Genomic DNA, 57,671 nt, shown 5'->3' on the forward strand with positions numbered 1-57,671 from the left:
TGTCAGGAGATTCATCTGCTTTTAACGCCTGAGGAGATTACCCTATTCGATGCGCTCAGGAGAGGCGAAAAGATTGACCGTAATCAGAAATATCGCATCAAGAAGAAGATTATGGACTATATTAAGAAGTTTTGGTGAGTTTTGTTCTACAAAAAAACACCCTGTCATTTAGACTGGGTGCAAGGTATTGTTGAAGTAAATTTTTTCACCTATGTCAAGGAAAGCACGGGATTCGAACCCGCGCACGCATTTCTACGTCTAACGCCTTTCCAAGGCGTCCCCTTAAGCCACTTGGGTAACTTTCCATATAAAAATTTTCAATTGAAAATTTTTTATAACATTGCTTGCTATAACACCGCTGCAAAACGCCTACGCCATGGTTCCAAATTATGCGTCAAGGTCGTGCGTTTTTTCGACTGCTTCTGAAAACTTGCTGACGACTGCTTCAAGTTCTAAGTCTTCTTCATCGCCTGTATAATTTTCATCACTGATTTCATCTAAATTAGCATACATTTCAATATGGTTTTTAAAGTTTTTCAAAACAATCGGGGCATCGCCGCCATATTCACCATCAAGATTAATCATCATCCGATCATTTGTCTGAGGTTCAATCTTAATCTGACTCGTTTTAATATACGATATTTTTTTATCTTCAATGTGTTTGCCACCATTGAGCACCAAGCCAATCAGGCGAATCATTTCAAATAAGTTAGCTGTCTTGACTAAAATGAGTGTGAACAGACCATCATCCAATTGAGCGTCCGGTGCGATTTGTTCAAAACCACCGACTGAGTTGGTCAAAGCAGCAAAAAACATTGAGATTTCGCCTTCAAAAACACCCTTATCATGCGTAATTTTGAGGGGTACAGCTTTAACCCGCGGCAATAATTCTGCCCCTTTTGCCAGATAGGCCAAGTAACCAAAAGCTGTTTTAAGCTGCGACGGCACACTATAAGTCAGTTCTGTCAGCGAGCCACCCGCAGCAATATTGATAAAATAATGATCATCTCCCGCACAGCCGATATCCATGTTCAATGTCTGCGCTTTGCCAATGATTCTGGCAGCGGCAACTGGATTATTTCGAGGAATTTTCAAAGCACGCGCAAAATCATTGGTTGTTCCGGCAGGAATAATCGCTAATTTTGGTCGTTTTTCAAGCGGTGCAATCCCATTGACGACTTCATTAATCGTGCCATCACCACCGGCCGCAATAATCAATTCAAAGCCAGCTTCTGCTGCACGTCGCGCCTCGTTTTTAGCAGAGTGTGCTTCAGCAGTTGTCGCAAAAGCAGAAGTTTCATGACCAAAATTTTCTAGCACATCTAAAATTTCAGCAATGTTTTTTTTCATCGTTTCTTGCCCAGATGTTGGGTTGTAGATTAGTCTTGCTCTCATAGCTTGATTAACTCCTCTTCCGTCCAGATCTCGATGCCGAGGTCCTGTGCTTTTGTCAATTTGCTGCCGGCATCATGACCCGCAACCACAATATCTGTTTTTTTAGAAACACTGCCGCTGACATTGGCACCTAAACTCTCCAATTTTTCCTTGGCCTCGGTTCTTGTCAAGTGTGATAATTTACCTGTTAAAACGACTGTTTTTCCTGATAATGGTGCATCATCCCGTTTGACAGGGCCTAAATAGTCAAAATTAACACCTGCAGCATGTAATTCCATTAAAAGTTTTTTTGTACCATCTAGTGCAAAATATTTAGTCAAACTTTCAGCCAAGACTGTCCCAATCGTTGGGATGGCTGATAAGGTCTCAGCAGATGCCTTGGCAATCTTGTCCAGATTCGATAAATTTTCAGCGATAATTTTAGCTGCTTTTGAGCCGACATGTCGAATACCTAAGCCAAAAATCAATTTTTCAACCGAATTTTCTTTGGACGCTTGGATGGCTTGATAGAGTTTTTCAGCTGATTTTTCTTTGACTTTATCTAATTTTAGCAAATCATCTACTGTGAGTTGATACAAATCAGCGACATCAGTAATCAATTGTTTCTCAAACAGCTGCGTCACAACGGCAATCCCAAGTCCTGTGATATTCATGGCACCACGACTAGCAAAGTGAATTAATTTTTCTCGAATTTGAGCCGGACAAAGCGGATTGACACAACGCAAGGCAACCTCATCCTCAAAATGCAGTAAATCTGAGCCACATTCTGGGCAATATTTCGGAATATCAAGTGAAACAGAAGCTGACGGTCGTTTATCCAACAGGACACGTTGAACAGCTGGGATGATATCGCCAGCCTTATAAATGACAACTTTATCTCCCAAGCGGATATCTTTTTCCTTGATATAGTCGACATTGTGTAGGGTTGCCCGCGCAACAGTCGTCTGAGCTAATAAGACGGGTGTCATATTAGCAGTTGGTGTCACAACACCTGTTCGACCAACCGTCCAATCGACACTCAAAATTTCTGTTTCAGCTAATTCAGCTGGAAACTTGTAAGCAATTGCCCATTTTGGAAATTTCACAGTAAAGCCTAGGACATCTTGCTGGGCTAATTGATTGACCTTGATGACAACGCCATCTATGTCATAAGGCAACGCATCACGAAGTGCAGCTACTTTTTCGATAAAGTTCCAAATTTCAGTTATATCGGTCGCAAAAGCCCGCTGATCATTGACGACAAGCCCTAATTTTTCAAAATACTCTAGGACTTCTTCTTGCGTGTCATTGGTTGCTGGACTTGCTTCTTGATAGAGGAATGTTGCAAGACCTCGTTTGGCAACGACTTTCGTGTCGAGTTGTCGTAAAGTACCTGCTGCGGCATTGCGCGGATTGGCAAATGACGGCAGACCTTCTTCTTCACGTTCTAAATTTAATTTTTGGAAATTACGACGGGGTAAGTAAGCCTCGCCTCGAACCACAATATCAATCGGCTCGCTCAAGACTAAAGGCACATCTTTGATCCGTTTGACCTGCTCTGTAATATCCTCTCCGATACTGCCATCGCCACGTGTCGCCGCTGTCTCCAGAACACCATTGACATAAACAAGAGACAAGGAAAGACCGTCAATTTTGAGTTCGCAGATGTATTCAGGATCAGGAATTTCTTTTCGCACACGCGTGTCAAAGGCCTCTAACTCCTCTTTCGAGAAAGCGTCTTGCAAGCTATAGAGCTGATAGTCGTGGGTGTACTTTTTAAAGCCTGATAGGACGACATCGCCGGTACGATGTGTCGGCGAATCTGCTCGAACGAGATTAGGATTTTCAGTTTCTAATGCCACAAGTTCACGGTACAGTCGGTCATACTCAGCATCTTCAACAATGGGGTTGTCTAAAGTATAATAAGCATGCGCATAGTGGTTAAGTTGTTCGGTTAATGTTTTGATTTTTGATTCGACGTTCATACACTAATTTTAACACAAAAAATCGGAAAATATTATCTAAAACCGTGGCAATCCACACGCCCCAAATTCCCATACCAAAAGCTGTTCCGAAAAGCCAAGCAAGACCTATGCGAATGACCCACATGCCAAACATCGTCGCATAAAATGGTGTTTTAGCGTCTCCCATGGCTTGCAAGGCAGCCGTATAGATAATCACACCAGCAACGACTGGCTCACTGACAAATGAAATCAAAATAACAACATGTGCCGCTGAAACGGCTACTGCATCGTAGGTAAAGAAATTCAAAATAAAACTTGAGCAGACAAAAATCATACCACCGACAAGGCTACTAATCATCGCTGTCATGACAAAGGATTTTTTGGTCAACGTCCGTATTTCTAAACTGTCTTTTGCCCCGTAAGCTCGCGCAATTAAAATACTTGCGCCTGTTGCGAAACCAAAGGCCGGCAGATAATTATAAGCGGTAATCGTCTCGCCAATGGCATTACCAGCAAAAACTTTGCTGCCATAGGCAATGATGATGATAAAAATCACAATATCACCAAGTCGCATCATCAAGCGCTCTCCCATTATCGGAAGGGCTCTTTTGACAATTTCTGTCTTGAAAAGCTGACTTTTACGACGGATTATCGATCCTTTCAGACGATGTGAGGTTTTTTGTAGTTTATGAAAAAGCAAGCCCACACCAATCAACCTCGAAAGTGCGGTGCCAATGCCAGCACCCAGAATGCCAAGTTTTGGCAAGCCAAATAAGCCGAAAATCAGGATAACATCCAGACAAAAATTTAAAATATTAACAATGAGGTTAATGGTTAATGGCATTCTCGTCTGACCTGCCGTTCGGATGAGCTGACCTAACACGGTCATCAAAACAAGGAGAACACTCGTACCAGCGACAACTCTGAAAAAAATGATGCCTTGCTGTAAAATCGTGCCGCTTGCCCCCATCGCCCGTAAAATCGGATGTGCTAAAACTAGGGACAAAAGCGATAAGAACAGTCCAATAACCAAAGATAGGGCTATGGCTTGCCTGACGTTTTCTGAAATTTCTGTCTTCGCTTTGGCGCCTGCAGCATTGGAGACGACAGTCGCTACAGCAACGGCCAAGGCAATAAAGACTGCTTGATAGACCGCCATGACACCGTTGACGAGGCTGACCGCAGACACGGCAACAAGTGAAATTTTGGCAATCAAGATGCTATCCACAAACCCGACACTCGTTTGCAGGATATTTTCAAACACAGCGGGGAGGGAATAATCGATCAGGCGACGCGTATTTTCTTTCATGGAAGACCTTCTAAATTAAAAACCGTGCGACACGGTTTCTTCTATTTCGTGATTTAACTGGTTCAATGTCTTATTATTAGACTATTCTAACTTTTATTATACCTAATTTTTAAGCCTTTCTCAACATCTGTGGCTTTTTTTTGGTAAAATAAAAGGTATGGATTATTACATTTTAGCGAATCCCCATGCAGGCCATGGACATGGGCAGCAGGTAACGGATAAGCTGACGGCTTATTTGACACAAGAACAGATAACTTATCATCTCTTTAACACGCAGCAGCCGCTTGATGAATATCAGTTGATGACAGATATTTTGGCACAAAAAAGCGCAGAGGATCGCATCGTCATTATCGGTGGTGATGGGACGATTTCGCTCGCTGTCAACACTTTACCGGCAGATCAGGCTTTCTCTTACATTCCTGCTGGTTCTGGCAATGATTTCGCCAGAGGTCTTGACGTGTCACTACAACAGACGATTGAGACATTTGACAATATTCACAAGGCGACACCCCAAACGATTTATGTCTTGAAATATGAGTCTGAGGATTTATCAGGGATTGCAACAAATAATTTCGGGATTGGGCTTGACGCGGCGATTGTTGCTGCTGCCAACCAAAGTGTCACAAAAGGTGTTCTGAATACCCTAAAATTAGGGCAACTCGCTTATTTGTTCAGTGCTTTAAAGATTATTTTGTTCAAGAAACCTTTCCAAGTGACGGTAAATGGTACGACATTTGACAAAACGTTTCTTTTTACTTTAACTAAACACCCCTTTTTTGGTGGCGGTGTGCCACTAGCGCCTGATGCCAATCTCATGGATGCGGATATTCATTTGGTTGAAGTAGACCGTTTTAACCTCCTGGGTATTTTCGCCCTCATTCCAAAAGTACTGAAAGCCAAGCATTTGTCTAATAAACATGTCAACCATCTAGTTGACCAATCCTTTGAACTAAAAATTTCTAGCGACCAGCCCGTGCAAATTGATGGTGAAGTTCACCAGCTCCAAGCCCATCAGACCTTACGCGTGACAACAGAAAAACGAACGATTTTGAAATAATCGTTCGTTTTTTCTTTAATCTTGATTCAAATTGCGCAAGAGTTCATCAATCTTACCACCATAGGCAACAGATTCATCTTTTGCAAAAGTCAAATCTGGAATTTTATAAAGCGTCATGCGCTTAGCCAATTCACTTTTAATGGCGCCAGTCGCCTTTTTAAGGCCAATTCTAGCTTTTTCATTATCTGATGCGAGATCAGATAACAAGCTATAATAAACCGTCGCTTGGCTGAGGTCACCCGTGATTTGGACATCAGAAATATTGACTGCCTGCACACGTGGGTCGCGAATTTTCAGACGCAAAATATCATTAATTTCACGCATGAGCTCAACCGCGACACGGTCGCTGCGATGTGTATTTGACATGGTTTCTCCTTTCTTCGCTTTTTCTACGCAAAAGCTCGAAACTTGACCCCCGCTTTCGCTCCGTCCAAGCGGGGTCATTTGCGAACTTCGTCCGCTCAAAGGCTTTCTATTTTTTTACAATGTTAAACAATGCGAATGCCTAAAGATGTCGCTAAAGTCAGTGCTTGACTGGGATTGACTTTCAATCCCTTGATACGTTCTAAACTGTAGGTTAAGTGTTCAAATGTCGAATTCGAAAAATCGAGCTGATTCATGGGTGTCTGTGCCCAATTGGATGCTGTCAACTCACAAGACTGAAACTGTAAATTGGTATAAGTCACTTCTGTAAATTCACTGTCTTGCATAGGCGATTCTTGAAACAGGACATTTTTAAATTTTGCAAAGTTGAACGAGCTATAGTTTAACAAAGCATTGTTAAACACATAATTATGCAAGACACTTTCAGCAAAATTAGCACCTGTCATCCGACAATTGTTGAATTCTACGCGATGAAATACGCCTGATAACCATACAACATTAGACAAGTCACAATGGTTAAAAACAACATCTAAACATTCGAAACTGGCAAAATCAACACCTGAAAAATCACAATTTGTGAAAATAGATTGACGAAAGCAGACGCGTTCGCAAAAGGAACGGTCTGCTTTGCTATCTTTATAGTGATGTCCATCAAAATAAGCTTCTTCTGCCAAAATCAAGTCATTTGAGACGGGTAAATCTGCTGATATTTTGGGGTTCAAAATCGCCATTTTAACGTTTAATCTCAACCATTTCATAGACTTCAAAGGTATCATCAATGGCAATATCGTTGTAGCCATCAATCATGAGACCACCCTCATTACCTTTTCTGACTTCTTTGACGTCGTCTTTAAAGTGTTTCAGAGATGACAAGTTGCCATCTGCGATAACGATACCATCACGAATGACACGGACGCTGGCATCACGTTTAACTGAGCCTGACAAGACCATAAATCCGGCAATGGTACCGACTTTTGAAACCGTGAAAGTTTCACGAACAACTGCTTCCCCGATAACTTTTTCTTCAAATTCTGGGTCAAGCATGCCTTTCATGGCTGTTTCAACTTCTTCAATCACTTTATAGATGATGCTGTGGAGACGAATTTCAACAGCATCAGTTTCAGCTTGGACGCGCGCAAGTGGTGTTGGCCGAACATTAAAACCAATAATCACAGCGTTGGCTGCTTCTGCGAGCGAAACATCTGACTCATTAATCGCACCAACGGCACTGTGAACGATGTCGACTTTAACGCCTTCCACTTCAATTTTTTGCAATGATGCTGCCAATGCTTCTGCGGAACCTTGAACATCAGCTTTGATAATCACGTTGACTGATTTGATTTGACCTTCTTTAAGCGTATCAAAGAGGTTTTCAAGGCTAACACGATGAGTGTTGTTACGTTGGTTCAAGAGGGCACGTTTGGCACGTTCTTCACCAACTGAGCGAGCAGTTTTTTCGTCTTCAAAGACGGCAAAATGGTCACCCGCTTGTGGCACGTCATTCAAACCTGTGATTTCAACTGGACTTGATGGGCCAGCTGATTTTTCACGACGGCCAAGGTCATTGACCATGGCACGGACACGTCCGAAGGTATTGCCGACGACGATTGGGTCTTGTTGATGCAGCGTTCCTTGTTGGACAAGGAGGGTTGCGATCGCACCTTTCCCTTTATCAAGACGGGCTTCGACAACCGTACCGATGGCTTTAACTGTTGGGTCAGCTTTGAGTTCTTGGATTTCTGCAACCAAGAGCACCGTTTCTAACAAGGCATCGATATTGGTGTTGAATTTGGCTGAAATCTCAACGAATTCAGATTCGCCACCCCATGCTTGACTCATGATCCCATGTTCAGCAAGCTCTTGAATCACGCGTTGGGGGTTAGCACCTGGTTTATCGATTTTGTTAATGGCAACGATGATTGGCACGCCCGCTGCTTTTGAGTGGTTGATGGCTTCAACGGTTTGTGGCATCACGCCGTCGTCAGCTGCCACGACAAGGATTGTGATATCTGTGACAGACGCACCACGCGCACGCATGCTGGTGAAGGCCTCATGCCCTGGTGTGTCCAAGAAAGTGATTTTTTTGCCACTTTCTTCGATTTGGTAGGCACCGATATGCTGTGTGATACCACCAGCCTCGCCACTTGTCACACGAGAATTACGAAGTGTATCCAAAAGCGTCGTTTTACCATGGTCAACGTGCCCCATAATCGTCACAACTGGTGGACGCTCAACAAGTTCATCTTCGTTAAGATAGCCGTCTTCGATAAAGAGACGTTCGATATCTGTCTTATCTTCTTCGACTTTTTTCTCAGGTGTCACACCGTAGTCTAAGAGCAAGAGTTCAATCGTATCGCTATCCAAAGATTGGTTTTGCGTGGTCATGATCCCCATCATGAACAATTTTTTGACCAGCTCAGCTGGCTCACGTTTCAAACGTTTTGCCAAATCTGCGATGGTCATGCCCTCAGTATAGACAAGACTTTCAGGCAGTTCATGGAATTTACGTTGAACCACTGGTTGTGGCGCAACTTGTTGACCCCCACGTTTGCCTTTTTTCTTCTTATTGCTGTTCCAGTTGGAATTACGGGCATTCCGAACTTGGTTCCGGTTATCATTGACACGTAATGGGCCGCCTTGACGATTACCGCCACCTTGGTTATTTTGACCTTGTGCATTATTGTTATTGCGATTTTTCTTGTTTTTATTGCGGTTAGCGTTGGCATTACCTTGACTTGCTGGCGCTACATCAGCAGCACGTTGAATGACTTTGATGCCACCATTTTTCGGTTTGATATCTTCTGCACGCTTGATGACTTTAATCCCACCGTTAGCAGGACGTTCTAGCTTCTTAGGTGCTGCCGTTTTAGTTGTCGTTTCTACTTTTCTATCTGCTTTCTTTTCTGATTTACTGTCAGCTTTGTTTTCGTCATGTTTTGCTGTCACAGGTTGTGCAGGCTTTTGGACGACCTTGTCCTGTTTAGCAGGTGCAGCTTGTTGCGGCTCAGCTTTTGGTACTGGTGCAGGCGTAACTGTTTTGCCACCCACTGAGATGACACGGCCACTCGACACTTCCTCATCTGACAAGACTTTTTTGCCGCCAACGACAATCGGACGGTTACCTGTTTCTGTTTCAGTCACGACTTTTTTACCGCCAGACATAATCACACGATTCTGAGTTTTCGGCTCTGCACTTGCTTTCGGCGTAGCCTGGGCAGGTTTCGTGTGGTTGCTACCATTACCCGCAGCTTTAAAGGAACTTAACAGTTGTTTCGTTTGTTCAGCATCGATGCTTGAGCTATGCGATTTAACGGGTAAACCGATTTTTTGGGCGTGATCGACAAGTTCTTTATTGGTTAAGCCGCTCTCTTTAGCAATTTGGTTAATACGTTTTTTTTCAGACATGGTCATGTCCTCCTTCTTAATCCGGTTCACAATGAGCAGCCCCTAGTGAAAAAGATAAATCCCAGAACCTGCGCAAGCGCAGAAAGTTTTCTTGCGACGAGTAATCGCAGGAGCACTTTGTGATTTTCTATTTTCATACGGCGCTAAACGCTCATTATCACCTTTTTATTCTTATTTCATAAGACTCTCCATCTTCTTGGCAAATCCTTTATCTTGAACAGCGATGACTTTCCGGTCGCTACCAATAGCGTGGGAAAGTTCGGCCGCAGAAAAGATGTCTAGCATGGGAATTTCATAATAGGTTGTTTTATCAGTAATCCGTTTGACAAGATTGGCGGCGCCGTCATGGGCAACGAACACTAATCTTGCTCGGTCTGCCTGAATCGATTTGATGACAAGTTCTTCACCTGTCACAATCTTTCCGGCTTTCTTGGCCATTCCTAGGGAATTCGCCAGTTTTGTTTTATTGAAATCTGTTATTTCAGTCATCGTTTAGCCTTAAATTTCTGGTGCCTCATCTATCGAATAGGTCACCGTTGCTAATTTTTCACGTTCGACCTGATGATCGACGTAAAGGATTAACTCGTCATAAAAATGATCCGCAATCTGCGTCTGAAACACGCGGTCAAAAACCCGTTTTTGCTTAGCTTGCTGGGCTTCGTCATTTTTGATGGCGATATAAGCCCCGCGACCAGCTGCTTTTCCTGTTGGGTCAATACTGATTTCGCCTGCTTTATTATAGACGATTCGCAACAGTTCTTTTTTGGGAAATTGTGTGTTTGAGACGACAGATTTTCGTAAAGGAATTTTTTTGATCTTCACCTTGGTGACCACTCCTCTCCTGTATCCATCAGTTTAGTCAAGCACTTCGTCAGCAAAATCTGCTTCAAGTTCTTCTGCTACAACATCTGCAGCTTCTTGATCAAATTTTGTTTGAGACTTGATGTCAATTTTGTTATTGGTCACATGGGCTGCCAAACGAACGTTTTGTCCACGTTTACCGATTGCCAATGATAACTGGTCATCTGGTACGACGACCACAGTTTCACCCGTCTCTTCGTCGATGATAACATCTGTCACCTGTGCGGGTTTCAAGGCGTTTTTAATCAAGGTCGCACGGTCTTCGTTCCATTCGATGATGTCCATGTTTTCGCCATGCAATTCATCAACCAAAGTCCGAATGCGTGAACCACGTGGGCCAACGATTGTGCCAATCGCATCAACATTGGCATCGTTAGATTTAACAATGACTTTCGCACGATCACCCGCTTCACGCGCAATACTGACGATTTCAACCGTGCCATCGTAAACTTCTGGAATTTCTTTTTCAAACATGCGTTTGAGCAAGTCAGGATGTGTGCGGCTGACGTAAACGATTGGGCCTTTTTTCGACTGTTCAACAGCTGAAACATAAACCTTGATTTTGTCGCCAATCTGATACCGTTCGCCTGGAATTTGATCGCGTTTACCGAGCATGCTATCAACTTTACCCAGATTGATAAAAATCGCACGATCATCCACACGCTCTACCGTGCCTTGGATGATTTCATTTTCATAGCGTTTGAATTCATTATAGATAATCGTGTGTGATTCTTCACGCATTTTATTCATAATGACTTGTTTCGCTGCGTTAGCTGCTGTCCGTGCAAAATCTTTTGGTTTTTCTTCGAAACGGATTTTATCGCCGATTTGATAGTGCGGGTTGAGCGCGAGGGCGTCGTCAAGACTCATTTCCAAACGGCTATCAAAAACTTCATCGACAACTTCACGCGTTGAGTAGACGATAAAGTCACCTTTCGCATCGTTATACTCAATCGTGACGTTTTGTGATTGATTGTATTGCTTTTTGTAAGCTGCTGTTAAAGCCTCAGCAATTGCGCCAATCACAACTTCAGGCGAGATGCCTTTTTCTTCCTCCAAAAGGGTGAATGCAGCTTGCATTTCCTTACTCATGTCTCTCCAACTTTCTTTTTAATTTTAAGTACGTTCGTTCTAAGTTTATAGTTTGACTTGCGTCCGTGCTTTGGCAATGTTTGATAATTCAAGTTCAACTGTTTTCTGGCGTGTTTTATCCAGATAATTGAGGGTAATCAGATTGCCGTCAAAAGCGACTAAATCGCCGACAAATTCTTTTTCGCCCGCAACTTTTTGGTAAAGCTTGACGAAAACATAGGCACCGATATGCTGGTCGAAATCAGCTGCTTTTTTAAGCGGACGCTCAGCACCAGGGCTGGCTACCTCAAGCATGTATTCCGAGGGAAAAGGATCCGGTGAAATCTTGTCCAATTCTGGACTGATGATTTCTGATAAATCAGCTGTGTCTTGGAGTGTAATCCCGTCAGGCTTGTCAACAAGGACAGATAAAACCTGATCTGCACCCATTTTCGTCCATTCGACATCCACTAACTCAAAAGGCTCAGGTAAGAGACCTTCGAGATGTGCCAACACAACTTCTGTGATAGTTGTAGACATAAAATTCCTTTCTACGATTTTTCTTCAAAAAATCTTGAACCTTGACCTCTGCTTTCGCTCCGTCCAAGCGGGGCATTCGCGAAAGATGTCCGCTCAAAGCCTTTCTATTATAACCCTAAGATCATTTATTAAAATTCAAACAACAGGAGCGCCCGATGTGAGCGCTCCTTTCTTTGTTCTATAAAAACATTATAGCATAATTTTGGCAGAATGCAAATTTATGACTTTTTTTAATTTAGACTGCTGTTTTCATCATTAGCATAGTGAGCCATCATTTTGTCACAGTCAACTTTATCCTGCTTTATTCGCTCTGACTGATTTTGACCCGTTGGGATAAAGCGAAAGACGATAAATTGCGCAGGTTTAGCCGATTGGTTTGACAGGCGATGAATACTTTGTTTGACACGCAAAACATCCTTTTCTTGGACTGTTTGACTAGCCACATGTCCATTATCCATGTACTCAACCGTAATCTCACCAGAAGTTACGATGATATTTTCGTCAAGTTCAACATGCTTGTGCCAATCTTGGACAACGCCAGCAGGGAGTGTATTGGCATGGATTTCAAACTCAGGATAGAGGTAATAGTCAACCTGAGTACCACTTGATTTTGTTACGGATATAGCTGATGCCTGTCTTGTGATATCAATAGGGGCATTTTCAAGTGTCATAATCTTACTTCCGTTTACGGGCAATCAAATGAATCGGTGTCCCCTCAAAAACGAAAGCTTTACGAATTTGATTTTCTAGCATTCGAGCGTATGAGAAGTGCATGAGTTCTTCTTCATTGACAAAGACGACAAAGGTCGGCGGTTTAATCGCCACTTGGGTCGCATAGAAAATCTTGAGCCGGCGACCCTTATCGGTTGGCGTTGGATTAATGGCAATGGCATCCATGATGACATCGTTAAGCACAGCAGATGAAATCCGCATATTTTGGGCTTGGCTGACTGATTTAATCAGGTCAGGTAATTTATTCAAACGTTGTTTGGTTTCAGCTGAAACGAAAATAATCGGTGCATAGCTCAGGTATTGGAACTCATCACGAATTTTTTCTTCCCATTTTTGAAGGGTTTTGTTGTCTTTGTCAATGGTATCCCATTTGTTGACAACGATGATCATCCCACGCCCCGCCTCATGGGCAAAGCCAGCAATCCTTTTATCGTACTCTCGGATACCCTCTTCGGCGTTTAACACCATGAGGACAACGTCCGAGCGGTCAATGGCGCGCATGGCACGCATGACTGAATATTTCTCAGTCGATTCGTAGACTTTTCCCCGCTTGCGCATGCCTGCGGTGTCAATCATGGTGAACTCTTGGCCCTCTTCATCCGTGAAGTTGGTGTCGATGGCATCACGCGTTGTACCGGCAATCGGACTTGCAATCACGCGGTCTTCACCTAAAATGGCGTTAATCAGGCTTGATTTGCCGACGTTTGGACGACCAATCAGTGAGAACTTGATGATGTCTGGGTTTTCTTCTTCCGTTTCAACTGGTAGGTTGTCGATAATCGCATCGAGGACATCACCAGTCCCAATCCCATGAACCGCAGAAACAGGATAGGGTTCGCCTAACCCGAGGCTGTAAAAATCGAAAATTTCCATACGGCGCTCAGGATTGTCGATTTTATTGACAACGAGAATGACAGGTGTCTCTGTTTTGTAGAGAATTTGTGCCACATATTCGTCTGCATCCGTCACACCATTCTCACCGTCAACGACGAAAACGATGACATCAGCCTCATCCATAGCAATCTCAGCTTGCGCCTTGATTTGTGCCATGAAAGGCGTATCCGCCATTTCGATACCGCCCGTGTCAATCATGGCGAATTTTTTATTGAGCCATTCGCTGGTCGTATAAATCCGGTCACGCGTCACGCCGGGTGTATCTTCGACGATCGAAATGCGTTCGCCCGCGATTCTATTAAAAATTGTCGATTTGCCAACATTTGGTCGACCGACGATTGCTACTGTAGGTAATGCCATTATTTTCTTTTCTCCTTTGTATTGCCGTGCTTTTCCACTTGCTAAGCACTCAAGTCTAAGTATAACATAAATTTGAGTATTTCTAGTTGGGAATAAAAAATAAGCAGCTATTTTGAGAATAACCTCTTTTCTTAGGTCAATATAGTAAATTTTTAGGTAAATCTTTGTAATATTTTTTCAAGAACAGTCTAGACTTAGCTATCTTTATAAACATATGGTCTTCAAAAAGATAAGCAACTTCACTGATATTATCAATGTTAATTTCAGTATCTAGATTATAAACCTCTTTTATCTCGTCCAAACAGACATTCATCTCTTCAAAATGTTTTAATTCGTCTTTCCATAGATAAGATAAAATTTGTAGAATATTTTCGTAAAACTCTCTCTCATCATTAATCTTAGCAATATTATTTTCAAACAAGTCAAAATTAACATCTGTCAACTCATCACTCAAAATGATTTCACCTGTTTTATAACCGTGCGCAACATCATCAATCGCATCACACTCATCCTCAGCCAAAACTTCAATCGTCCGTTGCAAAGTCTCTGTAATTTCAACATTAAACTTCTTCATTTGAAATATCTCCTAACTTTAATGATCTTTATTATTGATCAAAGATTAGCAGTTGTCAAGTCAAATTTTAGAATATCTACCATGCCCATCAAAAGAAATAAACCCTTTGTCACGCAACTGTTGCAACTGTTGACGAATCTTTGCCTTAACATTTTGATTATTAGGATGCAGTTTAGCCAATACTTCTTCAAAAGCATACATCTGTTTCAACGTAAACTCTTGATTCAACTTCTCAACGAAAAATAAAGTGTCAAGCAACCAGCCACGACTATCCAAGTTTCTGGTATCAAGTGGTTTAGCTTTTCGGTAAATTGACAGCACAGTTTGCTTATCAATGATTCTTTGATTCTTAATCAAATGAATTTTGCCAATTTCTGGTACTTTTTGAATCTCAATATTACTACCAACCCAACCAGCACGTCTAGCCGTATCAGCAAGTGGCTTTCTCTTTTCAATAATCGTTTCAGTAAAAAAGAATTTCGGAATTAAAATCAAATTTTGAACTTGAAAATTTTTATGTGTCAAATACAATAAATCTGGATTATTCGTATCTGAAATTCGTTTAATTAAGGTATCATAAGCACCATTGACAATCTTTTTAGGTAAAATTAATTGATTCTCTTTACTTTTCAATTCAAACTCAGATTGGCAAATGGGACAATAAAAATCAGCAACCGGGCGATTGTTCTCAAAATGATTGATATAATCATTCCCACAAATTGGACAGTACAAATTTTTTTGTGCCCAATTTTCAGTCATCACTCTGGCTTGCTGAGATTTACTTTTATATTGACTTTGGCTATTCTCCAGTATTAGTTCTATAATAACACCTTATTTTCTAAACTCTCACATCAACTTCTTATCCTGCAAATTCTCAAGCGTCGCTGTTTGTGACGGCACTCCGAATTGTGTGGCGATGCGCTCACTCCAATCGCTAGAAAGACGACGTGCCCCAGCAAATTCAGCTTGTAAGCGGTCATAATCTTCAATGACTTTTATTGTTTGCTCTTGATAACGTTCATCAAAGACAACTGCTTCATAAGGCAAGCGTGGTTTGACGTCATTTTGGCGAGCAGGCACACCCAAGGCTAGACCAAATAGAGGATAGGTGTAGTCTGGCAAATGCAAAAGATTCGAAATCTCAGCAGCTTGATCTCGAATCAGCCCCACAATCACACCGCCGTAGCCCAAACTTTCCGCAGCTAAGAGGGTATTTTGCGCCGCTAAACTGGCATCAACAGATGAAATCAAGAGATTCTCAGTACCTTCTGGGAAAAATTGGTCTGTGTGCAATTTCGTGGCTTTTTCAGCTCGATTTAAATCGCCAACAAACACTAGAAAATGAGACGCCTGCTTAATTGACTTCTGGGGTTGTAAGTCAAAAATTTTGCTTTTGGTCTCATCCGTCTGCACATTGATAATCGAATAAGACTGGAAATTTTTCCAGGTCGACGCTGCGCGTCCTGCCTCAATTATCGTTTTCAATGTGGCAGCGGGGATTTTTTCTGCTGTAAAATTCCTGACAGAGGCATGCTCTAACATGAGTTTAATCGTCTCATTAACCATTGCGCCGATTCTCTCCCTCCAACCGAAACTCTTTTGACAGCTTGCGGACACGCTCCATGACCCGCTTAGCAGGCCAAGTCTCGTCGCCTTTTTTAGTCATGGCAAGTCGCGCTTCAAGCTCATCCATGGTCAAATTAGACGTGAAGAAAGTCGGTAAATTTTCCTGCATCCGATACTGCAAAATCACTTGCAAAATATTATCGCGAATCCAGTCGTTATTGCTTTCGGCACCAATGTCGTCCAAGACTAAAACTTGGACTTTTTTAATCTCATTGGCTTGCCACTTTAACTCATCAAAACCAGTATTGTCAGAGATAAAAGACGGATAGTGAATCAAGCTAGTCGAAATCCCCTTCTCTGCCAATTTATTGGCCATAGCAGCCATCATAAAGCTCTTACCAACACCAAATTTGCCATAAAGATAGACCCCATTTTGGTTGGGATAATCAGCGATAAAATCAGCGACCGCTTGATAAGCCGCAACGCGATTGGCATCGTCCAACAGGACGTCATCCCATGTCACGTTAGCAAAATCTTTCGGCATACCGATTAATTTCACGCGACGTTTTTTACTAATTTCAGCCTCTTTAGCTAGGGTTGCTGCTGTGGCACGATAGGTCACATCTGCAAAGCCTTCATTATTAAAAAGAATTGGCTCATAGCCTGCGATTTTAGTCGGTTCACCTGCGACAAATTTAGCTTTTTCTTTTAGATATTCGTTAAATTTTGATAGAGATTTCGTGACTTGAGCAGGTTCAAACGCGTTGTCTTGAATAAAGGTCTGAATTTCAGAATTATCCAATATTTTAGCCGTCAATTCCTGATATTTTTTGACGTCTAAACGATTTGCCATCGCATCTGCTATTGATTCCATTGCCATCTTATTCACCACCATTCATTTTTTCAAGTGCTTGACGTCTGATTTTTTCTAGCTCAGCCTGCTGATCCCTGCTGGTTTCATTTTTATAATCAGGGTCATACCAATCCGGTGTTTTACTCCCAACGGGTGCGGCTTTTTGCTGAGGTTTCGCCTGAGCTGTCGCTTTCTCCGTCTGTTTACGCTGATAAGTCGCTAGCCACCTAACTGCGAGCTCGGCTGAGGTCACCTGGTCTTTCTTCCAGCGGTTCGCCTGCTCTTCTAGATAGTCTGAAACATTCGAATAGCCCCGAATTTCCAAGAAATAGATGATTAGCATATTTTGGATTTCGGGTAGCACGCCATCACGGGAAAGTCGGACAAGTAATTGTTTTTCTTTTTGGGTTGGATGACCATCAAATCGGCGTTTTTTGATTTGCGTTAACAAGGCTTCTGGCTTTTCAGACTTGGCTGTTCTGATTAAGCCCTGTTCAGCTTTTGAAAAATCGAGTAAACGTGGCTGTTTTTGATTTTGCGCGATTAAATGGCGAGATATATTAGCTGTGTTCAGCGTTTGATCCGCATTTTTCGTCGTTTCAGCGATTTTAAAGAGTTTATACCAATCCAAGTCAAATTTATCTGCTAGGGCATAAAGCGCTAACGTGTCCTTGGTTTCATCATCAAACTGGACGCCTTGATCTTGCATGGCTGTTTTGAAAGCCGCTAAGTCTAATTTCGTATCTGTCGGCACTGACACGACTGGTGTTTCAGGCACTTCCGCCACACGGTAGACATCTGAAAACTTTTTAGAGATTTTCTGACCTGAAAAGTCGCTTTCTCTTGCTAATTTTTCAAGTGCAGGTAGCCCGATTTTGTCCGTTAGCAATTGCTTGTAAAGCCCATCTTCCAGAAACAGCTCCGGGGTCAAATGGCTCTGCAAATCTAGGATCAGCTCGCCATGATTGTCATAGATGTCTAGTAGATGTAAGGCTGACAATAAGTCAAATCCATTCATCAAATCATTCAAACCATAATCCAGATGATTGAGCAAATCCGACAAGCGACCTTTTTGAGTTGGAAAGGCACGTAAAAGTTGATAAAGGGCGAAACCATTCCGCCCAATAATCGGTTGGTAGAACATGACAAAAACACCGGCATCAAAGCTGGTTTTGTCAGCGTTTTTGACTGTGAATTTATCAATCGGTCGCATATTTTTTCCTCAATCCAGTTTATAATGCGCAACACCTAGGAAAAAGATACATCATAGAATCGGCGCACGCACCGAACCTCTGATTTTCTATTTTTTTCTAGGTGCTAAACACACATTACCACCTTTTCATCTACTTATTCTTTTTAGTAATGTTGCGCAAGAGATCTTCGAGATCGCTGACGTCTTTGAAACTGCGATAAACACTGGCAAAACGCACATAGGTAATCTCATCAAGCTCTGCCAATTCTTCCATGACGAATTCACCAATGGTTTCCGAACGCACTTCATTTTCAGCCAGCATTCTCACCTTGCGCTCAACACGCTCCACCGCTTTTTCGATTGACTCAGAAGAAACTGGACGTTTGCGGGCACTGCGAACAATGCCTGTGATGATTTTATCCCGGTTGAAAATTTCGCGGGTGTCATCTTTTTTGATAACTAACAAGGGCATTTCTTCGATACGTTCAAAGGTGGTAAATCGATTACCACAATTTTCGCATTCACGGCGACGTCTGATGGCATTTTCAGCCTGACGACTATCGACGACTTTTGATTCTTCTGATTGACATTTAGGACATTTCATATTAAAACTGTGCCTCCACACGGTAAATCACTTGACCTTTTGAGGAGAATTTCGCCTCGTATTCTGTCATCACATTTTTTTCGGCAAATGTTGTATCTGCATGTAAATCCAACCACACTTGTTGCAAGGTCATGCCATATTGACTCATCGATGCGAGTGAATATTCAAACAAACCACGATTATCCGTTTTAAAATGGACTTGCCCATGTGGCACCAAAATGGTCTCGTAGGTTTTCAGAAAATCTTTATAAGTCAAACGACGTTTTTCATGACGCGTTTTAGGCCAGGGATCTGAAAAGTTCAGATAGACTAAATCGACTTCACCAGCCGCAAAATAATTGGTTAGGCTACTGCCGTCAACATGCAAGAGTTGCACATTGGGCAAATTCAGTTCTAACACCTTATCCAAAGCGTAAGATAAAACTGTCAACTGCATATCAATGGCGATATAGTTAATCTCTGGATGACGTTCAGCCATGCCTGTGATAAAAGCCCCTTTTCCTGACCCAACTTCGATATGAATGGGATGATGATTGCCAAATTTCTCCGCCCATTTCCCTTTAAATCTTTCCGGATTTTCAACCACATATTGGGTATTGGCCGCCATCATCTCTGGCGCACCTTTCCGATTTCTCACTCGCATTTTTTACTCCTATGTTTATTTAACACGCTTTTTTGTAAGCTTTAAAAACATTTCCCTTTAACTGAAACAAGGAGACGCTAGTCTCCCCATACATTATTTGAAAATGTCGCAAAAATTTCGCAAACCTAGAATTTCTAAATTCGCAGCCTGTAAATTATCAGACCATAAATTTTCGTTGATTTGTTTTAAAAACGATAACGTCCCATACCATTTTATTTTAACAAAAGTTTCTTCATCCACCCGATAACCTGAGTACTCTAACCATTCCCGCCATTGACTTGGAGCAATGTAGTGGCTCAAGAGATGGGCGACATCGACAAAGGCGTCAGATAAAGCAACCGTATCCCAATCGACTAAGTAAATCTTACCACTATGGTCATTTTTCAACCAGTTGTGATGGTTCACATCACCATGCACGACAACGGCATGTTGCGCGTCGAACCTAGGTGTCGCGTCTCGTAATTCTGTTAGAGCATGCAACAAGTAAGAATTCTGAATCAAACTTCTATGGGCGTGCCGATGTAATTTATCTACCAATTGTCTCGGTGTGGTCACATCGTTGCCGAATTTTTTGAAAGCTTCTACCAGCATTTTGCTGTGATGGAGGGTAGCGAGCGTTTGATTAACCTGCATATCGCCCATCTCAGTTGCCGCAAGAACGACGCCGTCAACCCAAGATTGTGCCGTCAACATATCGCCATTGCTATTGCGCTTGGTCCAGATGATTTTTGGCGTCAAACCCACTTGTGAAATGGATGCCAGAAGAGGGCTAGCATTGACTTTGACAAATGCCTTTTGGCTCCCAAAAGTCGCATAAAAAACGTTATTCACACTCTGACCAAATGAATTATTAAGTGGCACGTAATGCCAATCCGCTTCGTTGCCTTGCATCATGCTGATAGCCCCCTCCTTTCTTTCTGATATCACTTGACTGTCTTACCCTTTATAATGAATCAACATCGACTGCGTTAAAATGTCCGCATACATATAAGATTCAACGATTTTTTGACCACGTGGCAATGTTTTCTCAACGACAAAATGCGTGTCAAAAACTTCTGTCAAGGTCACTTTATGACGATTTTCACGTTTACGACCGTAGTGGTCTGTAATATCAACATCTTCACCTAAGTGTGAGGCTACTTCTTTTTTAATTTCAATGATTTTTCCAACTTCTTGACTATCCATTATCGCTCTCGTTTCTTTGATTTCCTAGGTTCACCAATAGGTGAACTTTTACAGTATTTCTATTATAACATGAAAGGTCTCCTAAAATCTACACTTGATTTTAGGAGCCTTGACTTGGCTCATGATTTGAGTCAAGGCTGGTGAACTTGGTATATTGACCGACCCACATGAGTTCAGCAGTACCCGTTTCTCCCGACCGATTCTTGGCAAAAATAATCTCAGCCTTATTATCAATTTCGACTTCGGGATCATTAGCATTTTGATAATAAGCCTCACGATGAATAAAGGCGACAATATCCGCATCCTGCTCGATAGAGCCTGACTCACGCAAGTCTGATAATTTAGGGCGTTTGTCTTCACGTTGCTCAACGCCACGGCTGAGCTGACTGAGCGCAATCACAGGGACTTTTAATTCTTTGGCTAGGACTTTTAATTGCCGTGAAATTTCTGAGACTTCTTGTTGGCGGTTTTCCTTGCCCGTTCCAGAAATCAACTGCAAATAGTCAATTAAAATCAAGCCGAGATTGCCTTGCTCTTGGGCTAATTTTCGTGATCTGGCGCGAATCTCTGTGATTTTAATCCCGGGCGAATCATCCACGTAAATACTTCTATCCGCCAAGGCGCCTTGTGCAATGATCAAATTACTCCAGTCGTCATCGGTCAACTTACCTGTCCGCAAAGCATGGGCATCAATTAACCCCTCTGACGAAACCATCCGATTAACCAGACTTTCTGCCCCCATTTCCAGTGAGAAAATGGCAACCGTTTGCCCGAGCTTGCCGATATTTGAGGCAATGTTCAGTGCGAAAGCAGTTTTCCCCATGGCGGGGCGGGCGGCAAGGATAATCAGCTCGCCCTCATGGAGACCTGTCGTTTTCGCATCCAGAGACGGAAAACCTGTCGAAATCCCTGTCACCGTTGATTTCAGCTTGGATAAACGCTCGATTTCATCGTAATTGGTATCAATGATTTCCGAAATTTTACGAAATCCTGACCGCGTCCGCCCTTCTGTGACGGCAACGATGCCTTTTTCAGCCTCGGCGATAATATCGTCTGCAGCATCTTCCTGAGAATAGGCCCGTTCAACTGAATTCGTTAATTGGCTGATGAGCTTACGTAATAAAGATTTTTCAGCGACAATTTTGGCATAGAAAACAGCATGGGCAGCCGTTGGCGTACTCGTTGCCAATTCAGCGATATAGGAAATCCCGCCGATTGTCTCTAAATCGCCTTGATTTTCCAAAAGAGAGTGGACGGTCAGGACATCAATCGGACTGCGGTCGTCTTGCAAACGCAGCATAATGCGAAAAATAATCTTATGCGATGTCTTATAAAAATCATCTGCTGTGACGTATTCTGATACTTCAATCAGGCGGTCACTATCAAGGAAAATCGCCCCAAGGACAGCCTGCTCAGCTGCTAAATCTTGAGGCGGTGCCTTGAGCACATCAATATCTGCCATTTACTTCTCCGAAATTTTAACGCGAATCGTTGCCGTCACATCTTTGTGCAATTTGACTGGCACATCTTTCAAGCCAATCGCTTTGAGCGGGTATTCTAATTGAATTTTATGCTTGTCTAGTTTAAGATTAAACTGAGCGTTGAGCGCATCTGCGATTTTTTTCGAGTTGATAGCACCAAAAAGACGCCCATCTGCCCCAACTTTTTCTTTGACTTCAACAATCGTTGTCTCTTTTTCAAGTTCTGCTTTGAGCGCTTGCGCTTCTGCCAAGATTTCAGCTTCTGCTTTCTGCTCAGCCTTGACTTGACCTTTCAGTTCAGCCATGGCTTTGCCAGTTGCTTCTTTGGCTAGATTTTTCTTGATTAAAAAGTTTTGCGCAAAGCCCGTCGGCACTTCTTTGACTTCTCCGCGTTTACCTTTGCCCTTAACATCTTGTAAAAAAATGACTTTCATTTTAGTTCTCCTTTATTTGAACTGACTCAATACCCTTTTATGATAAAATAGATGACATAGGCCCAGCTAAACAGACCGTGAATACAGGCCCAGAAAATGCTGTGCCATTTGACATACGATATAACAATCGCTAGGGCACAACCAAACGTGATGCCACTGCTGGCAATTGAACGTGTCGTTTTTTCTTTATCCTTACAAACCATGCACCGCCTCCTAAGATAGTTTCCATCATTTTAAGCTAGTTGCTTTGTCATCACTCGAACGATTTAAAAGATTTAGCAACTCTTCTTTCACTTCATTTGGGGTTTTCTCGTAAATCTGCGCTGCTGCATTATTGAAATGCCCGCCACCGCCAAATTTTTCCATAATCCGTTGGACATTGAAGTCTCCTGACGATCGAGCTGAAATCGCCACATACCCATTTTCATGGTTGACAATCGTAAAGGAAGCATCAATCCCCACCATATTGAGAAGTGTATCTGCTGCTTTTGCGATGGTGACATTATCATACATCTTGCGGTAAAGCCCGACACCGATGGCAATGTTATCATGAAATTCAGCATTGAGGACGATTTCATTGATTTTCTTGTACTTATCAAACTCTGTTGCCAGAAACTTCTTGATCAGATTATTATCTGCCCCCTGAGAACGCAGATACGAAGCAGCCTCAAACGTTCTAGCGGTCGTGCCTTTAGAGAATTTCTGTGTATCGACAGAAATTCCTGCCAAGGCAATCGACGCTTCGACTTTGGACATCTTTTGTTTCTGATCATTTTGATACTGCAACACTTCGACAACCAGCTCTGAGGCTGATGACGCCCCACTCTCGATATAAGTCAGCAAGGCATTTTTCGGAAAATCATCATCACGACGATGGTGGTCAATGACAACGACTTTATCAAAGCTCTTATAAAAGTCATAATCCATGGTCTGACTGGTCTTAGAATGGTCAACCATAATCAAGAGCGAGTTTGCTTTTTTAAGTTCTCGCGCCGTCTCCATCCGAATAATATGGGCAAACCCATCCTTCGATTCATTGAGTTTGGCGATGGCACGTTCAACATCAGGCAAGAGTTGCTTGTCATCATAAACGATAAAAGCTTCTTTACCATTCATGTTGGCGAAAATTTTTGTCGCAACAGCTGCACCGAGGGCATCCATATCTGGATATTTATGCCCCATGACAAAGACGTTTTCCGACTCTAGCACAATTGTTCGGAGCGCTGTCGCAATCGCTCTGGCGCGTGTTCGAGATTTCTGAATATGACTGGCTGAATTACCGCCGAAATAAATCGGTTTGGCCGTATTGATATTTTCTTTGATGACAACCTGGTCACCACCACGAACGAGGGCCAACTCTAAGTTATCCAGTGCCGTTTTCCCAATCTTAGAGAAGTTTTCCAGACCGTAAGACATCCCGATAGACAGGGTCAATGAAAAGTTTTTTTCCGTCGCTTCCTCGCGGAAAGCATTGACGAATTCAAACTTATCATCCATGATTTTTTTTAAGGTCAGATAATTCGTGTAAATATAATAGCGACTGGCATTATACCGGCTGATATAGACATTATATTTGCTCGAAAAGGCGTCAATTTTCGTTGCAATGAAGTTATTGATAATCGTTCGACTACTATCTGAAATCAAATCTGTCGCATCATCGTAATTATCCACAGAAATAATCCCAATCACAGGTCGACTTTCCCGTGTGACTGTTTTCGCGACAACTTCACTCGTTGCATCGATAAAATAAAGTAGTTTCTTTTTATGGTCGACTTTAACAGCATATTTTTTCTGTCCGACAGGTAGATATTGCGTCCCCTGATTATCGATGTCCTGAACAATTTCTTTTATTTTATCGGCTTGTAATTTATCTTCATCATCGGCAAAAATGATGTCAACATAGGGGTTAAACCACTCTGGCGTATAATCCTGCTCGGAATATCTTAACACACCGATAGGCATGGTATCGAGCGTTGCATTCAGTGAGTTTTCAGCATTTTCATTCAGCGCACGGATATTATCTAGATTTTTAGCCGTCAACACTTTAGCACGCGCTAATAAAACCAAGGTCACGATAACGTTCACAACCAGCAATAAAATAAGTTCAGTTTGTTGAAATTCAGCCAAGCGCAAAATCAGCACTTCGCATAAATACACGACTGTCATGCCAATGATGATGACCAGTGGTAAAAACCTTTCGAAACGTCTCACGTCTACTTACTCCGATCTGAGAAAGTTAAGGGTCAGGCGCCTAACCCTTAACATTTTTTGATACTTCATAACGCATTTCTAATGGTTCATTTTACCACATTTTAGCCGTTTTTTCAAAAATTCAAGGCGCTAAGTTGACAGCGATTAGAGTTGACTTGCGACCTGGGTCAAATTATCAAATAGCTTATCTGCTCTTTTTTGGTTCAAACCAAACACCTTATCCTTGATGCCCCAGACTGTCGCACCTGAGTCAACTCCTGCATCAATGCCTTTTTCACTGTCTTCAATAACCAAAGTCTCCTCCGGCGTGACTGCTAATTTTGCCATGGCAACCTGATAAATCTCCGGATTGGGCTTGGATTCTTCGAAATCATCACCAGATAACACCACCTCGAAATAAGGCAAGAGTCCTGTCATTGCCATGGCTCTTAAAATCTCAATTTTAATGGTGCTAGACGCAAGACCTAGTTTGTAGCCCTTGGCTTTTAAAGCGTCCAAAGTAGACTTAGCATCTGAGAATAGGAGAGTGTCATAGGGAACTGCTTGATCCAGTTTATATTGCGTGTATGCTGCCTGTAGGGCAGGCACATCCCAATTGTCATAATCATCACGTAAAATCATATACCAGACCTGTTTCATATTCCCGCCTATGAAATCCAGTGGCGATAGATGGGCAATCGAAATCCCTTTGCTGTCCAAAAACTTTTTGCGTCTCGTATAATAATAAGGCTCGGTATCAATCAAAACACCGTCCATATCAAAAATAATGGCTTTAAATTTATTCATAAAGACTATTTTACCAAATTTTTTAAGATTTCGTATTGAAAATTTTCAGAATTTTCGCTAAAATAGAGTTAATACCATCAAAATTGAGCAATTGCTCAGTACGTTGCTAAGTACATATGATGCCTCTCATCCATTGACGCGTAGCCATTTTCTATTAAAACATAGCTTAATCGCACAACATCTTAGAACAATCAAAGGAAAATCTCATCTTGAAAGTTATTAAATTTGGTGGCTCTTCACTCGCAAGCGCCGAGCAACTCACAAAAGTCCGCAACATTGTCAAAAACGATCCAACCCGAAAATTCGTCGTCGTCTCAGCTCCGGGTAAACGCGACACCCATGACATCAAGGTAACAGATGCCCTGATTGCTTACTACAAGGCCTACAAAAATGGCAATGATGTGGCAGAAAATCAAAACTGGATCATCGCGCGCTATCAAAGCATTTGCGACGAACTCGGCATTACTGGTCCTGTCATGACCAACATTTCAGCTGACATCAAAGCCCTCGCCACACTTCCTATCCAAGGCAACAAGTTCCTTTACGACGCTTTCCTAGCCGCTGGCGAAAATAACAACGCTAAACTCATCGCCGAGTACTTCAGCGAAAATGGCATTAACGCCAAATACATCCACCCCCAAGACGCTGGTATCATCGTCACACCAGAGCCAGGAAACGCCCGCTTACTGCCATCAAGCAACGAAAAAATCAACTATCTCAATGAACTCGAAGAAACCCTCGTCATCCCAGGCTTCTTCGGCGTGACCGAAAAAGGCGACATCTGCACTTTCTCACGTGGTGGTTCAGACATCACCGGCTCTATCATCGCAGCCGGTGTCCATGCCGAGCTCTACGAAAACTTCACCGACGTGGACGGCATCTTCGCCGCACACCCCGGCATCATCAACCAGCCAGCTTCCATTAGCGAACTCACTTATAAGGAAATGCGTGAGCTCGCCTACGCCGGTTTCTCTGTTTTGCACGATGAGGCATTATTACCCGTCTACAGAGCAAGTGTGCCACTCGTGATTAAAAATACCAACAATCCCGAGCATCCCGGAACCAGAATCGTTGCCAAACGCAATCTCACAGGCAGTCCAGTTGTCGGTATCGCAGCCGATGGAGACTTTACCTCGCTCAATATTTCCAAATATCTCATGAACCGAGAAATCGGTTTCGGTCGTAAAGTGCTTCATATTTTGGAAAATCTTGGTATCCGTTTCGAACACATGCCAACAGGAATTGATGATATGAGTGTCATCATGCGCAATCGCTACCTGACCAAGCAAATCGAGCGCTCCGTGATTCAAAATTTGACGGAAACCTTAGAGCCTGATACCCTACATTTCGAGAAAAACTTATCGATTATCATGATTGTTGGCGAAGATATGAATGAACATATCGGGGTCACAGCCCGTGCGGCCAACGCACTCGCTAAGGCTGGGATCAATATCGAAATGCTATCCCAAGGTTCATCAGAAGTTTCTGTCATGTTTATCGTCAAATCTGACCAAGAAAAAGCGGCCATTAAGGCACTTTATCAGGCTTTTTTTGAAGCTTAAATTTATCCGTAATAAAAAGACGAGACGTCTTCATGGTGTTTACCCTGATTACTTCTCGTCTTTTGTTTTGCTCAATTTACTCATGGCAACTCGGATTTGGCGCTCTAACTCTGCTTCGATTTTAGCTTCCGGCGCAAAGTCCGTTGCCCAGTTATCCGGTTTCATGATTTTATGGGTTTCTGGGTCAAAATGGGGTTGACCATCTGGAAATATTTTGCCCATATTGGCGCTGTGCACCGCATTGAAAATCGCATGCGGGTCAATCCCCATGAGAACAAATGAACCATAGGTAAAGTAGAGCAAGTCCAAAAGGGCGTCCACTTCACCCGTCAAGGCATTTTCGCCTTCTGGAATGGGTTGAGCTTTGATTTTAGCTGCTGCTTTGTCAATCGCTGCATGCAGATTTTGTGTCAGTTCATCAAAGACAGGCACATTAGCATTGGATGCTGCAAAAAGAAATTCGACGATTTCTTCAACCTTGAAATCTGCCCGATGTCCAGCTTCTTCTGGTAAAAAGACACGTGGCATTTCCTGCGTTTTACCATCCATGACACGGTGAAATTCCTTGACCTTATTAAACTGGTCATCCTTACTGATGAAACTTTCAGCATGTTTAAAATTAATCAGCCCAAAATGTGACAAGGCTTTAGCAATGCCGTCTGAATTATTATTATCCGTGATGTAAGTCGCAACTTTTTTCACTGCAGCTGTCGCATTGCCCATACCAACGCCTAAGCCGACACCCGCCAGCATTTCTAAATCGTTATCTGAATCGCCAAAGGCCATGACTTGTGACAAGTCAAAGCCAAATTTTTTTCCGACTTTTTCAATCCCTACTAGCTTAGAATTTCCTTTGCTGATAAGGTCAGCTGAGTAAGCATTCGATCGCGTGGCTTGCAATTCAGGAAAATGTCCCATGATTTTATCAGTTTCGTCACTGGTTGCGACCATGATGACTTGATAAACGGGCTGTCTGATATTATCCGCTAAATTTTTAGATTGGGGTTTGATTTTTCTGACGACATTTTGAAAGCCACTTTTCGTCAAGCCTGACATTTTTTGTGGTAAAAGGCCTGCAATTACTTGCGCTGTCCGCGTTTCACCGAATTTGACAAGCCCACTCCCATGGACACCGTCCGCCATACCGAGAGAAACATCTCTGCCGTGTTTACGAGAAAAGTCGATGATGTCGCGCAGGGTTTTCTTGTCGATTGGCGAGGTTGAGAGGATGGCATCTGGCGTGAAGATGTACTGACCATTATAGGTCACAGCAAAATCAAGCCCCAGCGTTTCCATCAAGGGTAGGACAAAGGCAGGTCCCCGCCCTGTGGCGACGCCGACTAATACTTTGTTTTTATGCAACTCAGTCATGGCGCGTCTTGTCGTTGCGGCGACATTTCGTGTGCTGGTAAAAAGTGTCCCGTCTAAATCAAAAAAAACTGCTTTGATATTCATGTCTTTCCTTCTGTCTGTCTGTTTAAAAAGCCTTCTACCTCTATTATACAATTATTTATAGCAGATGACTGAAATAAATCACAACATTTCTGAAAATCCTTACACTTATCCGTATTTCAGGTAAAAAATATCGGACATTGCGCACGCAATATCCAATATCATGCTAGTGATAACCTGAGTTTAGACTTTCGGAATGAAGAGATGACCTAATGTTGCAGCCATGATAGCTTTGATTGAGTGTAGTCTGTTTTCAGTTTCTTGGAAGACGACAGATTGTGGCGCATTGAAAATCTCATCTGTCACTTCCAGCTCTGTTAATCTTGATTTCGCCTGAATAGCTTGCATTGTCGTCGTTGCTAAATCGTGAAAGGCTGGCAAACAATGCATAAAAATACAATCAGGGTTTTCAGTCTTCTCGAAAAGGCCAGCATTGACTTGATAAGGCATGAGTTTCTCAATCCGTTCATCATACTGGTCTTCTTCCCCCATGCTGACCCAGACATCTGTGTAAATCACATCAGCCCCTTTGACTGCAGCGGTATCAGCAGTAATCGTGATATGAGCGCCTGACTTTGCCGCTTTTTCTGCAGCAATCGCTTGAATTTCAGGTGCTGGCTGCAAGTCATCTGGTGCTAAAATCGTGATATTGACACCTAAAATGGCAGAGGTCACCAAGAGGGAATTTGCCATATTGTTACGACCATCACCGACATAGACCAGATTTTTACCCGTGTAGTCACCAAAAATTTCCTTGATAGTCATAAAATCAGCCAGCATCTGTGTCGGATGCCAAGTATCCGTCAAGCCATTCCAAACTGGCACGCCAGACTCGGCTGCTAAAATTTCAACGTCTGTCTGCTTAAAGCCACGAAACTGAATGCCATCAAACATTGACCCCAAAACTTTTGCTGTATCGGCTGTCGACTCTTTTTTACCAAACTGGACATCGTTTGGTCCTAAAAATTCTGGATGCGCACCCAAGTCATTTGCCGCAACAGTAAAAGCAGCCCGCGTCCGAGTCGATGTTTTTTCAAACAGGAGCGCGATATTTTTGCCTGCCAAATATTGATGCGGAAGATGCTGCTTTTTGAGTGCCTTTAAATGAATAGCAAAATCGATGAGGTATGCCAATTCTGCTTGGGTAAAATCAACTTCTTTCAGTAATGAACGTCCTTGGAACATCAAATAGACCTATCTTTCTGTCGTGAGCTAGGAACTATCCTGTGTGGATAATCAAGCTTTTATTGAATAATAAGTCTATTTTAATGTATTTTTATACAAAAGTCAAGTAGTAGCCGAAATATCAGACAAGAAAAGCAATGGCTTGATAAGGTTGCAACTGATTAGGCGTATAGGTTGTATAATTATTAACCAAAATCTCGCTGTCTACAAACTCAGTTAATAGCTCAAAATCGACAGGTTGATTTGAAAAGTTAGTCAAAACTAAGAGTTTTCGTCCCTCAAATTCACGGATGAAAGCATAAATATGCTCAGCTGCCTGATAAGCTGCCTGATAGGTGCCTTCCGAAATCAGCTGGTCAGACTTTCTCAACTGAATCAACTGCTTATAAAACTGATACACGTCGCCTGATTGTTCATTTACAACGTTAATCTCCGCATGATTACCCGTTGCCAACCACGGTATGCCCGTCGAAAAGCCTGCATTAGCCGTATTATCCCATTGCATCGGTGTCCGTGAATTATCCCGCGATTTGATTTGGATAATCTCGAAAGCCTGCTCCGGTGTATGCCCAGAAGCCAATAAAGCTTGATAGGCATTAATCGACTCCACATCGACATAATCCGCCATGGACTCAAAATCAGGGTCAATCATCCCGATTTCTTCCCCCATATAGACATAAGGCGTGCCGCGGCTGAGATGGATACTGGCAGCTAGCATGGTTGCACCTTTAACTCGGAAGTTTTTGTAGTCAATAAAACGGTTAATGGCGCGAGGCTGATCATGATTATTCCAAAATAAAGCATTCCAGCCCTGACCCTCGCTCATTTTTTCGCCCCAAGTGTGAAAGAGCTGTTTGAGTTGGGCAAAATCAAAAGGGGACTTGGTCCATTTTTGACCATCAGCATAATCTACTTTAAGATGATGAAAATTAAAGGTCATCGACAATTCCTGACGATCTGGTCTGCTATATAAAATACAGTTATCAATCGTCGTCGAACTCATTTCTCCAACTGTCACACTTTTTGAGTCCTTGCCAAAACTTGCGGTGTTTAGCAGTTGCAAATAATCATGTGTCAATGGTTTATCCGTATATTCTGGCTTGCCTTCATTGACTGGATTTGATTTGAGCAAAGCATCCTTACCAATCAAATTAATCACGTCAAATCTAAAGCCATGCACGCCTTTTTCACGCCAGAAATTCACAACATCAAACAGTTCTTTTCGAACATTTTCATTGCGCCAGTTCAGGTCAGCCTGCGTGACATCAAAGAGATGGAGATAGTATTTGCCGGTGTCACCAAAAGGTGCCCAAGCACTCCCACCAAATTTTGAGACCCAGTCCGTCGGTTCATCCTGAATGAAGAAAAAATCTTGATAGTAGGGGTCACCAGCTAAAGCTTTCTTGAACCATTCATGCTCAGTCGACACGTGATTAAGTACCATATCCAACATGACATCAATCCCACGCTTTTTCGCCTCTTGGATAAGGGTTTCAAAGTCAGACATGGTCCCAAAAACTGGATCAATGGCAACATAATCTGAAATATCATAGCCATTATCACGTTGTGGACTGGGATAAATGGGGTTGAGCCAAATCATATCAATCCCGAGATCGGCCAGATAATCTAGTTTCGAGATGATGCCACGAAGATCGCCAACACCATTCCCTGTCGTATCGAGATAAGATTTCGGGTAGATTTGATAAATTACTTGATTTTTAAATGTCATAAACTTTCTATTTCTAAGGCTAGTCACAAACGCAAGGCGTTTTTAGCCACTTGGTCTAGTAAAGGTGGCGACGCCCCCGAGATTTCTCTTTCCGTCGCGACCGTTTCTAGCCTATCTAAATGCCAAAAGGGCGTTAGCCTTACGGTTAGCCCTTTGGTATGCGGTTAAATTTTTGTTGCTGTCAGTAGCTGTTCGCCAGATTTAATCGTACGAGGAAGCTGACCAACTGCGTCGGGTTGGAAAATATCCTGATTGGTCACGATAACTGGTGTTTCAACGATAAATCCTTCATTTTTAATCAAGTCGATGTCAAATGTGAGTAATTTTTGTCCTCGTTTCACATGATCACCTTGCTTAACAAAGGCTTCAAATCCTTTACCGTCTAGTTTGACCGTATCCATTCCGATATGAATTAGCACTTCAACGCCTTCATCTGAAATCAGACCAACCGCATGTTTGGTTGGGAAAAAGGCTGAGATAACGCCATCAAATGGTGCTGTCAAAATCCCTTCAGACGGCTCAATAATCACCCCCTGCCCCATAATGCCTTGACTAAAGACTGGATCAGTTGCTGTTGCTAAAACACGAACTTCTCCTGTTAATGGACTAGTGACAGTGGCAAAAGTCCCTTTAGGAATTTCCGTTTTGGCAATTTTTTGCGCACCTTCAAGAATAGCAGGGTCACTGGCAAAAGCTGCATCTCCAGCACCTACAAGATCATTTTTGTTGAAAATGCCGGCTTGACGGAAGAAGAAGGTCAAGATAATTGGCACAACAATCGCAAGCGCCATTGGTAGAATGAATTTCAGCATATCTTCACCACGAATAGCAAGGATACCCGGTAAACCACCAACACCGATAGAGTTAGCACGAACACCCATGAGGGTTGAGACCATGCCTGCCACACCTGATCCAATCATGGCTGCAACAAATGGGTAGACGTATTTTAGGTTAATCCCGAACATGGCAGGTTCTGTTACACCCAACCAAGCTGAGATGGTTGCTGGTACTGAAATTTCTGCTTCTTTTTTGTTTTTTCTGTGGAGAAGGTAAATCGCAAATACTGAGGCACCTTGGGCAATATTTGATAAGTCAATCAAAGGCCATAGATTAGTTGACTTAAAATCAGCAATCAATTGTGCATCAATCGCAAGCGTTGTATGGTGCAAACCAGTGATAACAAGTGGTGCGTAAAGAATTCCGAAAATACCACCGAAAAGCCAAGAAAGTGAAGATGTTAAACCAGTGTTGACAACAAAGGAAATCCCTTGACCGATTTTCCAACCGATTGGCCCAATGATCGCATGTGAGGCGATAATCGTTGGCAACAAGGCAAATAATGGGACAAAAATCATCGAAACAGCTTCTGGGATATATTTCCGGAAGAATTTCTCTAAATAAGCGAGGAGGAAACCGGCAGCCATGGCAGGAATAACCTGGGCTTGGTAGCCGATTTTATCCATGGTAAAGAAGCCGAAATCCCATGACCAGTTTTTAGCAATCTCTGCTGCTGATGTGCCATTTACAGCGTAGGCATTAAGCAACTGCGGTGACACGAGCGTAATCCCGAGGACAATCCCGAGAATTTGCGTCGTCCCCATTTTACGTGTGACTGACCAAGCGATACCAACTGGTAAGAAGTGGAAAATCGCTTCACCTGGTAGCCAGAGGAAACCGTTGACGCCATTCCAAAATGGCGACACTTGGGTAATGGTATTCCAAACAGGTACGCCTTCTGATGTAAATTTCTTAACACCATCTTCAACAGCTTGACCGAGCGCCTGAATCTGAACACCCTCAAGAATATTACGGAAACCGAGGATCAAACCACCGACGATAATAGCGGGTAAGAGCGGTGTGAAAATTTCAGATAAAGTACCAACCAATTTTTGAACGACATTTTGATTGGACTTGGCCGCAGACTTCGCTGCTTCTTTTGACACGCCTTCAATACCGCTAACAGCAGAGAAATCGTTGTAAAAAGTTGCGACATCATTTCCGATAATCACTTGAAACTGACCGGCATTCGTAAACATCCCTTTAGTTGTCGAAATGTTTTCAATTTTTTTCTTGTCAGCTTTAGCATCGTCATTTAAGACAAAACGCATCCGCGTTGCGCAGTGCGTGACAGCGGAGATATTCTCTTTGCCGCCAATCGCGTCTAGCAACTCTTGAGCTTGTTTTTCAAATTTTCCCATGGTGGGGCTCCTTTTTTAAAAGTTTGAGTTAGCACCTTTGATACGGATTGTTTCATTTTACCATAGTAATCGATAAAATAGCGACACTCTTGACATCAAATTCGTGCAACTCAATTTAAGATAGTGAAATAAAAATGGCAATCTTGGTGACTTCGGCACCTTTGATAAATTCAATAACTTGTACGTACAAGTTATCCTGTAACTTAATTCTAGCACAAAAAAATATTTTTGCAAGCGTTTTCTTGATTTTTTTAAAAAAATTTTTTATCAATCACTTCAAACAGCAAAAAAACGACCTTCCCGGTCGTCTTCTTACTGATTTATCGCCACTCGCCCGCTAAAATTTGCTCAACGGCATAAGCCACACCATTTTCAACATTCGTTACTGTCGTATACTTAGCAATTTCCTTAACTTCAGCTTCAGCATTTGCCATCGCAATCCCGACGCCCACTGCAGCAAGCATGCTCATGTCGTTAAAATTATCACCAAGTGCTGCCACTTTTGACAAGGGAAGGTTTAACAACTCTGTCACTTTTTGGAGTGCTTGCCCTTTTTGCGCGGCTTGATGATTGACTTCAATATTATTCGCACCTGATGATGTCACAGCCAAATCTGAAATCTGTGACAGTTCCTCCTTAGCCAATAACAATTCCGGCTCATCAATCTGCCCCATGGCAAAGATTTTTAAAACAGTGATTTCAGGATTATCCAACACCGTCCTAAAATCCGCTACAAAGTTAATCGGTAAGCTCGCCATATGACTTTCTGCAATCTCAAAAGCCTCGGCTTCTGACAAATTAGGCGAGGTGCTTTTCAGCCAATGCGCGATACTGGCAATCCGATCGTCGATATTTTCTGTAAAGCCACCGTGATCCGTAAAGAGTTCAAAATAAATCTGATGACGCCGCAAGATGGCTATGGATAAGTCGAGTTTTTCCTTTTCAATGCCGACAGTAAAAAGATTTTGACCGTTTTCGTCAAAAATTTGGGCACCATTTGACGTAATATAACGACATTTAATACCAGCAGCCTGTAAAATCGGCTGCGCCTCCTCAATAGAACGACCAGTCGCAACTAGAAACTCAATCCCAGCAGCCTGTACTTGTTTGATGGCAGCGATATTTTCTGCTGAGATTTCCATCTCGTCGTTTAGTAGTGTACCATCCATATCTGATGCAATTAATTGAATCATTTTGTTTGTCTCCTATGAATATCTCTTAAAATTCTGTTTATTTTAAATACTTTGAAAACGTTTCCCTTTCATTTTAACATATTTTCCCTTTATTTTTGGTAAAATAAAGATATGAAAAAATATGAAATGATTTTACAAGACTTAGAAGAGAAAATAAAAAATAAAACCTATCAAGAAAATGATCTCCTGCCGAGTGAAAATGAATTGGTCAAAATCTACGATGCCAGTCGCGCAACAATCCGCCAAGCTTTAAAAATTATGGAAGAAAAAGGGTTAATCCAAAAGCAAAAAGGTCGCGGATCAGTTGTTATTGCGTCAAGCAAACTGAATTTCCCAATTTCTGGCTTGACCAGTTACAGGGAATTACAAGATTCACTCGGCTTTAAAAGCGAAACTGAAGTAATTAAATTTGAAAAAATCACAGTCGACAGCGAGCTTGCTGCGCTGACACTTTTAGAAATCGGCACCCCCGTCTGGTATATCATTCGCACACGTAAGATTGATGGCGAAGCCGTCGTTTTAGACACTGATTTTGTCAAATATGACATTTGTCCCGACATGACCAAGGATGATGTCGCCTACTCACTCTATGACTACCTTGAAAAACAGCTGAAAATTGAGATTTCTTTTGCCCAAAAAGAAATCACGATCGATTTCATCAATAATGAAGATCGGGAGCAATTAGATTTAAATCCGTTAGATCGCCATATCGTCAGTGTCAAGAGCCACGTTTTTCTCAATGACGCGAGCGTCTTTCAGTACACAGAAAGCCGACATCAGGTCGATAAGTTTCAATTCACCGAATTTGCCAGACGGCAAAAACGTTGAATTCACTATAGATTAAGTCATCTCAAACAAAGTTTGCGAATTTCTTTACAATTTCGGTACACTATCTTTGCAATCGCTTTCTTTTTGGTTTATAATTAATGTGGTATTATAATGCTTATGCGCTTAAAAAAGGGATATGTTAAACATATCAAGTGCATCACAAAAAAAGAAAAGGAAACCTACTCCCTATGAAAACAGTTATTATTGGTTCAAACCATGCAGGTATCGCTGCTGCCAATACACTCCTTGACAATTATCCTGGCACTGAAGTTGTCTTGATTGACCGCAATACTAACCTCAGCTACCTTGGCTGTGGTACGGCACTTTGGGTTGGTCGTCAAATTGATGGCTACGAAGATCTCTTCTATACCAACGAAGCAGCTTTCCGCAAAAAAGGCGCTAAAATTTTCATGGAATCAAGTGTGACAAGCATTGATTTCAACACTAAAATCGTTCACTTTGAAAATAAAGCTGGCGAAAAATCTGAAGAAAGCTATGATAAATTAATCTTAGCAACTGGTAGCAAACCCATCGTGCCAAATATCCCAGGTAAAAATCTTGAAGGCTTGCACTTTTTGAAACTTTTCCAAGAAGGTCAAGAAGTTGACCGCGATATGTCGCGTGATGACGTCAAAACTGTTGCTGTCATCGGTGCTGGTTATATCGGCGTTGAAATTGCTGAAGCAGCTAAACGTCGGGGCAAAAACGTCCTCCTCTTCGATGCCATGCCAACGTCTCTTGCGTCTTACTACGATCCTGAATTTACACACAACATGGACAAAAACCTCGAAGCACACGGGATTGAACTCCACTTTGGTGAACTTGCGACTGAATACAGAGGCGACAAACGTGTCGAACAACTCGTGACTGACAAAGGCACTTACGATGTCGACATGGTCATCAATGCCATTGGTTTCACAGCCAATTCAGATCTGGGCAAAGACCATTTAGCAACTTTCCAAAATGGTGCTTACCTTGTCGATAACCATCAAAAAACAAGCGACGATAGCGTTTATGCCGTAGGTGACTGTGCAACAATCTACTCAAATGCCCTTGAAGCGACGACTTATATCGCCCTTGCGACAAATGCCGTCCGTAGCGGTATCGTTGCCGGTCATAATGTCGGTGGGACTGAACTTGATGCCATCGGTGTCCAAGGCAGTAACGGGATTTCAATCTTCGGCTACAATATGGTGTCAACAGGTCTTTCTGTTGCCGCTGCTAAAAAAGCTGAAATTGACGTTGACTACACTGACTTTGAAGACTTACAAAAACCTGGCTTTATCAAAGAAAATGCACCGGTTAAAATTCGTATCGTCTATGAAAAATCATCACGTCGTATCGTTGGGGCACAGCTTGCCTCAACTGAAGATATTTCAGCTAACATTCACATGTTCAGCTTGGCGATCCAAGAACACGTGACAATTGATAAGTTGAAACTCTTGGACATCTTCTTCTTGCCACATTTCAACCAACCCTACAACTACATTACAATGGCGGCACTTGGCGCTAAATAATTACTTGAAAGCACCCAACAAGTCGGCACTTGGCTCATTTATTGGGTGTTTTTTAATAGCAAAATTTTCACAAAAAAAGAACCTTGAAAGGCTCTCCTTCTATTTTATTTTCCTTAGTCAATCCCAATTTCTTTTCGAACAACCGCAACGATGGTATCAACATAGTCGTCCACTTCTTGATGTGTTGGCGCTTCTGCCATGACACGCAATAAAGGTTCCGTCCCGCTAGGGCGAACAAGAATACGACCATTGCCTGCCATTTTTTCTTCCATCTTAGCAATAATAGCCGCAATCGCAGGCACTTCCATGGCTTTATGTTTCATGCTATTTTCGACACGCACATTGACTAATTTTTGCGGATAAATCGTCACTTGTGCTGCTAATTCTGACAGTTTTTGACCTGTTTCACGCATGACTTTCACGAGTAAAATCGCTGAAGCTTGCCCATCACCTGTTGTATTATGATCTAGGAAAATGATATGACCTGACTGTTCACCACCGAAATTATGACCGTTTTTCTTCATTTCTTCAACGACATAGCGGTCGCCAACAGCAGTAATCACGCTGTTGATGCCTGCAGCTTCCAAGGCTTTATGGAAACCGAGATTCGACATGACAGTTGTCACGACGGTATCCTTGGCTAACAATCCCTTTTCATGTAAGTGTTTGGCAACGATGAACATAATCTTGTCACCATCAACAATCGCCCCTGTTTCATCGACAGCAATCAAGCGGTCACCATCTCCATCAAATGCCAAGCCTAAATCTGAACCATTTTCAACTACTGCTTTTGCCAGATTTTCTGGGTGAGTTGAGCCGACGCCGAGGTTAATGTTCAGGCCATCAGGTTTTTCACCAATCACATGGATATCCGCTGAAAGGTCAGTGAAAACCGTACGTGCGCTGGTATAAGTGGCACCATTTGCAGTATCAAGGGTAATTTTAAAGCCATCAAAACTGCCGTCTGCCGTGCTTTTCAAAAATTCATCATATTTTCGAACCGCTTCTGAATAATCATGTAAGATACCAAGACCTTGCGCCGAAGGACGTGGTAAGGTGTCACGTTCAGCATCGAGCAAAGCTTCGATTTCAAGCTCTTGGCTATCTTCCAACTTAAAACCATCAGCCCCAAAGAACTTGATACCATTATCCAAGGCAGGATTATGGCTGGCAGAAATCATGACACCCGCTGATACGCCATCTTTTTTAACCAGATAGGCCACACCCGGTGTCGCAATGACCCCAAGGTCATAGACTTCAATCCCAACACTCAAGAGACCTGAAATCAGTGAGGTCCCCAACATTTGACCTGAAATCCGCGTATCACGCGCCACGTAAACTTTAGGTGTGCCATTTTCATGCTGTGAAAGAACGTAGCCTCCGAAACGACCCAGTTTGAAAGCCATCTCTGGTGTCAATTCAACATTCGCCTCACCACGCACACCATCAGTTCCAAAGTATTTACCCATGTTCTTGTCTCATTTCTAATTATTTGATTTTACTCTATTATAACTTACTTTTTATTTTATCTCCATGATAAACTATTTTTTAACAGGTGTTACCGTCACGTCGACAACAGCTGGTGAAATGGTCACATTATCTTCTGAAAGTGATACCTTGACCGTTGTTTCCTTGGTAATATTGGTCACGTCGATATTGGCTGTGATACTTGAGAGCTCGTCAAGGTATTTCTGCTCGCCAGAAACAGTTGCCATGTCTTTAGCGAGCTTAAAATTATAAGCTGCAATCTTATCATCTTTTTTGCCAATGATTTTGCCAACTATCGGGACATCTTTGTGGGGTAATTCAACATCTACCTTCATATTGACAGAGGTTGGTGATAGCTTCGCTGACAACACTTTACCTGATTTGTCGACAGCTTGTAGATAGACCTTGCCAGAGTAATCATTGTCCAAAATCACATCGCTTGGCAATACCGCCTGTACCTTGTCAATCTGTGACAGGATAGACTCACCAGTGGTCACTTTCACCCTCTCCTTGTCAAGGCTGACATTTTTGATTTGATAGCCTTCTGGCAATAATTTAAGAGAGACAACTGGGGTAATACCAAAAGTCTTGTCTGCTTTTTTCTCAACTGTCACTGAAATGTTACCCGGATCAACTTGTGCATTGACACCTGTCGCTAGTTCGACCACTCTTACAGGGACTTCGACCGTACCCTCTTTCACTTTTGTCAAATCGGCAACCAGATGAAAACTGCGTGTATCTGATGATTTTTCAGCATCAAGTCGGACAAGGTTGTAAGAGGTCAGATAAACATTGGCGTTACCATCAAAACCTGAAACAAAATACTTATCTTGATTATAGTTCAGCTCAATCGGTACATCATATAAAGTCGTCGAATGGGTTTCTGCCACATTTGCTCGATTATCAGAATTTTTCAATAACACAGCATTGGCATTAAAAAATAAAACAATGGCAAAGAAGAGACTGACGAGGATATAAATAAATTTAGACGACACGAAGTCTTTATTTTTCATTTGCTTGACCTCTCTTTGTCTTTAATTTCTTCAAGAGTTTATCTCGCTTACTTGTTTTGGTCGTATCTTCTAGATTTTTGATTAAAAAGTCATGGAACTCGCTTTTAGAGAGGTCTGGGTAAAACTCACCGTTTTGAGTAATAGAGATAGCGCCTGTTTCTTCTGATACAATCAAGGTAATGGCATCTGAAAGCTCAGAAATACCAATCGCCGCACGGTGGCGGGTTCCGAATTCCTTAGAAATCGTGCTACTTTCGGTCAGCGGTAAATAGGCTGACGTTACCGCAATTTTATCCCCTTGAATGATGACTGCCCCATCGTGCAGGGGCGTATTGGGAATAAAAATGTTAATGAGCAACTCGGCTGTAATATCAGCATCCAGTTTAATACCCGTCGAGATGTACTCTTCCAGCGTTTGAGACTGCTCGATAACAATCAACGCACCGATTCTACGCTCACTCATGTAGTCAAACGACTTCTCGTAGGCCTTGATATGGCTCGATTGTTTTTGCTTGTCATCTGATAGGCTAAAACTGAAAATATTCGTGGTGCGCCCGAGACTTTCCAGACCGCGACGAATTTCCGGCTGAAAGACGATAACCGCGGCTATCACACCGTAGGTAATAACTTGGTTCAAGAGCCACTCAAAGGTACCAAGACCCAGCCAACCACTGATGATTTTAAGCATGATAAATAAGAGGACACCACGCACCAATGTCATCAATTTCGTCCCTTGCACACTCCGCAAGGCGCTATAAATCAAAAAGGTAATCAGACTGATGTCGACGATGGCGATAAAAAGTCGCCACGGTGTCAGATTCAGCTGAATTATTTCCTGCCAAGACTGCAGGTTGAAAATCTGATTAAAATCATTCATGGTTTTATTTTACCATTTTTAGCGCTTATTAACAGGGGAAAGGGACGATGATAGCTAAATTTATGACAAATCGCCATTACCTCTCCCATGACAAAATGCCTAGAAAATGGTGTCTTTGCTTTTCGGCAGGTGCTGCTTCAAATTTAGCAACGTAAGTCTCACTACTCTCTTCTGAGCGATCAGCGACTGCCAGTCGAAAGTCTTGTAATTGAGAGAAATCAAAGGTTTTCCGATAATTATTATCCCGTGCGAGCTTAAACAAAGGAATTTGATAGGCTTGAAACCAATTTATTTTAGGATTTTCCAAGGGACTTTCCAGATAAATTAAGCCGTCTATCCGTCTAGATAATTTCGCCATGTCTTCGGCTGCCAACATATGATTGTAGCCAAACAAGAGCCTAATGTCATAGTCACGCTTGGGTTGAAACTGGTATAGATTTTCTAAGCTATATTTTTCTGTCACAACTCTTAATCCCAACTGTTCAAGCGAGGCAACCATTTGTTTGACAAAATCGCTAGCTCTATCCAGACCATTAAACAAAAGTTCGATATTTTTATCGACATTTTTAGTCTCAAGTAGGGTCGCTGACACATAAGACCGCTCCAAATCTAAGGCGATTAATTCATCTAATAAATCCCCAGCTGCTGCCACACCAGCCATTGTCCCAAAAATCTTCTTATCAATCAGTTTGACAAGAATGGGATAATCTTTTAAAATCGCTTGTTTTAAGGGCAAGAGATAAGCAACCTGTGGTGCGATTAAGATGACGTCGATAAATTGATTGAGGTCAAAAGCATTTTCAGAACTGATGACGTCTACTCCGCCATAAACAAGAATTAAGTCATATTTTTCTCGAAAATTTTTCTCTTTTGCCATGACAGTGGCGAGGTGGGCAGAGGTAACTTTTAAGGCAGGGTAGGTTGTTTCTAGTGCTGTTACCATTCTGATACAAAATAAGCTGGAGGACATGCCACCCGCACAACAAATATAGACAAACATTTTTCACCTTCTTACTTCTCGTTTTTGTAATCGTTTTCTATTTTTCATTATAACATAAAGGAAACGTCTCTGAAAAAATAAAAAAAACACACGACAAGCAATTTCAAACATTGCTGTCATGCAGTTTTTGGGGGATAAATTATTTCTTAGCTTTTTTCAATTTCCGCCATGCGATAAACCAAGCCGCAAGACCGGTTGCACCTAGTAATGAAAGGTTGGCGTTATCTGAACTACCTGTTTTTGGTAATTGTTGCTTAGGCGCATCGCCTCCCGTCGTTGGTAGAGACGGCGCTTTGCCTGTATCAGGCCCAGACATCATCACCTGCCAGCTGTATTTTCTAATTTCAGGTAGGTCATACGTATACCAGGGCGTGTAAATCTTTTCTTGATACGATGGTTGATAAACCTCTAGATCATAAGTTTCCCAAGACAGACTGTCTTCCCGATACGCATACTTCGTCGGTAAATAGCTATGCTTTGCCATCTCATAACTATAAAGGTCATCTGTATAGGCATAAACTGGCGCAAGTTTTTGATAATACGGTAGCTCGTCGCGTGTTTGATACTGTGGCGTAGCGACTGAATAAGTATACATAGCCTCATCATCAATTTCGTAACCGTAGTCAAAAGCAGCAATCTTATTAAGCGCAACTTCTTCTTTATCGGTATAGTAGAACTTATTCCAAGTAAAGACAGGTTCACCTCTGCCATCAATCGCCTGTACGCCTGTCGCAGGATCAATATAAGGAAGAAGTTCCATATAAATGTAATCATTGAGGATTTCATCTGATGGTGTATTTAAACTCTCCTGACCATACTGTTGAATCGTTGTCCGATAGAGCAGTCTATCTTTTGAAATGCGACCATTCGGTTCAATATTTTGATTTTTAGGATCAGCTTTAAGTAGTTCGCTCTCAGCTGTATTTTTCACTGGTCTGAAGCACATCATCGCCCAAGCCCAACTATCTATACCCCCTGCATTCCCAACCCCTGTTTTGATTGAGTTAGCGACATTCGTGTCAAAGCCTGCTGTTCCTTTAAGTTGATACCAAGTAGTCGCCGTGCCAACACCATTGTTATAGGAATCTTGCGACATATCTAGCTCATGTTTATGGTAATCGGCAACTTTTGGCACATCTGATACGATATATTTCCACTGTGTCTTTTTATAGCGATGACTTGTCGCTTCTCGCTCCCAATACTCATAAACTTTGCCTTCTTCTGCTTTAAGCCCCTCTTCTTCAAGAGATTCTGCGTGTAGTGGCAAATGCAAGCTCGCTAAAGTGACGCGTTTTCTAGAGCCATTTTCTTCCAAAACAGGAGAATATTGCAATCTTCATCTAGGTCTCCTTTTAATTTACTAGGATCAAGGATACCAGCATCTGTGTAGAGTTTCTCGATATAGACCTCTTTTTTAGAATATTTATTACCAACTTTTTTAGGAATGCTAGCCTTGGTTTCTTTAATATGAGTGCCCGGTAACAAATCTACCGCAGGAAACAGACCATCTGTTGCCTGTGGAAAATCATTGAACAAACTTTCTGTATCGAAATCGAATGGTTCAATCTCATCACTTGATACAATAAGGTTAAGATCACTCACATCCATGATGCGTTTGCCTGCTGTATCTCTGACAATCAGACCCTTGTCGAAATCAGCTTGTAAGTCTGCAAGTGTCGCATTTTCTCGTTTTACTGGATTTTCTTCCAATAAACGTGCCCGACTTGTTTCATCATTATAATCATCAGCCGACATCTCATCATATTTGACATCTGGTTCTGGCGAATTTATTATAGGCGACCAGTCTGATAAATAAGACTGCCCCGTCAACTGCCAATCAGTCCCTTCCTTGCCTTTAGGTTGAGTTGTCAGTGGATCTCCAACAGGTCTAGTGCCTTTATTTGTATGGTTATCATGAGCTTGTGCCTCAGTCAAACTATCTGTTTCTGTTTCAGCTGTCACTGATTTGGTCAAAGTTCCGAGTGTTACGAGACCACTTGCGGCATCCAGTAGATTTTGAGCGTGTTCAGCAGTGCTATAGCTTTGATTTGAGATTTTGTCATCTGGTAATTGTACCAACTCACCGCTCGTCACTTTATCAGCATCAGCTTTACCTGGAATAGCATTTGCTAAATCTTCTGCTGCAAATGGTGCTGTTGTAAAATTAGGCTGTGACTGTGCTAAAACCTTATCCGTCGTGAAGTGTGTCTCTCCCTCAGTAATGTTCAGACCATAATTATCAATTGGATTCACATTATTTTTCACATAATCAGGTAAGTTGGCATATTCTCCAGACAGTTGCTGACTTAAAGGTCTAGATTGCTCTAATCTAACACCTGAATTCAAGCTCTGATAGTGGTTAGATAAGTCACTTATCTCATTTTTCCCTAATTGTGTATGCTGACCCAAAAGCTGTTCTGGGAAAATCACATAATGTTCGGTATCTGGTGCTAGACCTTGGATGACCTTGCCCACTGTATAGTCATCTGACTTAGTAATGATTTTAAAATGAAGCTGCCCCTCAGCTTCATTTTTATCTGATGTGATGATGCCGACTTTTTCTTGTTGTACCAATTCATCTACAAATCGATGAAAGTCCGAGTTATTTAAAACAGCTTCTGGTACTTCCGATAAGTTATTTGTCGAATACACTTTAACTTGATTGCCATTTAATAGCACCACATTCTCTGTGGTTTTTGCATAGACTACCTCTGATATATTCTGTCCATTTAAGGCATAAGGTAACAATACGGCACTTAGTAAGATAACGTGTTTCAATCTACTCTTTTGTTTTTTATTCATAATTCCTCTTTATTTATAACTGTTTTATAATCTTATTATATTTAAACTTTTATCATCAGTCAAATGATATGATAATTATGATAAAAACATTTTTTAGGAACCATTATAAAAAGCTGTTTTCTATATGAAATAAAAACGAATCGCCTGGCTAAGCGATTCGTTTTTTTATACCGGTAGTCTTATCATTTTTAAAAGGCTATTATTTTTGCCATCTGTTTTATTGTAACGGAAATTTTTTAATTTAGTTGCTAACTAGTCATCTTGCGATATGCGAAGTCGATTCTTGATCGCTAAAACAAAGCCAATAATCGCTAAAAAGACAATTCCCAGCCCAAAAATAAGGCTATTTCCTTCTTGATTCTCCCCTGTTTCTGGGAAACTAGTATTTTCCTTTGCTTTCTGTACAGAATCACCTTGAATTGGTGCTGACTTAGAAGAGATAGGTTCAGAAGTTATAGGAACGGGGTCAGATTTGGCAACTGGATCTACCGTATAAGTAACCGTAACAACTTGATCCACGCTTTGACTGGTGACTGTTTGAACACTTGTTTCACCCGCAGTATCACCTGCCATACTTGATTTCGTCCAATGCAACCCACTAATCGTTGGATTAGCTATCGCATCAAAACTTGTGCTCTTGCCCTCAAGCCAAGGTGTCCCTAGAGTCCCATCCATACTCGTAATTATCTCACCCGTGTGATCTCCTGTTTGATAATAAATTGTTTCTGTGCCAGTTTGATCATTTTTCACAGTCGCAAATGTGATTTCTTGCACACTATCTGGGGCGACAGTATTCCCCTTATCATCCACATAATGAATGGTCTGCTCTACTTTGGATAAGCTTACAGTATAAGTATCTGCTGCATAAGTCACTGTGATTTCTTGATCTGCATCTTGGCTTGTCACAGATTGCGTCCGCGTTTTCAAAGCCACATCATCTGCGACACTTGAACTCACCCAGTGTAAGCCACTAATTATTGGATTTTCGACTTCCTCAAAATTTGCATTAGACCCCACAGTCCAATCTGTTCCTAAAGAGCCGTCGGCACTTGTGACTGTATCGCCTGTGTGATTTCCTGCTTGGTAATAAGTTGCTGCCACACCAGTTTGATCATTCTTCACAGTCGCAAATGTGATTTCTTGCACACTACCTGGGGCGACAGTATTGCCGCTACCATCTACATAATGGATAGTTTGACCTACTTTAGATAAATTCACAGTGTAAGTATCTGCTGCATAGGTCACTGTGATGACTTGGTCTGTATCTTTATTTGTGACAGCTTGCGCACTCGTTTCAGTGGCAGTATCGCCTGTCACACTTGAACTTACCCAATGGGAGCCATTAACTGCAGGATTGGCTACTACGCCAAAGTTTGTGCTAGTTCCTACAGTCCAACCTGTCCTTAAGGTACCATCGGCACTTGTGACCTTAGCACCAGTTTGATCTCCTGTTTGATAATAAATTGTTTCTGTGCCAGTTTGATCATTTTTCACAGTCGCAAAAGTGATATACTGTGTCGCATCTGGGGCGACAGTATTGCCGCTACCATCTACATAGTGGATAGTTTGAGCTACTTTAGATAAACTTACCGTATAAGTATCTGGCGCATAAGTCACTGTGACAGTTTGGTCTGGCCCTTGATTCGTAACAGCTTGAGCGCTGGTTTCACTAGAAACATCTCCTGTCACACTTGAACTGACCCAATGCGAACCACTGACTGCGGGATTGGCTACTGCGCCAAAGTTTGTGCTAGTTCCTGTCGTCCACCCTGTTCCCAAAGAGCCATCGGCACTTGTGACTGTATCGCCTGTGTGATTTTCTGCTTGGTAATAAGTTGCTGCCACACCAGTTTGGTCATCTTTGACAGTCGCAAAAGTGACGTACTGAACACTATCTGGTGCAAGTGTCTTACCTTTAGCATCTACATAATGAATGGTTTGAGCTACTTTAGATAGACTTACTGTATAGGTGTCTTGTGTGTAGACATATGTCACATCAAGAGTTGTTCCTGCAGTTGCTGGATAGGCAATATTTGAAACTGCTCCTGTTGTTGAATTCACACCACTGATATTTGATGGTAATTGAGTTGTATCTAGGTGATAACCAAGAACTTGAAGGCTACTGCTTGAAATATTCAGTGTATCTCCTGCAGGATTCGTCGCTGACCCTACAGGCCAACCGTAGTTATTGGAAACGCCTTTAATCGGATTACCACTTTGGTCTACATAATGCACCTTAATCGTTGATTGTCCTTGTTGAGCACCTGCAGCTGCAGCAACATTTAACGTATTGGTCCCTAAATTTTTTGAATAGCCATCCGTAGAGTATGCCACTCCTGTAACTTTAATCGTGTTGCTGATACTGGTATCATTTGTAAGAAAAGTAAACTGTGCTAATCCTGAAACTTCAAAAACATTAAGTTGCGAGTCTGTCAACGTAGAAGTCGCTTGATTAACACCATCCTGAGTTCCTGACCAATCATTGCTCATGACTATGGCTCTAGCATCTGTTGATGACGCTGGGTGACTCTGAGATAAACTTCCTTGATTTACATAAAAAGTCAACGATCCGTCCGAATTTTTAATCCATCCGCTAGTATTTGGTATAGTAGACGATGTCAAATCTGCATCATTCATATCTGGACTTAATCCTCCAGCAGGAAAAGCTATTTTTTGATTACTCGAAATTGCCCCACTAGGGCTACCACCAGAGTTCCCAGCAATATTTTTACCATCTGGGGTAAGTCTATATAAATAAGATCCTACACCAGGATACGTAATTGAAGATAAATCTATTTTTGAGGCATCTTCAGCACTAACATGAAAAATCGTTACAACATTGCCAGTCGGTGCATTCCCTATCGTAGAGTCATAACTACCGTTTAAAGCACTATTCATATACTGTTGATTCGATTGTGAAAATGAAATACTTCCTTTACCTGCCACAGAACTATTAGAAGTATTATTTATTATATACCCTGTTAAATTAGTAGCTGGATTTGGAGCAACATTTGTCCATGTATAAGTCGTATGAATTGTACTATTTAGGTATGATGAAGTTATTGTTGTAGAGGAAGTATCACCATTACTTCCCCCTACGTTACCAAACGATAAATTGAGCGTTGATGACTGCACCAAATTATTATCATAAGATGAACTTAAAGTGTACATCGTAGCACCATCGAAAGCATCCCCATTCGCCATTATATAGCCAGCACCACTTGGTGTTGCATTACCTACCTTTGCACCGGTATAACCCACCTTACCAAAATTAATTATATCTCCTGCTTTTAATTTCGAATTAGCAGCAATCGTAAAAGTCACCTGGGTAGGTATTGGATAACTATTTGTTACTGTACCATCTGGAATGCTCCAGGTTACCTGTACATTTGTGATAGTACCATCAGCAATCAAATCAGTCGCATTATATGTTGTTGCTGCTGCCGCAACAACTGTTGAAAGTTTTGATGGTGCCATAGGAGTAAGAGAAGTTACAGAATTGTTTGTTGTATTTAGAGAATCCGAAGATGTCACTTCACTACTATCTTCACTCTCACTTGTCTTTGGTGTTGTTCCTTCTGTCACATTTGAAGTTGAAGTCTCTCCATTAGTTACAGCGTCCTCTGACGATTGCGTTGTCGAATTTAGCGAGGTGGTTGATTCTGTCGTTGTGTCTGCATGAGTGATCAACTCCCCAAGAACTGGAAAACTAGATACGCCTTCACTAACTAAAAGAGTCAGTATACTCGCACTATAGAGCCATTTTTTACCTGATTTCCAGATACGAAAATGTGTTGTACATGTATTATATTTATCTTTACTCATTTTTGCCCCTCTATTTCAAAAATATATTAATTAATTCTTCATGTATACAAAATTGAATGTATACAAAAAGTGAGCCTAACAGAGACCGATAGCAACACGGTCTCCGAAAAACTCAGTCATTAAGAAGTATCAAAATAATTTAAAGCATATAAAATAACAACACTTAAATAATTAACTGTTGGCTGTTGGCTGTTGGCTGTTGGCTGTTGGCTGTTGGCTGTTGGCTGTTGGCTGTTGGCTGTTGGCTGTTGGCTGTTGGCTGTTGGCTGTTGGCTGTTGGCTGTTGGCTGTTGGCGTTTATTTGCGTCGCTTGCGCATCACAAATAAACGCCAACAGAGGTGCAGAAAAAGCTATCAACTTAGAACTAAAAAAACTGTTTAGGTTAATTGTCAAAGCTATCATCACTATCTCCTACTCCTACTAATTTTCATGTTTTCTGTTTTTATATTTAAAAATAACAACTTCATAAAAATTAGACCTAATTTTATATTTATATTCTAACACTATTGTTTTATTTTTGCAATAGACTGAAAACAAAAAAGTATATATTTTTTGCCTTTTATTCTTTACCACTAAAAAATAAATCCTAAATTTTAGCATTAACCCAAAAACATCACTCAATAATTGGGCGATGTTTTTGTTATTTATGATTTAGTTTCCTGCTCGTTTCGCCGCACGCTCTGCACGTTTGGCAGCACGGCGCGCCTCAGCGTCAGGGTCTTTTTCACGTTTAGGATGTTCTATCTTAGTAGCGGCTGTGACAGAAACTATTTCTTCACCCTTAGCCTTGGCTTCCTTGGCTAGGAATTTATCCAAGTCACCAGACAGCCGAGCATAACGGACAAATTTCCGTCGCGCATCAGCGGTCGTCTTATCAAACAAAGCTTGCGCAGCTTCTGGCTTAATCCTTTGCAGACTGGCAAATCGGACTTGTTGGGTCATGAACGCAGTCATTTTATCAAAATCTGGTTTCTTGAAGTCAAGCGTCAGGGGATTTTTACCCATATCTTCCAAGTTTGGATTATAGCGATAAAGTTGCCAGTAGCCTGACTCAACAGCCTCTTTTGCCTCACGAATGGTTTGTGACATGCCACCACGTAAGCCGTGTGAGATACAAGGCGTATAAGCGATAATAATGGACGGGCCATTATGGCGTTCTGCTTCTTCAAATGCCTTAATCGTTTGCATTTTATTGGCACCTGAGGCGATTTGGGCGACATAGACATTACCATAGGTCATGGCCATGAAACCTAAGTCTTTCTTAGCTGCGGCTTTTCCTGCTGCTGAGAATTTCTCAATCGCAGAACGTGGTGTGCCTTTAGAGACTTGCCCACCCGTATTGGCATAGACTTCATTATCCATGACGAGCATATTGACATCTGCACCAGAGGCAATGACATGGTCAATCCCGCCAAAACCGATGTCGTAAGCCCAACCGTCGCCCCCAATCATCCATTGGGTCGGTTTAACAAATTGATCTTGACGTGCTCGAATACTGTCAAAGGCTGTTCCTAATTCTGCCAGCGCACTCTTGAGTTTTTCAGCACGTTGGCGTGTACCGTCTGAGTCGTCTTTATGGTCAATCCAGTCTTGCATCAGGGCTGCTGTTTCATCTGATACAGTCACTTCATGAAGCAGAGCTGTCATATCCTTGGCTAACTTCGTGCGGCGCGCTTGCGACGCTAACCACATGCCATAGCCAAATTCCGCATTGTCCTCCAAGAGGGAATTAGACCAGGCAGGGCCTTGACCGGCAGCGTTTGTCGTGTAAGGGCTGACAGGTGCCGCGCCGCCCCAGATAGAGGAGCAACCCGTGGCATTGGCAATCATCATGCGGTCGCCGAACATTTGTGTGAGGAGCTTCACGTAAGGCGTTTCGCCACAGCCGGCACAAGCGCCAGAGAATTCAAGCAAGGGCGTATTGAACTGGGTGCCAATAACTGTGTTGGCTTTAGCTGGATTAGCTTTAGTTTTCAGGGTCATCGAGAAAGCCCAGTTCGCCGCCTCAGCGCGTACTTCTTCATAAGGTTTCATTTCAAGCGCTTTGCCCTTGGCTGGACATGCCTCGACACAAAGCCCACATCCCGTACAGTCCTCGACAGAGACCTGAATGCGGTACATGAGCCCATCTGCGCCACGGTAATCCTTGACCAGATAACCTTCTGGCGCCTCATTAAGCTCATCTTCATCCAGTAAGAAAGGACGAATCGCCGCGTGTGGGCAGACAAAACTACACTCGTTACACATGGTACATTTGTCAACATCCCAGACGGGCACTTCCAAGGCAACACCACGTTTTTCAAAAGCGGTTGTGCCAAGTGGCATCCGACCGTCGGTCATGTCGTTGTCAACCAAATCGCCAACTGACAGATTATCGCCTTCTTGCGCGTTGACATTATTGACGATTTGGAAGACATATTTCTTCACTTTTTCACCGCCAACTTCAATGGCTTGTGGCGCTTGAGCATTTGCCCAATCCGCTGGAATCGTCACTTTGTGCAAACCGTCCACAGCCAAATCCATGGCTTGCCAGTTTTGCTCAACAATCTTCATCGATTTACGGGCATAACTGTCATGGGCATCTTGTTTGAGAATGCTAAAGACGTCATCAAAGGGCATAATTTGTGATAATTTGAAGAACCCAACTTGCATGGCAGTGTTAATCCGTCGACCAAGGCCAGCTTTCCCCGCAATTTCAACGGCATTCATGGTATAAAACTGAATGTCATTTTCAGCGAGATAACGTTTCATCCGACTTGGCAAATGATGATTGAGCTGCTCATCCGTCCAGACCGTATTGAGCAGGAAAGTACCGCCTTTTTTGAGCCCTTTCAGGACATCATACTGGTGGACATAGCTGGCTGTTGATAGACTGACAAAATCAGCGTGTTGAATCATATAAGTCGATTTAATTGGCGTATCGCCAAAACGCAAGTGACTAACTGTCAAGCCACCAGATTTTTTAGAGTCATAGGCAAAAGCCCCTTGGACGTATTTATCCGTGTGGTTACCGATAATTTTAATGGCAGATTTATTGGCACCAACAGTGCCATCAGAGCCAAAGCCCCAGAACTTCGCCTGAAAGGTTGAACTTGGTGTCAAATCAAGCGAAGATCCTAAGTCGAGCGACAAATTCGTCACATCATCCGTGATACCGATTGTGAAGCGTTTTTTAGGCGCGTCTTTAACTAATTCATCAAAAACAGCAACGATTTGGCTTGGCGTCGTATCTTTCGAGCCAATCCCATAACGCCCACCAATTACTTTGATGTTGGTTGCTTGATCAAATAAAACAGACTTAACATCCAGATAAAGTGGCTCACCATCAGCACCTGGCTCCTTAGTTCTATCCAAGACAGCGATTTTTGTCACAGTTTTAGGCAGTTTTTCAAGGAAATTTTCTGCTGGAAATGGCCGATATAGATGCACATTTAAGAAACCCGTCTTGCGACCTTGTGCATTGAGATAAGCCACAGTCTGCTCAATCGTTTCGCCGACAGAGCCAATTGACACAATCACTTCCGTCGCGTCTTCTGCCCCGTAGTAGTTAATTAAATCGTAATCTGTGCCACGCAAAGCATTAATCTTGCCCATGTATTTTTGGACAATCGCAGGCACCTGATCATAGTGACGATTGGTCGTTTCACGCTGTTGGAAATGAATGTCAGCATTCTGGTTGGTGCCCGAAACTGTCGGGTGATCAGGATTCATGGCTCTATCACGAAATGCTTGGAGCTTTTCTTGATTGATCAGTTGACCCAGATCCGCATAGTCCAAGACCTCAATTTTTTGGAGTTCATGGGAGGTTCTGAACCCATCAAAAAAGTTCATAAACGGCACAGATGCCTCAATCGTCGCTAAATGTGCCACAGCTGACAAATCCATGACTTCCTGAACAGAAGATTCTGCCAACATGACATAGCCCGTTGCACGCGCACTCATGACATCAGACTGATCGCCAAAAATATTAAGAGCATTGGTCGATACCGCACGCGCCGCGACATGAATCACACTAGGGAGCAGTTCCCCCGCGATTTTATACATGTTTGGCAGCATGAGCAATAAGCCTTGCGACGCTGTATAGGTCGTCGCAAGCGCCCCTGCTTTGAGGGCGCCATGAATCGCACCCGCAGCGCCCGCCTCAGACTGCATCTCACTGATTGAGACCGTATCGCCCCAAATATTTTTCCGCCCCGCAGCTTGCCACTCGTCAGTGTACTCTGCCATGGGACTAGATGGTGTAATCGGATAGATAGATGCCACTTCCGTGAAGGCATAAGCGACATGAGCCGCTGCCATATTCCCGTCCATTGTTTTACGCATGTTTACCTCTTTCTGTGATTTCATTTCTTGAAATCTTGAAACTTGACCTCCGCTAACGCTCCGCCCAAGCAGGGTCATTCACGAACTTTGTCCGCTCAAAGTCTTTCTGTGATGTTAAAATCAGGTCTATGAGTATGCTTACTTTGACTAAGTTATACTGTTCTATTCTAACATTTTTTTAAAGATTTTTCAGAAAATTACACATTTTTTCATTGATTTTTACAGGAAAATGCTGTCGAAAATAACTTATAACTTTTGAAAGGCTCTTGAACTGGTATTTAAAATGTATTGACAAAAAAATAGCTTTCTAAATGAAAGCCATCAGATATACTTTTCATATTACCGCTTGATTATCCAGAAACAGATGATGTGTATAAGATTTCCACCACACCAAATTTTTATCGCCTAACATCTTTAAAATATAAATCATCATGCTCTGCGTGAACTTTTTTATTTCCATTTAGTTTTGTATAGGATGCCATAATTCCCAAATATTTAATAAATTTTCATCTTTTATATCAGAGATGATTTGTTCGGCAATCTGATAATTGCCGTTCATACTATTCAATTCAGCCAAAGCAAGTTTCAATGATTGGGTATCACATAAGTTGTTTTCGTACGCATCTTGTTTATTTAGAACTAAATATCGTCCCAAAGTTGTTTTCATTGCTCGCTTAATATCCAACTGAATTTTCCCAATCTCTGCAAGCGCACTATTAAACATTAGACTTGAGTTCTCAGGATACATTGTCAAAGCAAATTCTGCTACCTTTTTAGCAGCTTCAAACTCATTTTTCGTATAAAGTAGAGTTATATATCGTTCAAATAGATTTGAAGTGTATGGCGATATTAATATGGCATCTTTTTCTATCAGCACCTCTTGATTTTTAAATAAATATTTGATTAAGAGCGGTTCGTATTTTGACTCTTGAATTAATGCTTGTATAGCATATGGTGATAGATGAGCAAACCATCTTGGATTACTTGAGTCAAGTTCAATCATTTTCATTAGTAAACGATAGTATCGTTCATTTTTTGAAAATTTCGCTACCTCGTCTTGTGAACTTCCTACATTTTCTATCACAATTTTAGTTAATATACCAAATACAGGTTCATCAGTTTTAATATCTCTTAATTCTTCATGAACTAACCCATAAAAATTTGAGTTAGCCTTATTATAAAGCCTAGCTGGTACACTGATATGAGCAGAATTTTGATTATGCTGTTCAAAATTTATAGAAAAAGGTTCACTTATCGTATTCTCTAAGAGTGTCACTAATCATCTCAAATCCAAATCTTTTGTGCCTAATAATTCATCCGAATCCATGATTAAAAGCCAATCTGAATTAGCAAACTTGGCTGCTTGATTACGCATATAACCATAATCTTCAACCCAAGGTATACTATGAAGCGCTACATCATCAATAGTTTGTAAGACTTGAACCGTATTATCTGTCGAGCCGGTGTCCACAACATGATAAGCATCAAGTTCCAAAAGCTTTAACCGTTCCAGCACCTCAGTAATACCAGATTCTTGATTTCTAACCAGCATAACCAACGATATTTTTAATTTTTGGCTTGCTTGTATGATTTCTGATAAAAAATGAGGATTTTGAATTTTTTCCTGAATACTCTTTTTCAATGCTAAATCTTTTAATAGTTTAAGTTCAATCACAGTCATTCAGACATCACCTCATAACGCTTCATAAACTCCTTTTCTTTAATCACACGATAGGAATCGTCTTTTACAAGATAATCCCCAATGTAACCAATGACAAGACCATATGCCATCCAACTACCGACTGCTTGTATATAAGTCTTTTTAGCTTGCCATTGAAATTGACCACTTTCAAATAGTTGACGCACCCATTCTTCTTTTGGCTCATCATGAGAAATTTTCCAAATCTCAACGACACTCTGACCATATTTTGCTTTCATTTTTACCTCCTATTTCTAGCAATACCTTATTTTGCGACAATTATGATGAGAATAGGCACTACTAAAACAAAAACACCTGATAACAATAGCAGCCAACCCAATTTTTTATTAACGAAACCATAATAAGGCATCCCCATCCGTTTATCCATGTCTGTTTTTTCCACAGTGTCCTTACTCAAAATCATATAAAGCCCACCCAAAATTAGACAACACTCTAATACTGCACCGGCAATCGCTATACCTATATTTTCCATAATCACTCTTTTCTATATTAAACACCAAAAGCTCACTTTAATTGGCGAGCCCTTAGCTTTAGTTTTTGTTATTATTTAAAATAAGTGGCTTGTGTTCTAGGTGCGCTTGCAAGCTCCCAAATACCCGCAGTTGCGCACCAAATATAAGCGATACCGCCAAATACACCTGCTACAACGCCGCCACCTGAAATTTCTGACATTTCTTCATTAGTTAACTCTTTGTATTGTTCTGAGAACATTTTATTTAAATTTAATTGTGTCATTGTATTTCCTACTTTCTGTTTTTTTAAATAAAGTGGTCTCGCAACTTCTCAACTTGCGGTATCAAGGCTACTTTCATTACTTTTCGCGTTGGGTGAATGACTTAACCCAATTTTAAATTTGAATAGCTGATTTTTCCTGTTCAATAACTTCAGAATAAGTTGTTTCTCAACTTTAGCATCACATCGTAAATCAATCTTTTGTTGACATCCTTAGTATATCGCAAATTCACCGCTTAAAAATCAAAATGTCATAAACGACCTAAAATATGCCAAATACGACCACGTTATGTCATGAACGACATTTTTATGCCATGAATGACCTCAATTTTAAACTCAAACAAGAAGTTGAGACTGTCAAAAAAAACAAAATATGACCTCATTTAGTCTGCTCTAGCTCACACTAGACACAATTAACCAAATATCGTTAATTGATCTATTTGACATAAAAAGTCAGATTCCAAAGCGAAATCTGACTCATTTTTAGTTAAATTCTAATAATACAGCCCAACATCTATTTAAAATGCCTCAAATTCCTAGCACCAGTACGTGAAACTGGCAAATCCGTATCATCATCTAGGATAACCAGTTTTTCTTTTCTAAGATAGCGTTTAATCCGATCCTTGTTGACTAAATAGGAACGGTGAATCCGTATCATCTTATCAGACAGTCCATCAATATCATCCATCGTGCCATAAAAAGTTAAGGCTTCTCCCGCCATTTGCAAGATAAGCTTGTGGGGTTGCCCAGTTGTTTCAAAGTAATAAATATCCGAATACAACGCTTCAATTTGCTTGCCTGTCCGGGTTTGATATGAAAAAATTTGCCCCAGAGGTTTAATTCGATTCATAGCAAAATAGTGGTCAATATTATCAAAAAGTCTTTGATGAAACACGTTTTGTGGCAAAATCTTGTCAATAAAATCATAAGCGTTTACCTTGTATTCATAAGTAATCGGCGCAAACTCACTGTGTGTTGTCACAAAGGAAATTTGTCCAATCGGATCCATCTTCCGAATTTTTTCAGCCGTTTCAAGTCCAGCATTTCGGTTGTTACTAATCGCAATATCTAGAAAATAGAGATTGTTTTGGGGGCAACCCTCTAGTGCGACTAACAAATCACGTGATCTACCACAAGCGACAACACCTGAATTCGGATACTTTTTTTCTTTTAAATAGTCTGCAATCAGATTTTCCAGATAAAACTGTTGGATTTGTTCATCTTCTAAAATAAATACCTTCATTATCCCCTCATTTCGATTTCTATTTTAAATCTATAATTTTTTGCCTGAATGTGATAGTCAACTTTGCGATACCTACTAATCATTTTTTTAACGTTAGGAAGTCCATAGCCACGATGTGCACCTTTTGTTGAATAGCCCGCTTGAACAATCTTATTTATCGGCAATATCTTTTCGTTCATGTCATTTTCAATCACACAATATCTGCTTGTTCCCTTATCAAAAATAGCGATACTGACAGTCCGTTGACTGCTTTCACACTCAGCTGCAGCTTCTATCGCATTATCTAGCAAAATGCCTATGACTCGAACTGTGTCCACTTTATCCAAGCGCAAATGTGTAATTTTTTTCGGTATTTCTAGTTCAAAATTGACATTTTTTTGCTCCGCCTTTAAAATTTTCTCCGAAATCACACTTTTCAACTCTAAAACTTTAATATTACTGAGTTTAGCCACTTCTTTCCGACTTTTTTCAAGAAGGATATTATTGGACGCAAGAATCTGATTGTAAGTTGCTCTGACTTCTTCTATCCCTTGGGTTTCAATCGTTTGTCGCATGGAAATCAAGATATTCGCAAAATCGTGCCGAAAAGCGCGAACAGACTGGTAAGACTCATCCACTTCTTTGATATAATAGCTAAGATTAGAAAGGGTATGCTCCTTATATTTAAGGAGTTTCTGCACTTCCCAATCTTTAAACTTAACATTGACTGCATAAAGTACGAATACAGAAACAAATGCTTGCATAAAGAGAGGATAACGAAAATCAAATGAACTAAGTAAATCATTTGTTCGGGCAAAGTTATTATAAAAATAGAAAATAAGCATTACTAAATTTGACATGACAATTATTTTATTTTGTTCTGCTAAAATATCACGCTCTTGCTCTTGCTCTTGCTCTTGCTCTTGCTCTTGCTCTTGCTCTTGCTCTTGCTCTTGCTCTTGCTCTTGCTCTTGCTCTTGCTCTTGCTCTTGCTCTTGCTCTTGCTCTTGCTCTTGCTCTTGCTCTGCAATTATAAGCCGTCCTGGTTTAATTGTCAAAATTTTTGTTAGTAAAATATAACTTGGTAAAACACCCAGTATACCAATAATTCCCCCTATCGCCTCATCTGGATTACCAAAAATCCCTTCCACAATAAAAACTGAAATAAACATTCTAACGACGTATGAAAAAGTCAAGACAAACATAACGTAAAAGAGATTAACGCTTAACCGATAAGGTCTATATTTTTGTAAGAAGAGTATTGAGATGACTATTTCACTTACCAGAGAGAAGATATAAAATAAATCCTCTACCCAATTTAATGGAATTACATAGGGGATTACACCTCCTGTAATTAAAAGATTTACGACGCAAAATATACCTAGAATAAAAAATAATCTGTACTTAATTTCTTTATTCGTAATGCGATATAACAGATATGGGGTAACTATCCCCATAGAAACTAGCATACATGTAACCCCTAAAATTAGTAGCATCTACTTTTTACCTGAATTTTTCCCAAAA

52 protein-coding genes and 1 tRNA gene (1 of these 53 running past the window's edge) are annotated in these 57,671 nt (G+C 41.6%); 4 read left to right on the forward strand and 49 right to left on the reverse strand.

Annotation, left to right across the window (positions count from 1 at the left end; genetic code table 11):
- Nucleotides 1–217: 217 nt before the first annotated feature.
- The 4 genes from RsY01_RS06130 to RsY01_RS06145 all read right to left on the reverse strand — a co-directional run bounded on the left by RsY01_RS06130 (nt 218) and on the right by RsY01_RS06145 (nt 4,647).
- Nucleotides 218–305 (reverse strand) — tRNA-Ser (locus RsY01_RS06130).
- 82 nt (nt 306–387) lie between these two features.
- The gene (locus tag RsY01_RS06135; protein WP_094784684.1) at nt 388–1,395 is read right to left on the reverse strand and encodes a diacylglycerol kinase; all 1,008 of its coding nucleotides are present in this window, start codon (nt 1,393–1,395) and stop codon (nt 388–390) included.
- Nucleotides 1,392–3,359: an NAD-dependent DNA ligase LigA gene (gene ligA / locus RsY01_RS06140; RefSeq protein ID WP_094784685.1), complete on the reverse strand. Its 1,968-nt coding sequence runs from the start codon at nt 3,357–3,359 to the stop codon at nt 1,392–1,394. The genes RsY01_RS06135 and ligA overlap by 4 nt, the downstream gene beginning before the upstream one ends.
- Nucleotides 3,316–4,647: an MATE family efflux transporter gene (locus RsY01_RS06145; RefSeq protein WP_094784686.1), complete on the reverse strand. Its 1,332-nt coding sequence runs from the start codon at nt 4,645–4,647 to the stop codon at nt 3,316–3,318. Before RsY01_RS06145 ends, ligA begins: the two co-directional genes overlap by 44 nt.
- A 157-nt stretch (nt 4,648–4,804) precedes the next feature.
- Here RsY01_RS06145 and RsY01_RS06150 point away from each other — a divergent pair, with 157 nt between their 5' ends.
- On the forward strand, nt 4,805–5,704 hold the full coding sequence (locus tag RsY01_RS06150; RefSeq protein ID WP_094784687.1) for a diacylglycerol/lipid kinase family protein: 900 nt from the start codon (nt 4,805–4,807) through the stop codon (nt 5,702–5,704).
- 15 nt (nt 5,705–5,719) lie between these two features.
- Here the strand turns inward: RsY01_RS06150 and rbfA are convergent, their stop codons facing one another.
- From rbfA to RsY01_RS06260, 23 genes are all read right to left on the reverse strand, one after another.
- Nucleotides 5,720–6,070, reverse strand: a complete 351-nt coding sequence (gene rbfA / locus RsY01_RS06155) for a 30S ribosome-binding factor RbfA (protein ID WP_061775316.1) — start codon at nt 6,068–6,070, stop codon at nt 5,720–5,722.
- A 122-nt stretch (nt 6,071–6,192) separates the two neighbouring features.
- The gene (locus RsY01_RS06160) at nt 6,193–6,846 is read right to left on the reverse strand and encodes a pentapeptide repeat-containing protein (protein ID WP_167373237.1); all 654 of its coding nucleotides are present in this window, start codon (nt 6,844–6,846) and stop codon (nt 6,193–6,195) included.
- Nucleotides 6,821–9,493: a translation initiation factor IF-2 gene (gene infB / locus RsY01_RS06165; RefSeq protein WP_094784689.1), complete on the reverse strand. Its 2,673-nt coding sequence runs from the start codon at nt 9,491–9,493 to the stop codon at nt 6,821–6,823. The genes RsY01_RS06160 and infB overlap by 26 nt, the downstream gene beginning before the upstream one ends.
- A 171-nt stretch (nt 9,494–9,664) precedes the next feature.
- On the reverse strand, nt 9,665–9,982 hold the full coding sequence (locus RsY01_RS06170) for a YlxQ-related RNA-binding protein (protein ID WP_061775314.1): 318 nt from the start codon (nt 9,980–9,982) through the stop codon (nt 9,665–9,667).
- Between the two features lie 9 nt (nt 9,983–9,991).
- A complete protein-coding gene (gene rnpM / locus RsY01_RS06175; RefSeq protein WP_094784955.1) occupies nt 9,992–10,315 on the reverse strand; it encodes an RNase P modulator RnpM in 324 nt (107 codons plus the stop codon).
- A gap of 33 nt (nt 10,316–10,348) precedes the next feature.
- Entirely contained in the window at nt 10,349–11,446 is a 1,098-nt protein-coding gene (gene nusA / locus RsY01_RS06180) for a transcription termination factor NusA (protein WP_094784690.1), read from the reverse strand.
- Between the two features lie 45 nt (nt 11,447–11,491).
- Nucleotides 11,492–11,965: a ribosome maturation factor RimP gene (rimP, locus tag RsY01_RS06185; RefSeq protein WP_094784691.1), complete on the reverse strand. Its 474-nt coding sequence runs from the start codon at nt 11,963–11,965 to the stop codon at nt 11,492–11,494.
- Nucleotides 11,966–12,195: 230 nt separating this feature from the next.
- A complete protein-coding gene (locus RsY01_RS06190; protein ID WP_094784692.1) occupies nt 12,196–12,636 on the reverse strand; it encodes a cupin domain-containing protein in 441 nt (146 codons plus the stop codon).
- A gap of 4 nt (nt 12,637–12,640) precedes the next feature.
- Nucleotides 12,641–13,951: a ribosome biogenesis GTPase Der gene (gene der / locus RsY01_RS06195; RefSeq protein WP_094784693.1), complete on the reverse strand. Its 1,311-nt coding sequence runs from the start codon at nt 13,949–13,951 to the stop codon at nt 12,641–12,643.
- Between the two features lie 136 nt (nt 13,952–14,087).
- Nucleotides 14,088–14,525: a DpnD/PcfM family protein gene (locus tag RsY01_RS06200; RefSeq protein ID WP_094784694.1), complete on the reverse strand. Its 438-nt coding sequence runs from the start codon at nt 14,523–14,525 to the stop codon at nt 14,088–14,090.
- A gap of 60 nt (nt 14,526–14,585) precedes the next feature.
- Nucleotides 14,586–15,350 carry a DpnI domain-containing protein gene (locus tag RsY01_RS06205; protein WP_369688801.1) on the reverse strand — a complete coding sequence of 255 codons (765 nt, stop codon included), beginning with the start codon at nt 15,348–15,350 and terminating at the stop codon, nt 14,586–14,588.
- 21 nt (nt 15,351–15,371) lie between these two features.
- Complete coding sequence (locus RsY01_RS06210; RefSeq protein WP_094784696.1) at nt 15,372–16,091, reverse strand: NADPH-dependent oxidoreductase; 720 nt, start codon at nt 16,089–16,091, stop codon at nt 15,372–15,374.
- Entirely contained in the window at nt 16,084–16,971 is an 888-nt protein-coding gene (dnaI, locus tag RsY01_RS06215) for a primosomal protein DnaI (protein ID WP_094784697.1), read from the reverse strand. The genes RsY01_RS06210 and dnaI overlap by 8 nt, the downstream gene beginning before the upstream one ends.
- A 1-nt stretch (nt 16,972) precedes the next feature.
- A complete protein-coding gene (locus RsY01_RS06220; RefSeq protein ID WP_094784698.1) occupies nt 16,973–18,157 on the reverse strand; it encodes a replication initiation and membrane attachment family protein in 1,185 nt (394 codons plus the stop codon).
- Nucleotides 18,158–18,287: 130 nt separating this feature from the next.
- Nucleotides 18,288–18,740 carry a transcriptional regulator NrdR gene (gene nrdR / locus RsY01_RS06225; RefSeq protein WP_094784699.1) on the reverse strand — a complete coding sequence of 151 codons (453 nt, stop codon included), beginning with the start codon at nt 18,738–18,740 and terminating at the stop codon, nt 18,288–18,290.
- Between the two features lies 1 nt (nt 18,741).
- Entirely contained in the window at nt 18,742–19,383 is a 642-nt protein-coding gene (gene trmB, locus RsY01_RS06230; RefSeq protein ID WP_094784700.1) for a tRNA (guanosine(46)-N7)-methyltransferase TrmB, read from the reverse strand.
- 93 nt (nt 19,384–19,476) lie between these two features.
- On the reverse strand, nt 19,477–20,277 hold the full coding sequence (locus RsY01_RS06235) for a phosphotransferase family protein (protein WP_094784701.1): 801 nt from the start codon (nt 20,275–20,277) through the stop codon (nt 19,477–19,479).
- 42 nt (nt 20,278–20,319) lie between these two features.
- Nucleotides 20,320–20,568, reverse strand: coding sequence for a Veg family protein (locus RsY01_RS06240; RefSeq protein WP_061775112.1), 249 nt, complete (start codon nt 20,566–20,568; stop codon nt 20,320–20,322).
- Nucleotides 20,569–20,668: 100 nt separating this feature from the next.
- A complete protein-coding gene (gene dnaB / locus RsY01_RS06245; protein ID WP_094784702.1) occupies nt 20,669–22,030 on the reverse strand; it encodes a replicative DNA helicase in 1,362 nt (453 codons plus the stop codon).
- Nucleotides 22,031–22,483 carry a 50S ribosomal protein L9 gene (rplI, locus tag RsY01_RS06250; RefSeq protein ID WP_094784703.1) on the reverse strand — a complete coding sequence of 151 codons (453 nt, stop codon included), beginning with the start codon at nt 22,481–22,483 and terminating at the stop codon, nt 22,031–22,033. It abuts the gene before it with no gap.
- A gap of 26 nt (nt 22,484–22,509) precedes the next feature.
- Nucleotides 22,510–22,686, reverse strand: a complete 177-nt coding sequence (locus tag RsY01_RS11005; RefSeq protein WP_167373238.1) for a hypothetical protein — start codon at nt 22,684–22,686, stop codon at nt 22,510–22,512.
- A 25-nt stretch (nt 22,687–22,711) separates the two neighbouring features.
- A complete protein-coding gene (locus tag RsY01_RS06255) occupies nt 22,712–24,694 on the reverse strand; it encodes a GGDEF domain-containing protein (RefSeq protein WP_167373239.1) in 1,983 nt (660 codons plus the stop codon).
- Nucleotides 24,695–24,838: 144 nt separating this feature from the next.
- On the reverse strand, nt 24,839–25,480 hold the full coding sequence (locus tag RsY01_RS06260) for an HAD family hydrolase (RefSeq protein WP_094784704.1): 642 nt from the start codon (nt 25,478–25,480) through the stop codon (nt 24,839–24,841).
- A gap of 209 nt (nt 25,481–25,689) precedes the next feature.
- Between RsY01_RS06260 and RsY01_RS06265 the strand changes: the two genes are divergently transcribed.
- Entirely contained in the window at nt 25,690–27,042 is a 1,353-nt protein-coding gene (locus RsY01_RS06265) for an aspartate kinase (RefSeq protein WP_094784705.1), read from the forward strand.
- 48 nt (nt 27,043–27,090) lie between these two features.
- Here RsY01_RS06265 and RsY01_RS06270 read toward each other — a convergent pair whose 3' ends face one another.
- The 5 genes from RsY01_RS06270 to RsY01_RS06290 all read right to left on the reverse strand — a co-directional run bounded on the left by RsY01_RS06270 (nt 27,091) and on the right by RsY01_RS06290 (nt 34,799).
- Nucleotides 27,091–28,497, reverse strand: coding sequence for a Cof-type HAD-IIB family hydrolase (locus tag RsY01_RS06270; protein ID WP_094784706.1), 1,407 nt, complete (start codon nt 28,495–28,497; stop codon nt 27,091–27,093).
- Nucleotides 28,498–28,677: 180 nt separating this feature from the next.
- Entirely contained in the window at nt 28,678–29,679 is a 1,002-nt protein-coding gene (gene argF, locus RsY01_RS06275; protein WP_094784707.1) for an ornithine carbamoyltransferase, read from the reverse strand.
- 121 nt (nt 29,680–29,800) lie between these two features.
- On the reverse strand, nt 29,801–31,408 hold the full coding sequence (gene treC / locus RsY01_RS06280) for an alpha,alpha-phosphotrehalase (protein ID WP_094784708.1): 1,608 nt from the start codon (nt 31,406–31,408) through the stop codon (nt 29,801–29,803).
- 164 nt (nt 31,409–31,572) lie between these two features.
- Nucleotides 31,573–33,606: a PTS system trehalose-specific EIIBC component gene (treP, locus tag RsY01_RS06285; protein WP_094784709.1), complete on the reverse strand. Its 2,034-nt coding sequence runs from the start codon at nt 33,604–33,606 to the stop codon at nt 31,573–31,575.
- Nucleotides 33,607–33,926: 320 nt separating this feature from the next.
- Entirely contained in the window at nt 33,927–34,799 is an 873-nt protein-coding gene (locus RsY01_RS06290; RefSeq protein ID WP_094784710.1) for a Cof-type HAD-IIB family hydrolase, read from the reverse strand.
- Nucleotides 34,800–34,910: 111 nt separating this feature from the next.
- Here RsY01_RS06290 and treR point away from each other — a divergent pair, with 111 nt between their 5' ends.
- Both treR and nox read left to right on the forward strand, forming a co-directional pair.
- Nucleotides 34,911–35,627, forward strand: a complete 717-nt coding sequence (gene treR / locus RsY01_RS06295) for a trehalose operon repressor (RefSeq protein ID WP_094784711.1) — start codon at nt 34,911–34,913, stop codon at nt 35,625–35,627.
- A 188-nt stretch (nt 35,628–35,815) separates the two neighbouring features.
- Complete coding sequence (gene nox, locus RsY01_RS06300; protein ID WP_094784712.1) at nt 35,816–37,144, forward strand: H2O-forming NADH oxidase; 1,329 nt, start codon at nt 35,816–35,818, stop codon at nt 37,142–37,144.
- 113 nt (nt 37,145–37,257) lie between these two features.
- Here the strand turns inward: nox and glmM are convergent, their stop codons facing one another.
- The 17 genes from glmM to RsY01_RS10905 form a co-directional block, all read right to left on the reverse strand.
- Nucleotides 37,258–38,613, reverse strand: coding sequence for a phosphoglucosamine mutase (gene glmM / locus RsY01_RS06305; protein ID WP_094784713.1), 1,356 nt, complete (start codon nt 38,611–38,613; stop codon nt 37,258–37,260).
- A 72-nt stretch (nt 38,614–38,685) separates the two neighbouring features.
- The gene (locus RsY01_RS06310) at nt 38,686–39,645 is read right to left on the reverse strand and encodes a CdaR family protein (RefSeq protein WP_094784714.1); all 960 of its coding nucleotides are present in this window, start codon (nt 39,643–39,645) and stop codon (nt 38,686–38,688) included.
- Nucleotides 39,635–40,522: a diadenylate cyclase CdaA gene (cdaA, locus tag RsY01_RS06315; RefSeq protein ID WP_094784715.1), complete on the reverse strand. Its 888-nt coding sequence runs from the start codon at nt 40,520–40,522 to the stop codon at nt 39,635–39,637. The genes RsY01_RS06310 and cdaA overlap by 11 nt, the downstream gene beginning before the upstream one ends.
- 76 nt (nt 40,523–40,598) lie before the next feature.
- A complete protein-coding gene (locus tag RsY01_RS06320; protein ID WP_094784716.1) occupies nt 40,599–41,522 on the reverse strand; it encodes a PTS sugar transporter subunit IIB in 924 nt (307 codons plus the stop codon).
- Nucleotides 41,523–41,661: 139 nt separating this feature from the next.
- Nucleotides 41,662–42,855: an LPXTG cell wall anchor domain-containing protein gene (locus tag RsY01_RS06325; protein ID WP_133063193.1), complete on the reverse strand. Its 1,194-nt coding sequence runs from the start codon at nt 42,853–42,855 to the stop codon at nt 41,662–41,664.
- On the reverse strand, nt 42,801–44,324 hold the full coding sequence (locus tag RsY01_RS06330) for a hypothetical protein (protein WP_094784718.1): 1,524 nt from the start codon (nt 44,322–44,324) through the stop codon (nt 42,801–42,803). The genes RsY01_RS06325 and RsY01_RS06330 overlap by 55 nt, the downstream gene beginning before the upstream one ends.
- A gap of 252 nt (nt 44,325–44,576) precedes the next feature.
- The gene (locus tag RsY01_RS06335) at nt 44,577–48,149 is read right to left on the reverse strand and encodes a mucin-binding protein (protein ID WP_094784719.1); all 3,573 of its coding nucleotides are present in this window, start codon (nt 48,147–48,149) and stop codon (nt 44,577–44,579) included.
- 163 nt (nt 48,150–48,312) lie between these two features.
- A complete protein-coding gene (locus RsY01_RS10840; RefSeq protein ID WP_133063194.1) occupies nt 48,313–48,552 on the reverse strand; it encodes a hypothetical protein in 240 nt (79 codons plus the stop codon).
- Between the two features lie 249 nt (nt 48,553–48,801).
- Nucleotides 48,802–52,473 carry a pyruvate:ferredoxin (flavodoxin) oxidoreductase gene (gene nifJ, locus RsY01_RS06350; protein ID WP_094784722.1) on the reverse strand — a complete coding sequence of 1,224 codons (3,672 nt, stop codon included), beginning with the start codon at nt 52,471–52,473 and terminating at the stop codon, nt 48,802–48,804.
- A gap of 460 nt (nt 52,474–52,933) precedes the next feature.
- The gene (locus tag RsY01_RS06355; protein ID WP_094784723.1) at nt 52,934–53,749 is read right to left on the reverse strand and encodes a hypothetical protein; all 816 of its coding nucleotides are present in this window, start codon (nt 53,747–53,749) and stop codon (nt 52,934–52,936) included.
- 3 nt (nt 53,750–53,752) lie between these two features.
- Nucleotides 53,753–54,154, reverse strand: coding sequence for a glycosyltransferase (locus RsY01_RS06360; RefSeq protein ID WP_094784724.1), 402 nt, complete (start codon nt 54,152–54,154; stop codon nt 53,753–53,755).
- On the reverse strand, nt 54,151–54,411 hold the full coding sequence (locus tag RsY01_RS06365; protein ID WP_094784725.1) for a hypothetical protein: 261 nt from the start codon (nt 54,409–54,411) through the stop codon (nt 54,151–54,153). Before RsY01_RS06365 ends, RsY01_RS06360 begins: the two co-directional genes overlap by 4 nt.
- 26 nt (nt 54,412–54,437) lie before the next feature.
- Entirely contained in the window at nt 54,438–54,665 is a 228-nt protein-coding gene (locus tag RsY01_RS06370) for a hypothetical protein (protein ID WP_094784726.1), read from the reverse strand.
- Between the two features lie 71 nt (nt 54,666–54,736).
- Entirely contained in the window at nt 54,737–54,928 is a 192-nt protein-coding gene (locus RsY01_RS06375; RefSeq protein WP_094784727.1) for a class IIb bacteriocin, lactobin A/cerein 7B family, read from the reverse strand.
- A 511-nt stretch (nt 54,929–55,439) separates the two neighbouring features.
- Nucleotides 55,440–56,168 carry a response regulator transcription factor gene (locus RsY01_RS06380; protein ID WP_094784728.1) on the reverse strand — a complete coding sequence of 243 codons (729 nt, stop codon included), beginning with the start codon at nt 56,166–56,168 and terminating at the stop codon, nt 55,440–55,442.
- Nucleotides 56,168–57,616, reverse strand: a complete 1,449-nt coding sequence (locus tag RsY01_RS10900) for a sensor histidine kinase (RefSeq protein WP_157905787.1) — start codon at nt 57,614–57,616, stop codon at nt 56,168–56,170. Before RsY01_RS10900 ends, RsY01_RS06380 begins: the two co-directional genes overlap by 1 nt.
- Nucleotides 57,617–57,643: 27 nt before the next feature.
- A protein-coding gene (locus tag RsY01_RS10905) for a hypothetical protein (protein WP_157905788.1) crosses the window boundary here: on the reverse strand, nt 57,644–57,671 show its end. Its footprint extends 119 nt past the window's final position; the window shows 28 of its 147 coding nt (coding positions 120–147); its start codon lies off the right edge, out of view — the gene reads right to left on this strand; its stop codon occupies nt 57,644–57,646.

The organism is Pseudolactococcus reticulitermitis (assembly GCF_002260845.1).
Taxonomy (GTDB): Bacteria; Bacillota; Bacilli; order Lactobacillales; family Streptococcaceae; genus Pseudolactococcus; species Pseudolactococcus reticulitermitis.

What these genes read in the sequence shown, in the direction of transcription:
- RsY01_RS06150 (WP_094784687.1), top strand. Translation starts at nt 4,805, where the DNA reads ATGGATTATTACATTTTAGCGAATCCCCATGCAGGCCATGGACATGGG.
- RsY01_RS06200 (WP_094784694.1), bottom strand. Translation starts at nt 14,525, where the DNA reads ATGAAGAAGTTTAATGTTGAAATTACAGAGACTTTGCAACGGACGATT.
- dnaI (WP_094784697.1), bottom strand. Translation starts at nt 16,971, where the DNA reads ATGGCAATGGAATCAATAGCAGATGCGATGGCAAATCGTTTAGACGTC.
- RsY01_RS06210 (WP_094784696.1), bottom strand. Translation starts at nt 16,091, where the DNA reads ATGGTTAATGAGACGATTAAACTCATGTTAGAGCATGCCTCTGTCAGG.
- nox (WP_094784712.1), top strand. Translation starts at nt 35,816, where the DNA reads ATGAAAACAGTTATTATTGGTTCAAACCATGCAGGTATCGCTGCTGCC.
- RsY01_RS06170 (WP_061775314.1), bottom strand. Translation starts at nt 9,982, where the DNA reads ATGACTGAAATAACAGATTTCAATAAAACAAAACTGGCGAATTCCCTA.
- RsY01_RS06320 (WP_094784716.1), bottom strand. Translation starts at nt 41,522, where the DNA reads ATGTTTGTCTATATTTGTTGTGCGGGTGGCATGTCCTCCAGCTTATTT.
- RsY01_RS06380 (WP_094784728.1), bottom strand. Translation starts at nt 56,168, where the DNA reads ATGAAGGTATTTATTTTAGAAGATGAACAAATCCAACAGTTTTATCTG.
- trmB (WP_094784700.1), bottom strand. Translation starts at nt 19,383, where the DNA reads ATGCGAGTGAGAAATCGGAAAGGTGCGCCAGAGATGATGGCGGCCAAT.
- RsY01_RS06310 (WP_094784714.1), bottom strand. Translation starts at nt 39,645, where the DNA reads ATGAAAAATAAAGACTTCGTGTCGTCTAAATTTATTTATATCCTCGTC.
- infB (WP_094784689.1), bottom strand. Translation starts at nt 9,493, where the DNA reads ATGTCTGAAAAAAAACGTATTAACCAAATTGCTAAAGAGAGCGGCTTA.
- RsY01_RS06270 (WP_094784706.1), bottom strand. Translation starts at nt 28,497, where the DNA reads ATGAATATCAAAGCAGTTTTTTTTGATTTAGACGGGACACTTTTTACC.
- RsY01_RS11005 (WP_167373238.1), bottom strand. Translation starts at nt 22,686, where the DNA reads ATGGTTTGTAAGGATAAAGAAAAAACGACACGTTCAATTGCCAGCAGT.
- RsY01_RS06260 (WP_094784704.1), bottom strand. Translation starts at nt 25,480, where the DNA reads ATGAATAAATTTAAAGCCATTATTTTTGATATGGACGGTGTTTTGATT.
- RsY01_RS06360 (WP_094784724.1), bottom strand. Translation starts at nt 54,154, where the DNA reads ATGACTGTGATTGAACTTAAACTATTAAAAGATTTAGCATTGAAAAAG.
- RsY01_RS06220 (WP_094784698.1), bottom strand. Translation starts at nt 18,157, where the DNA reads ATGCGACCGATTGATAAATTCACAGTCAAAAACGCTGACAAAACCAGC.
- RsY01_RS06375 (WP_094784727.1), bottom strand. Translation starts at nt 54,928, where the DNA reads ATGACACAATTAAATTTAAATAAAATGTTCTCAGAACAATACAAAGAG.
- RsY01_RS06330 (WP_094784718.1), bottom strand. Translation starts at nt 44,324, where the DNA reads ATGAATAAAAAACAAAAGAGTAGATTGAAACACGTTATCTTACTAAGT.
- dnaB (WP_094784702.1), bottom strand. Translation starts at nt 22,030, where the DNA reads ATGGCAGATATTGATGTGCTCAAGGCACCGCCTCAAGATTTAGCAGCT.
- RsY01_RS06190 (WP_094784692.1), bottom strand. Translation starts at nt 12,636, where the DNA reads ATGACACTTGAAAATGCCCCTATTGATATCACAAGACAGGCATCAGCT.
- RsY01_RS06290 (WP_094784710.1), bottom strand. Translation starts at nt 34,799, where the DNA reads ATGATTCAATTAATTGCATCAGATATGGATGGTACACTACTAAACGAC.
- treP (WP_094784709.1), bottom strand. Translation starts at nt 33,606, where the DNA reads ATGGGAAAATTTGAAAAACAAGCTCAAGAGTTGCTAGACGCGATTGGC.
- treC (WP_094784708.1), bottom strand. Translation starts at nt 31,408, where the DNA reads ATGACATTTAAAAATCAAGTAATTTATCAAATCTACCCGAAATCTTAT.
- nrdR (WP_094784699.1), bottom strand. Translation starts at nt 18,740, where the DNA reads ATGAAATGTCCTAAATGTCAATCAGAAGAATCAAAAGTCGTCGATAGT.
- treR (WP_094784711.1), top strand. Translation starts at nt 34,911, where the DNA reads ATGAAAAAATATGAAATGATTTTACAAGACTTAGAAGAGAAAATAAAA.
- der (WP_094784693.1), bottom strand. Translation starts at nt 13,951, where the DNA reads ATGGCATTACCTACAGTAGCAATCGTCGGTCGACCAAATGTTGGCAAA.
- glmM (WP_094784713.1), bottom strand. Translation starts at nt 38,613, where the DNA reads ATGGGTAAATACTTTGGAACTGATGGTGTGCGTGGTGAGGCGAATGTT.
- RsY01_RS06370 (WP_094784726.1), bottom strand. Translation starts at nt 54,665, where the DNA reads ATGGAAAATATAGGTATAGCGATTGCCGGTGCAGTATTAGAGTGTTGT.
- RsY01_RS10840 (WP_133063194.1), bottom strand. Translation starts at nt 48,552, where the DNA reads ATGATAGCTTTGACAATTAACCTAAACAGTTTTTTTAGTTCTAAGTTG.
- nusA (WP_094784690.1), bottom strand. Translation starts at nt 11,446, where the DNA reads ATGAGTAAGGAAATGCAAGCTGCATTCACCCTTTTGGAGGAAGAAAAA.
- RsY01_RS06235 (WP_094784701.1), bottom strand. Translation starts at nt 20,277, where the DNA reads ATGATGCAAGGCAACGAAGCGGATTGGCATTACGTGCCACTTAATAAT.
- rplI (WP_094784703.1), bottom strand. Translation starts at nt 22,483, where the DNA reads ATGAAAGTCATTTTTTTACAAGATGTTAAGGGCAAAGGTAAACGCGGA.
- rbfA (WP_061775316.1), bottom strand. Translation starts at nt 6,070, where the DNA reads ATGTCAAATACACATCGCAGCGACCGTGTCGCGGTTGAGCTCATGCGT.
- argF (WP_094784707.1), bottom strand. Translation starts at nt 29,679, where the DNA reads ATGTTCCAAGGACGTTCATTACTGAAAGAAGTTGATTTTACCCAAGCA.
- RsY01_RS06365 (WP_094784725.1), bottom strand. Translation starts at nt 54,411, where the DNA reads ATGAAAGCAAAATATGGTCAGAGTGTCGTTGAGATTTGGAAAATTTCT.
- RsY01_RS06335 (WP_094784719.1), bottom strand. Translation starts at nt 48,149, where the DNA reads ATGAGTAAAGATAAATATAATACATGTACAACACATTTTCGTATCTGG.
- RsY01_RS06240 (WP_061775112.1), bottom strand. Translation starts at nt 20,568, where the DNA reads ATGGATAGTCAAGAAGTTGGAAAAATCATTGAAATTAAAAAAGAAGTA.
- nifJ (WP_094784722.1), bottom strand. Translation starts at nt 52,473, where the DNA reads ATGCGTAAAACAATGGACGGGAATATGGCAGCGGCTCATGTCGCTTAT.
- rimP (WP_094784691.1), bottom strand. Translation starts at nt 11,965, where the DNA reads ATGTCTACAACTATCACAGAAGTTGTGTTGGCACATCTCGAAGGTCTC.
- cdaA (WP_094784715.1), bottom strand. Translation starts at nt 40,522, where the DNA reads ATGAATGATTTTAATCAGATTTTCAACCTGCAGTCTTGGCAGGAAATA.
- RsY01_RS06160 (WP_167373237.1), bottom strand. Translation starts at nt 6,846, where the DNA reads ATGAAATGGTTGAGATTAAACGTTAAAATGGCGATTTTGAACCCCAAA.
- RsY01_RS06135 (WP_094784684.1), bottom strand. Translation starts at nt 1,395, where the DNA reads ATGAGAGCAAGACTAATCTACAACCCAACATCTGGGCAAGAAACGATG.
- RsY01_RS10900 (WP_157905787.1), bottom strand. Translation starts at nt 57,616, where the DNA reads ATGCTAGTTTCTATGGGGATAGTTACCCCATATCTGTTATATCGCATT.
- RsY01_RS06145 (WP_094784686.1), bottom strand. Translation starts at nt 4,647, where the DNA reads ATGAAAGAAAATACGCGTCGCCTGATCGATTATTCCCTCCCCGCTGTG.
- ligA (WP_094784685.1), bottom strand. Translation starts at nt 3,359, where the DNA reads ATGAACGTCGAATCAAAAATCAAAACATTAACCGAACAACTTAACCAC.